The organism is Streptomyces hydrogenans, from assembly GCF_014656075.1.
Classification (GTDB): domain Bacteria; phylum Actinomycetota; class Actinomycetes; order Streptomycetales; family Streptomycetaceae; genus Streptomyces; species Streptomyces hydrogenans.
On sequence record NZ_BNBS01000061.1, the window covers coordinates 1 to 48294 of the forward strand.

Consider the following 48294-nt stretch of genomic DNA (forward strand, 5'->3'; position numbering starts at 1 on the left):
CCCCTATGCCGCTGATCCACCTGTCGTTGCACTGGGGCGTCTCTCTTGGATCATCGAGCGGACCAGATGAAGATCGCTGCGATGTGGAGTCCTGCCTGGAAGATCGCTGCCGTCTTCTCGTAGCGGGTGGCCAGGCCGCGCCAGTTGTTCAGGCGGTTGATCGCTCGTTCGACGGTGTTGCGTTGTCGGTATGCCTGGCGGTCGAAGTGGGGAGGGTGGCCGCCGTTGCTGCCTCGTCGTTTCCGGTTCGCGATCTGGTCTGCCGGCTGGGGAGTCACTGCTTGGATGCCGCGTCTGCGAAGGTGCGCGCGGATCGACCGGGACGAGTAGGTGCGGTCGGCGAGCGCGATGGCGGGGAGAGTGCGAGGCCGCCCGATCGGCCTGGGGACTCGTAAGGCAGCCATGACGTGTTCGAAGGCGGGCGCGTCACCCGCCTGTCCGGGCGTGAGGTGGAAGCACAGCGGACGGCAGCGGCCGTCCGCCGCCAGGGGGATCTTGGGGGTCAGTCCGCCACGCGAGCGCCCCAGCGCGTGGTGGGGAGGTTCGCCGGCCGGAGTCGTGTTCCTGCGGGCTCCGGCGGCGGTCTGGTGGGCGCGGACGACGGTGGAGTCCACGCTGACGACCCAGTCGAGGTCGCCTTCTGTGTCGGCCTGGGCGAGCAGGGCGGTGAACACCTGCTGCCAGGTGCCGTCGATCGCCCAGTTCCGGAGCCTGGTGTAGACGCCCTTCCACGATCCGAACTCCGCGGGCAGACACGCCCACGGCGACCCGGTGCGGCACTTCCACGCGATGGCGTCGATTACCTGCCGGTGCTCACGCCACCGGCCCCCCGCTTGGGCGCCCGGTCCGGCAGCAACGGCTCTGTCCGCGCCCGCTGGGCGTCACTCGACGACACGCCCGGAGCAACGACGGGCAGCGGTCCACGTGACAGACGAGCGCAAGGGACGGCATCGAGGTGAGCGGGACCAGCCAGGGGACCGGCCGTCCCGCGGGTGTCGTTTGCCGCCCCCGGGATCCTGGTGTACAAAAGTACATGTACAAATGTTCACTAGCGTGGAGGCGGATATGAGCGCGCACACGGCGGCGGATCGCGGGCCGAGGAAGCGGGACCCCGAGGCGACGCGGCGGGCGATTCTGGAAGCAGCGGCGGAGCTGATCGTCGAGCAGGGCGCGGCGACGCTGACGCACCGGGCGGTCGCCGCGCGGGCGGGCGTGGCCCTGGGGTCGACCACCCGCTATTTCGAGTCGATCGACGACCTGCGCGGGGCGGCGCTGCGGATGCTCGGGGACGAGGTCGACCTCTACCTCGACCGGATGGAGCGCGAGCTGGCGTCCTGCGAGGACCTGGCGGAGTGCCTGGCCGCGTCGATGTACGACTTCCTCGCCGACCCCCGGCAGGTGCACGCCACCATGGCGCTCGTCACCGCGGCGGCCTCCGACGCGAGCCTGCGCTCGCTCGCGCTGCGCTGGACCGACCGCCTGACCGACCTCCTCGCCGCGCACGTCGGCAGGGAGCGGGCCGTCGTGGCCGAGGTCTACCTCGACGGGGCGATGATGCACGCCGCCCTGCACGACGAACCGCTCACCCGCGAGACCGTCACCCGGGCCCTGCGCGCGATCTTCTCCATGGACGAGACGAAGGGCCGGTAGTCATGACCACGCTCACCACCCCGCCCGGCCCCGCGCCCGTGCTGTCGCGCGCCAGGCGCTGGGCCGCGCTCGCGGTGCTCAGCGCGAGCCTGCTCGTCATCACGATGGACATGACGATCCTGAACATCGCGCTGCCCGACATGGCCGCCGAACTCCACCCCACCGCCGCCCAGCAGCTGTGGATCGTGGACGCCTACTCCCTCGTCCTGGCCGGCCTGCTCGTCTCCGTCGCCGCGATCGCGGACCGCTGGGGCCGCAAACGCATGCTGATGCTCGGCTACGCCGTCTTCGCCGGCGCCTCCCTGCTCGTGATGGCAGCCGACACCGCCGGCGAGGTGATCGCGGTCCGCGCGCTCCTGGGCGTCGGCGGCGCGATGGTCATGCCCACCACCCTCTCCCTGATCCGCGTCATCTTCACCGACCCCAAGGAACGCGCCACCGCCCTGAGCATCTGGGCCTCCGTCTCCGGCCTCGGCGCCGTCGTCGGCCCGCTGGTCGGCGGCTTCCTGCTCGACCACTTCTCCTGGCACGCCGCCTTCCTCGTCAACGTGCCGCTCATGGTCATCGGCATCGTCGCGGCCCTGTTCCTGCTGACCGAGTCCCGCGCGGCGAACCCCGGCCGCTGGGACGCCTTCGCCGCCGTCCTCTCCCTGGTCGGCATGGTCACCCTCGTATGGGCGATCAAGCAGTTCGGCGAGGAGTCCAGCTTCGCCGTGCCCTCGGCCTGGGCCGCCCTCACCATCGCCGCGGTCACCCTCACCTGGTTCGTGCGGCGCTGCCTGCGCAGTGACCACCCCCTGCTCGACCTGGGACTCTTCAAGGGCCGGCAGTTCTCCGCCGGCATCATCGCCGCGCTCGGCACCACGTTCTCCATGGTCGCCGCCCTGCTCCTGGTCGCCCAGTGGCTCCAGATCGTCCAGGGCGTCAGCCCGATCGAGTCGGGAATCCGGCTGATGCCGATCGCCATCGCCGGCGCCCTGTCCGCCCTCGTCGCCCCCATCCTCAGCCGCCGCATCGGCTCCCGCGCCGTCCTGGCCGGCGGACTCGCCCTCGCCGGCGTCGGCATGCTCTACCTCCGCCTCATCGGCGACAGCCTGAGCCTCGGCCACATGAACGTCGCCCTCTGCCTCGTCGGCGCGGGCACAGGAGCCCTCGCCATCGGCTCGGCCATGATCATGGGCGGCGCCCCGACCGAGAAGGCGGGCAACGCCGGCGCGCTGGAGGAGACCGCCTACGAGTTCGGCGGCACGCTCGGCGTCACCATCCTCGGCAGCATCTCCGCCCTCCTCTTCCGCGCCCAGTTCACCGACAGCCCGCAGTTCGACGCCCTCCACCAGGCGGACCCGGCCCTCGCCGGACAGGCCGAGGAATCCCTCGGCGCCGCCGTCACCATCGCCGGTGAAGCACACATGCCCGACCTCGCCACCCAGGCGACCGACGCCTTCACCCACTCCCTGCAGAGCGCCGGCCTCATCGGCGGCATCCTCATGCTCGGTGTGGCGGCCGTCGTGTTCTTCCTGACCCCCAAGGGCACCGAAGTCTCCAACGCCGCCCACTGACCCCACCCGCCGACCGGCCCCGGACGCTATTGCGTCCGGGGCCCCGCCATATCCCGCACCCCACCGCCGGGACTCGACCGACAAGATCCGAAAGAGACGCCCTAGCCGCGTGCGGAGCGCCAGCCCGTCCAGGACGACACGGCGCTGCGGCGGGCGTTCCAGGTGTTTACCGCCGTGCGGCCCCACAGCAGTGCCAGCACCTCGCCAATCTCCGAGTTCTCCACCAACGTGAGCGGCCGACCCTCCCCAAGGCGCTCTGAGGTCTTCCCGACAGCGATGCCGGAGGACGTCGTCTGCTGGCTTCGTTCACTTCTAGGGGCTCTGGCACGACTTCCGTGAAACCGCGTCGACCAGGTCCTTGCCGGCCTCCGGACGAGCGGCTGACCTGTCAGTTCACTAGGGTTGCCGACCCCGGACGCCGAGGACCGGTACGGCTTCACGGGAGTTGTGCCAGAACCAGGACTCGTGATTAAAGCCAGTGATGCGACTGGACAGGCCATGTGCGATGAGAAGGGCCTTTGGTAGTCCTTTCGGGCTGGTTCCTAGCATGTGCACATGGTTGCCAGAGAAACTCAGGGGTCCGTTTCGGGACGGGGCGCGGTGTCCCGGGACGGCGCCGAAGTCACCTGTCCTGCTTCCGCGCCGACGGGAGAAGCAAGGGAGTCCGTGGTGGAGCGGGCGGCTGATCTGATGGAGCCGATCAAGCCGAAACTGCGTGGCTGGCTTCACGCCGGCATGGTCCCGGCGTCGCTTGCCGCGGGCATCGTCCTCATCTGCCTTGCAGGGACGCCACGAGCCGTGCTGGCCTGCACCGTGTACTCCGTGACGGCCTGGCTGCTGTTCGGGACGAGCGCCGTCTATCACCTTGGCACTTGGGGACCGCTCGGTGAGGCTGTTCTGCGCCGCCTCGACCACGCCAACATCTTCTTGATCATCGCTGGCACCTGCACCCCCCTCGCCGTGCTTCTGCTCTCCCGCGGCCAGTGGTCCTTCTTGCTGTGGATCGTGTGGGCGGGTGCTGTGGTCGGCATCGCCTTCCGCGTTCTGTGGGTCGGAGTTTCCCGCTGGTTGTACACCCCCTGCTACCTGGCTCTGGGCTGGGCGCCTGTGCGGTACCTGCCCGAATTCCTGCACGGCGGCGGGGTGGCCGTGGTCTGTCTGATCGTGGTCGGCGGGCTTCTCTACAGCGCGGGGGCGGTCGTCTACGCCCTCCAGCGACCCGACCCCTCGCCCCGTTGGTTCGGCTTTCACGAGGTCTTCCACGCGCTGACAGTGGCAGCTTTCACCGCTCACTACATCGCGATCTTCCTCGCTGCCTCCTGACCACGACGAGTGGGGCGCCATGGTCGGGTGATCCGAGATCCTCGCGGCATGAGCGTCCCCTCTGTGGGCGGCCGGAAATCGACGGCGGGCCCGGCCCGCCCGGTCACGATCGCGGTGTGCCTCACGTGCTGGAGACCGACCGGCTCGTTCTGCGCGCGTTCACGGCGGCGCGTCGTCGGCCGATGTCGACGGCGGTCGAACCCTCAAGCCGAGCCCGGCGGCTCGGCCGCTCCAGCGACGCGGCGGTATTCGGCGTTGATGCGCTGGGCTTCTTCGAGCTGGTCTTCGAGGATGATGATGCGGCAGGCGGCCTTGATGGGGGGGTGCCCTGATCCCCCGCATTCGCGGACTTCGCGGGCGGCTGCGGTATCGGCCGGGCCGGTTGTTCGCCGACCGCGGCTACGACTACGACAAATACCGCCGCATCCTCAGAGCCCGCGGCATCAAACCGATGATCGCCCGACGTGGCGTCCCGCACGGCTCGGGGCTGGGCAAGACCCGCTGGGTCGTCGAGCGGACCTTCGCCTGGCTCCACCAGTTCAAACGCCTCCGCATCCGCTACGAGATACGCGCCGACTTCCACCTCGGCCTGCTCCAACTCGCCTGCAGCATCATCTGCTTGCGACGCCTACGAACCTCATTCTGAAAGATCAGTAAGGGGCGGCACGCCGGAGTGGGTGGCAGGGTAGCGAGTCGGGTCCTTACCCTCGGACGCTGAACTCAGGTGAGGTCGAAGGTGACGTTCCCAGAGCCGTCCCAGTCCGGTGCCTCTGTGAGTGTGAGGGTTCCATCCTCTGCCTCGACGACTCGCACCATGATGGCACCGCGGTCCTCGCCGGGAAACGCAATGGAGAAGTGGGGATCCATCTCCATGAGAAAGTCCCAGCCCTCGCGCTGGGTCGTGTCCAGGGCGTTGACATGCCGACCGGCTGCCCAACACTTGCCGACCGCATCGACAGTGACGGTGATGTCGATGTCGTACATTTCAAGGCAAGTCGAGTGATTGGCCCACCATTCGAGGCGGCCCTGACCCACGAATCGATCCGTTCCGACTTTCCTGCCGGTGGTTTGTTGGCCGGTGATCAGTCGGCTCGTGGTTCTGTGCCAGCGTAGTGGGCTGCCTCGAACTCGGTGGGGCTGATCATGCCCAGACTCGAGTGCAGCCGCCGGTTGTTGTACCACTCGACCCACGAGGCGGTGGCGTACTCGACGTCCGAGACCGTTCTCCAGGGACCGTCGTGGAAGACCTTGGTGCGTATGCACTCGGACTTGTAGAGACCGTTGATCGTCTCCATCAGCGCGTTGTCATACGCGTCTCCAACGCTGCCGATCGAGGGGCGGATGCCCTCGATGCTCAGGTGTTCGGTGAAGCGCACACTCGTGTATTGCGACCCGGCATCCGAGTGGTGAATGAGCTGGTCGCGTCCCACGGGGTTGCCCTCGTGAGTGCGGCGCCACAACGCCATCCGAAGAGGGGCATCGACCAGCTCCACGTCTCGCTTGACCGAGGCGTGCCAGCTCACGATCTTCTGGGAGAAGCAGTCGACGATGAACGCCACGTAGGTGAAGGACTGATAGGTGCGGACGTAGGTGAAGTCGGTGATCCATTTCCGGTTGGGTGCCGGTGCTGTGAAGTCGCGGTCCAACAGGTCCGGCGCCCGCGCGTCGGTCGGATTGGGGATAGTGGTTCTGGGTCTTCGGCCACGAACCACACCGTTGAGACTGAGCGAGCGCATGGCGCGGTCGACGGCGCCGAAGCCGGCCTCGGGCAGGAGGGTGCGGCGGATGAGAGCCAGCATTTTGCGCCGGCCATAAAGCCCCTCGGGAGCCAGCACACGCTCGCCAGCCGTGCTGGTGGTGAAGGCCATCCGGCGGACCGCGTCCTCGACCAGGGCGTCCGTCACGGTTCGGGCCGCGGCCACATTGGACGGGCCGGCTGGGGCACACCAGGCGCGCAAGGTTCGTGCCGCGATCTTCAGGCCGGCCTGTTCCAGGGCGGTGAGGATCGACTCGACGGCATAGCCGGCGGCCCGCATCTGATCGGTGAAGGCCACGATCAGCGGTTTCGGGGGTCGAGCTCCCCCGCGAAGAAAATCGTCGCCGACTTCAGCACCTCGTTGACCTCTCGCAGGCGCTTGTTCTCCGCCCGCAGCCTGCGCAGTTCCTCTCGCTCGTCCGTGCTCACGCCCGCCGCCTGACCGGCGTCGACCTCGTACTGCATCACCCACCGCCGCACCGACTCCCGGGACACACCAAGGGAATCAGCGACCTGGATGTGCAGTGCACGCTCGGAGGAGTACTCCGCACGATGCTCTGTCACCAGACGCACAGCCTGGCTACGAAGGGCTGCATCAATCTTCTTGGGCACGAGACCCATCCTCCCTGAAAGCTCACAACGGAGCGGCAGAGAAGTCGGAACGGTTCAAATCGATCCATGAGCACACTATGCACGGTGCGTAGGCCGGACGGGCGAGCCTGTACGGCCACCGGTCGTCGTGGGTCAGGCCGCGAGACAAAGCTGCATGGGGCAGCCCCGACAGGTCCTCGCTTCAACCGACCGACGTCCTCGCCGCTTCCGGACCTCATTCTGAAACCATCAGTGAGTTCCGCCTCGGATACCGTGTTGCTCTATGGGGTGCCATGACGGATGTGGCGCCCCCCATCGGAGGTAGTCAGCGTATGAGTTCAAAGCGCAGCAAGAATCCAGCCCTGCCCGTACTTGACGACGCGTTCCGACTCGCGTCGGTCAAGGACGCCGAAGAGTCCGTCCGTGACTTGGCCGCGCGGCTGGCCACCACCGAGCTGCGCCGTGTTTCCCACCCGGGCCGGGTCACCTGGGAGCCCACTGATCAGGCCGAGCCCGTTCCGGTCCCGCCGACTGTGGTCGACGGTGACGGGGATCTGTGGCTGCGGGACCGGGGCACCGGCACCTGGACCATGCCCGAGTTCAACCCGAAGGAGTTCCCTGCCCGCTGTGGCGAGGTTCTGACATGGAACGAGCTTGCCTGTGAGTTCGGCCCGCTTACCGGCCTGGCCGACGACCGCCGTATCGGCGGCGGCCGGCGTCGCTGACCGCGCAGCCTTCGCGCGGATCACAGTGTAGAAATCATGTCTCGGTCCTGCACTCCGCTGGGGGCAGGCAGACTCAGGAACGCCGGATACAGGCCAGCCCGGGGATCGTCCTGAGCTCCCCGCTGACTGCTCTCTGTAGCCTCTGTTCCTGGTGTGCTTCCCGGTCCGAGCGACCGAGCAGTCAGGCAGGCTGGGCGTCTTTGCATGGCGGTGGTATCCGGCCTGCTGCTCCGTGGGGCGACCGCGCGGGAGACGGCGGTGCATCACGACGGACGAGGGCTGCGCGCAGTCGCGCAGCCCTCGTCCGGTGCGTGTCCGTTGCCTCTGGGACGCCGGCCCGGCTTCCGTCGTTCGGGTCGCCCGCTATCGGACGGTCGGAAAGCGGAGCCGATCTCGGTGCCCGCAGGCGGAGGCGGGGAGGGTTAGGCCGGGGTGATGTTCTCCGCCTGGGGGCCCTTCTGGCCCTGGGTGACGTCGAACGTCACCATCTGGCCCTCCTGGAGCTCACGGAAGCCCGAGGAGTTGATCGCCGAGTAGTGGGCGAAGACGTCCGGGCCGCCGCCGTCCTGGGCGATGAAGCCGAAGCCCTTCTCCGCGTTGAACCACTTCACAGTTCCCGTAGCCATGTCTCATGCCTTCCAGTCGATGAACGCCGCCCACACGGTTGGGGGAGGCGGAGGTGATCGCCCTGGTTCCTGCGGCACAGCACAGCAAAAAAGCCCACGCCGGAGGCATGGGCAAAGGGAAGATCCGAACCACGACAGCTAACGGGGAGGGTACACGCCCGCACCCGCTGTCACCACAGGAAACGCTTCACGCCTCACACCCTGCCCTGTGCGCGGCGAGGTTGACCTATGTCTGGGCGCATGGCCTCAGGCCGCGGCCTGAGGCTCAGCCGCTCCAGCGGCGCGGCGGTATTCGGCGTTGATGCGCTGGGCTTCCTCGAGCTGGTCCTCGAGGACGATGATCCGGCAGGCGGCCTCGATGGGGATGCCCTGGTCGACGAGTTCGCGGGCGCGGGCGGCGATGCGCAGCTGATAGCGGGAGTAGCGGCGGTGGCCGCCCTCGGAGCGCAGCGGGGTGATCAGACGGTGCTCACCCAGGGCCCGCAGGAAGGCGGGGGTGGTGCCGAGGGTTTCGGCGGCCCGGCCCATCGTGTAGGCGGGGTAGTCCTCGTCGTCGAGACGGCCGTAGGAGTCGTCTGCTGTCATCTGCACCTCTCTGTGGAACGTGGAGGGGCCCTGGTGCCGTACTGGCACCAGGGCCCCGAAGGAACTTCTACACCACATGCCGGCCCTGATACTGCGCCGGCCTTCTGTGTCCGCGTACCCGACCCAGTTGCTGTCGGGCGTGCGGGGATCGCGGTTGCTTGACCGGAGACCACCTCACTATCGATGTCCTGCGGTACCCGGACTCAAGACTTCGGTCCGGGCGATCCTGATGGTGCTTCGTTCCTCCGTTCATCCCTCGGTGATCAACTACCTACCATCGGGGTACTGCGTACTGCTGGTGATGCGAACTGCTCAGCGGCCTGTGACAGCGCCACTGTCCGGCAGCCGGCCCCGTCGCCCGTCCTGCGTCTGCTCTGGCTTGGAATCCCACTGCCGAACCTCCCGGTGCGCGCGCCCGCAGCCGACGCCTTCACCAGGGATACCGCTCCATTACCTCACTGCTGGGAACTGCGCACTCACGGGTACCGCACATACCATGACCGCGGTCCCGCGTGGCGGCCCCTGATCACTGCGGGCCACCCGGTCCGGCTGCCAGTCCCGTCGCCGTCCTGCAACAACCCTGGCTTCGAAACTCCGCCGCCGCACCGTCCTGCGGACTGCAACTACCTGTACTGCGGGTACTGCTTGCCGGCAGTTCGTCTCTGCCAGGCCCTGCTGTCCTTCTCGGCTACGGAAGAAACCATAGCGACGCCACTACCCAATGTCTACTCTGACCAATGTAGATTTTCGTGTGCTCGGCAGCGAGGTAATCGGCTTCGGACAGTGACGCAGGTCGGGCGCAGAGCGGTCGCGCCTGGTTGCCAGCCGCTTCGGGGGGCAGATGCGGCGGGCGGGGAGGAACGGGCATGCGTGATCGGCTGACCAGAGGAATCCGATGGAAACGATGAGCGTCGACATCGCGATCGACCACCCTGGGGGTTCCATCGCCTGGGCGCGTGACAGGGCCCGGTCCTTCCTCGACGGGCTCATGCCGACGCTCGCGTCCGAGGCCGCCGACACCGTGGTCCTGGTGGTCTCGGAACTCGTCACCAATGCCCTGCGGCACGGCGGCGGCACCTGCAGCCTGGACCTGGCCGCCTGTCCGGACGGCATCGAGGTGGCCGTGCACGACCCCAGCCCCCATGCCCCACGCATGCGGACCCCCGACTTCGACGGCGGAACTGGAGGCTTCGGGTGGCCCATGGTCAACCGGCTCGCCACAGCGACCTCGGTGGCTTCCCGTACTTCTGGGGGAACGACCGTAAGCGCCTCCTTCCCGCGGTAGACCACCCTCTCTCTTCTGGTGCAGCCCGGTGCAGGGACCAGCGTCAGTGCGGCGCAGCCGGGAGGGCGACGAAGGCGTCGGGGCCGGCGATGGGCGGGGGAGCCGTGCGTGCGCCGGCCAGGTGTCGATGGGCCCGACCGGGGGTGGAATCGATACCAACCATGCTCCAGTCGATCCTGCCTTCGGCGTCAGCGTGCGCTAGGAGCGAGCGCAGGATCTCATCCCGAGTGCCGTCTCCCGATCAGCGTCGGTGACGCTCATAGACGGTCTTCGACGGCCCATACTGCGAAGGCACGTGGCGCCAGGGCGTACCTGTGCGCAGGCGGAAGAGGATTCCGTTGATCACTGTGCGGTGGACGCTTCACCGTCCGACCGGCCGTTCGTCACCGGGTAGCGGCGGCGCGAGCCGTGCCCACTCGGCATGCGTCAGATCGCCCCGCCCGACCTCGGGCACAGTGAGCATTTTCAGCGTTGACGCTCCAGGGTGAGGATGGCTGCGGCGATGGCGGTCATGCGGTTGGGGCTGCAGCGGGCTTTGCGGAGGATGCGCCAGGTCTTCAGTCTTGCGATGCTGCGTTCGACCGGTGCTCGTGCCGCTGACAGGGCCCGGTTGACCGTTCGCTGGGTTGTGGTGAGGTCCCGGCCGGGGAGCCGTCTGATGGGTGTGGTCACCCAGGGGCCGGCGCCGATGTAGGCGCGGTCGGCGAGGACGGGGATGCCCTGGCGTTCGCAGATCCGGATGATGCGGTGGGCGCGGGCCGCGGTCAGGTCATGGGTACGGCCGGGCAGCGCGGGCGAGATCCACAGCAGGTTGCCCGCGGGATCGGCTACGACCTGCATGTTCACGCCGTGACGGCGGTGCTTCTGGGAGAAGTCGGCCCGGCTGTCGCCGACGCGGTCGCACTCCGCGAGCGTCCCGTCGAGCAGGACGTAGTCAGGGTCCGTCTCGCGCAGGGCCCGCAGCAGGCCGGGCGCCTTGCGGGACAGATGCTCGACGACGGCCGTGACGTAGGCGTGGGCGGTGCCGACGGATATGCCGAAGCCGGCGGCGATCTGCGTGAGCGTGTCGTGGCGGCGAAGGTAGACCAGGCCGACCAGAGCCCGCTGGTGGGGCGGGAGCTTGCAGCGGCGGTCACCCTCACGGGTGACGATGAGCATGGATACCCACTCGACCAGGGCGTGGGGCAGGTCGAGTGCGGCAGGATGGGGAACCAACGAGGCTCCTGCGCGGATGAGTTGAGACGTCGAACACCTCTCTCAACGGCACAGGAGCCTCGTGCGTTGTGGGACGTCTGCCCGTCACCCGGTCAGTGGCCGCTCTGAAAGAGCTCAGTGTCTCCCCTCCCAGAGGTCGGATCGGACGGTTACGCCGTGATCCGCCGGGCGTACACCTCGATCTCGATTTTCATGCGGGGATCGGCGAGGCCGCACATGAGCATGGTGGCAGCCGGCCGGACCTCGCCGAACGCGCGACGCAGCGTCGGCCAGCAGAGCTCGAAGTCGGTCCGGTCAGGAAGCAGGTAGCGCACCCGTACTACGTTGGCGAAGGTGCACTCAGCTTCGGTCAGGGCGGCCTCGATGTTGCGCAGGCACTGCTCGGCCTGCTCCACCACGTCGTCGGAGATCGTCATGGTGGTGTAGTCGAATCCGGTCGTGCCGGACACATGAACCCAGTCGCCGTCGATCACCGCGCGGGCATAGCCGATCTGTTCCTCGAACGTCGAGCCGCTGAGGAGGGAACGTCGCTCTGTCATGCGCCGAACGCTAAGTGACCAGCACTGATACGTCTAATATGCCTTCAGGTGCGGAGTGATATCTCTAAGCGTATGGAGCGTCCTGAACTTCCCCTGCCGCAGCTGCACGCCTTCGTCGTGCTCGCCGAGGAACTCCACTTCGGCCGCGCGGCCACTCGTCTGGGCATCGCCCAGCCGCCGCTGAGTCAGCAGATCCGCCGCTTGGAGGGCAAAGTCGGCTACGACCTGTTCAGCCGCGAACCCGGGCGCATCGGCCTCACCCCGGCGGGCCGAGAACTTCTCCCCGCCGCCCGGCACGCCCTCACCCATCTCGCACTGGGCCTGACCGCAGCTCGAGAAGTCGGCAGCGGCAGGGCCGGCCGCCTGCGGATCGGCTTTGCCGCCTCCCTCGCTCTCACCGTCCTTCCCAGCTTGCTGCGAACCTTCCGGGAACGGTTTCCCGCTGTGGATCTGGACATCCAGGAGATGACCACCACGCCGCAACTGGCCGCTCTGCGTGAAAGGACGATCGACATCGGCCTGTTGCGGGAGCCGCCTGCCCATGACGCTGAGCTCGGATTCGAGACCGTGCTGATGGAACCGTTCGTGGCCGTCCTGCCCGCCTCTCATCTCCTCGCGGGACAACGAGCCGTCCGGGTCGAGCAGCTGGCGGACTGCCCCTTCGTACTCCTGCCTCGTGCCGTCGGCCCGCCGCTGTACGACCAGATCACCGGTCTTTGCATCGCTGCGGGTTTCACCCCCCAAGTGACCCAACACGCTGTGGAATGGCAGACCATATGTGCCTTGGTGGGAACCGGCCTCGGCGTGTCACTGGCCCCGGAAAGCATCCGCCGGATCCGCCTCAAAGGCGTCGCTTTCCGCAGGATCGAGCCCAGTACTGTGCGCACGCGAGTTGCCGTCGCCTGGCGCAAGAACGACCCAAGTCCCCTGGTCCCCGGCATCTTGGCCGCCCTCAACCAAGGTCCGCCGGGCAGGCCCTAGACGTCCACGTCGATGCTCCTCGCCTGGTCCCGCCCATCGACAAGGGCGTCGTCCCCTGACGTAAGGACCGTAGGGGGCCGGCCCCGGGACGCCCGGGGCAACCCTTCGGCCGATGTTCATTCCGCGGCCTCCCATGATCAGGGGTCTGTCTGGTTGCGCGCCTGGCCCTCTGTTGTGTGCCAGGGGTGGAGAATCGTTCCAATGACCTATGCGGATGATTATTGGACGTCCTCCGGCCTCGACGCGCAGGCGGGCAGCGGCAAGCGCAGGGCTGCACCACGCCTCCCGGAACAAGCAAGGCATGAGTTCCTCCGCGGACCGGCACACGCCCGGGTTCAGACCTCTGCGGAAGCGGTGGATCCGGGCACCCCCCTGTACGAGCGGCTCGCCGAGGAATGGGCTGGTCGGGGCGCCACCGTGCCCTGCTGTCCCGACCCGCTGTGGCAGCGTCTGGCTTCTTTCGAACACCTCAGACAGGAGACGGACCGCACCTTGCGCCGGCTCCACCTGGCAAGTGAGCCCGGCGCTCGACCCCCGAACCATTTCTGAAACCCCTGCCACGAGGGGGCCTGATCGGCACATGTGCCGATCAGGCCCCCTCGTGGCGCCGCTGCCGCCACCTGCTGATCCCCGGTCAGGCGGCTGGAGAGCCGAGCACCGCGGAAGCATGCCGGCGGGGGTCGAGGCCGCGGACGGGTGCGGTGTTCTGGGGGAGGTTGCGGCAGGTGAAGCCGAGCTTGGCCATGGCGCGGAGGACCTCACCAGCGGTGAAGTCGCGGCGGTCCTGGCCGGTGATGACCTGGCCGACCTGCTTGGCGGGGTAGGTGCGGCGGCCGATGATCACGCACTCGCCGACGGCCGGCTCGGGCTTGACGCCCCGCATGGACTGCAGGACGCCGCTCTTGGTGAGGTCGAAGGGGAAGCGGGCGATGACACAGCGCATGATGCCTCACAGGAAGAAGGAGGGGCGGTTCAGCCGTGGCGAGGCGGTTCAGCGAGCCAGAGCGAGGACGCCCAGGGCGCAGCCTTGTTCGTCGATGACGGGCAGCGCGTCGAGCCGGCGGTGGCGCATCGCGTGTTCGGCCTCGGCCGTCGGGGTCAGGGGCGAGGTGAACAGCCCCCGGTCGCCGGGTACGGCGCGCAACCGGAACCGGTCGTCGTAGGCGGCGCTGTCGCAGACGGCGATGAGCTGGGCCCGGGTGACCAGCCCGGTGCACAGGCCGTCCTCGTCGCAGACGAGGAGATGCCCGGTGCGCGCGCCGGCCATCACGGCCAGGGCCACTTCGACCGTCATGTCGTCGCAGACCTGCGGTCCGGCCACATCCATGACCTCGTTGACCGTCTGAGGTCCGCAACTGGTGCTCGACGAGCCGGGCTGCATTCGGATCAGCGTCACAATATGCCTCCTGCGGAGATGGGCGAATTTCCGGATCACATGGTTCTCAGGCCGCCGTCGCGGGGGAGGCGGGCCGACGGGCGCCGGCCCGCCGGGCGGCCGAGGCGGAGCCACGCCGACCACGGGACGAGGATGTGCTGCGCTTGGAGCGCTCGGGCGCCGGTGCCGTGATGGTGACCGGGATGCCGGAGGGGGCTTGGGCGCCGGTGATCCGGATCAGCGCTGCCTCACCCGAGCGGACCTGGTTGGTCTCGGGCACGATGCCCGCGTCCTGCATGAGGCGGTTCATGCCACGGCGCTGCTGGGGCGTGACGAGGGTGACGACGCTGCCGGACTCGCCTGCACGCGCGGTGCGGCCGCCGCGGTGGAGGTAGTCCTTGTGGTCGGTGGGCGGGTCCACGTTGACGACGAGGTCGAGCTGGTCGACGTGGATTCCGCGGGCCGCCACGTTCGTGGCGACCAGCACGGTGACGTGTCCGGCCTTGAACCAGGCCAGGGTGCGGGTGCGCTGCGACTGCGTCTTCCCGCCGTGCAGGGCCGCGGCCCGCACGCCGCTGCGAAGGAGGTCCTCGGTGAGCCGGTCCACGGCGTGCTTGGTGTCCAGGAACATGATCACCCGGCCGTCACGCGCCGCGATCTCGGTGGTCAGCCGCTGCTTGTCGGCGCCCTGCACGTGCAGGACGTGGTGCTCCATCGTCGTGACCGCGCCCTGGGAGGGGTCGACGGAGTGGACGACGGGGTCGGTGAGGTAGCGGCGGACCAGGAGGTCGACGTTGCGGTCCAGGGTCGCGGAGAACAGCATCCGCTGGCCCTCCGGGCGGACCTGGTTCAGCAGCGCGGTGACCTGGGGCATGAAGCCCATGTCGGCCATCTGGTCGGCCTCGTCCAGGACGGTGATCCCGACCTGGTTCAGCCGGCAGTCGCCGCGGTCGATGAGGTCCTTGAGGCGGCCGGGGGTGGCCACGACGACCTCGACGCCGCTCCGCAGCGCGTTCGCCTGCCGGCCGATCGGCATCCCGCCGACGACGGTGGCCAGGCGCAGCTTCACGGCGCGGGCGTAGGGGGTGAGGGCGTCGGTGACCTGCTGCGCGAGTTCCCGTGTGGGGACCAGGACGAGTGCGAGCGGCTGACGGGGCTCGGCGCGCTGTCCTGCGGTGCGGGCGAGCAGGGCCAGGCCGAAGGCGAGGGTCTTGCCGGAGCCGGTCCGGCCGCGGCCCAGGACGTCACGGCCGGCCAGGGAGTTCGGCAGCGTCGCGCCCTGGATGGGGAAGGGGACGGCCACGCCCTGCGTGGTGAGCGCGGCCAGCAGGTTCTTCGGCATATCGAGATCGGCGAACGCCTCGACGGCGGGCAGCGCCGGAGTGATCGTCTTCGGCAGGGCGAACTCGCCCTGCACCGGGGCGGGCCGTCGGCCCTGACCCCCCGGGCGGCGGGGAGCACCCGAACGGCTCGGGGCGGACGACGCACCGAAGCGACTGCCCCGGGTCGAACCGGAGGCGGAGCCGAAAGCGGGAGCGCCGTTGCGGCGGGTGCGGGAAGAGCGGCCGTTCGTACGTGTGGGGTTCATTCAGAACCTTCCTTGATACGGCACGTCTCAAGGAGGTCCGCAGCGTAAGGACAGTATGCGGAATCACAGATACGGGCCGAATTTAATTCGAGAAACGAAAGCGAACGTGGCGCACGGAAAACTGGTGGCGACGTGACTGAAAAGGGAATGCGCGCGGAATTTGACCCGGGGCATCGAGTAGTACGGTTCCGTAGAGGGCGCGCGTACCTTGAGGTGGCTTTCCGGCAGGATGGGTCTCTGTGAAAACGTATGGAGCTGGGGCCCGCACCCCGAAGGATGCGGGCCCCAGCTGCAAGATGCGCGTCAGTGTCAGACGGTGACGATGTTCTCGGCCGTCGGGCCCTTCTGGCCCTGCGCGATGTCGAAGGTGACCTTCTGGCCTTCCTGCAGCTCGCGGAAGCCCTGGGCGGCGATGTTCGAGAAGTGGGCGAACACGTCAGCGCCGCCACCGTCCTGCTCGATGAAGCCGAAACCCTTTTCCGCGTTGAACCACTTCACGGTGCCAGTAGCCATGTCGTATCTCCTTGGGGCAGTACAGCGGCACCCGTACCTTACGGACGCCGTGTCGCCGCGATGATGCCCTGCCCGGAAAATACCGGAAATATAAAGAGCTTCCGAGCGGCGTGCGGCCGACGGGAGCACTCGAAGTTTTTGGGTACCAAAACTGCAACTGAGATAGACAGTAGCACGTCCTCGTAGTCTTCGGGTGCGGAATATTTCTCCCGGGTGGCGCTGGCAAAAACCCTCTCCGCGAGGGACGTCAAAATCTCAGGCCGCGGACACAGGTATTCATGTACTCCGAATACGGCGTTTCGGAAGAGAGACGGCCAGCGGGGCGGATGATGACCGGCTTGTATCCAGGGTCGTCAAGGCGCTGACGAGTCTCGGACGGGGAGAGGCCGCCGGCGAGGATCCAGCGAGGCGCACGCGCATGTGCAGGACCTCGCGAGCCGTGGTGTCGTTGCCCTGGCGCCTGGGCTTGAAGCTTCCTCGCTGGCCGACGACTTGATCCCGCTCCGGGCGAGGGCATGGAAGGTACGGGGGCGATGCGGGCCAGACATCGGCGTTCTGCCCTTGGACGCACGGCAGGGTCAGGCGAATGCCGCCTCAAGCAGGTGGCCACCCACACCGGACCACCACCTCCTCGAAGACTTCGGCACCCGCCGTGTCGTCTTCGGCATCCGGCTCAAGGACGGCCAAGACATCTCCGTCACCTCCCTCTTCGCCTTCGCCCAGGTCTCCCTCATCCAGGCCGCACGACGGCTGCACGACATGAACGCTCACGTCGGGGTCATCGCCATCCGACGCTGACCTGCGCTGCCGGTGCTTGCGGGGCACTGTCCTTCAGCCAGGCCGCCTGACATCCCGTGGTGAGGTCAGGCGTCTTCGTCGTCGAACATGGTCTCTTCGATTTCGACGAGTTCATCGTGGGTCAGCTGCGGCGGGCTCCAGTTCCGGCTTCGGGCGTGCTGGATGAACCGCTCGTCCAGGGTGACGTGGTAGCGCTCGACGTAGTGGGCGAGGTCCGAGTACCAGAACCACTGGCCGTCGGTGAGCAAGGACAGGCCGCCGATCAGCTCGTGCTCCGGGCTGAGAACGTCGTGGACCCTCGTCGTGGTGGCAGCAAGGATCGTCCCTTCGCGCAGGTAGCGCGCGAGGGACTGCTCGTCCTGGTCTCCTTCGTCACGTGCGGCAGCGTGAAGCGAGGGTCCGTCGGGCCGGCCGTGCCCGAGTTCCCTGAACTCCCCGACGAAGCGGTCTGAGACGAAGGGTGGGTGAGCTTGGGGTGGAGCCGGTCCCAGGAGCGGGCGGTGGCGGTGCCGTAGAGGCGGGTTTCGGTGACGGTTGCGGTGCCCGGGGTGCCCCAGGTGTCGGGCTGTCCGAAGACGAACTCGCCGCCGTGCCGGGGCGGACGGCCCTTGGCGTGAGGCTACCGCGGCGGTGCGGGCCTGCGCGGGACACGGTCCGAGCGCATCCGGGCCAACACCTGCACTGGCAGGTCCTTCAGCAGAAAGGCGAGGCGGGGTGCGTCGTATCCGGCGTCCGCAATGATGAGGATGTCCGGGTCCCCGATCTGCCACTGACCTGCGGTGATAAGCCGCTCGACCAGGTCGCGTAGCTGCCGGGCGGTGACGGTGGCCGTGTCGTCCCCAGGGGCAAGACGCAGCGCGTCCAGCAGCGCGGTCCACGAGCTGCGGCCGGGTTCCAGCGCGCAGACGATCGAGTAGGGCCATCCGGGGACCGGGATGTGCTGGCCCTTACCCCGGCCGTAGGTGTGGCAGAGGATCCGCTGTGGTGAGGTGTGAGCGGCCGGCCGCAGCCAGCAGGTGCCAGGACCAGCCGGCCGTCAACGGCTCGTGGTAGCGGCACCGAGGCCAGGACGCGTCGTATCCGGCCGCCATCGATGCGGCCCTGGGCGAGCGCGGCGTAGAGACTGCCGTGCCCGCGGCGGTGTTCGCCCACCAGCGACAGCTCGGCCAGCGATCTCACCGGACCGTCACCGCACAAAACCGCGTCCGCCAGCTCGAACAGAGCGTCCGAACGGGCGGTCAGGCAGGAGTGGAACTCGCCCCGGAAGCGTGACAGTTCCGCCAACGACTCTCGCTGGGCATCGTGATGTTGCAGACTCATCCTCACGGCCTTCGTGCTGGACGTGTGTGTTCCTTGGTCGGAGCACATGTTCAAACGAAGGCCGCTTCCATGTACGGCGGATACCGAACCGAGTGACCAAGTACGACGCACCGTTCGACGACGCACGTTAAAGATCAAGTTAGGGCGTGTCCGACGATTCCCGCCGGGCCCGGCCCGTCAGTCGCGCCTGTACGCCGAGAAGGGCCGCACTCCCGAGCCCCAGCGCACGGCGACGACCAGGTCCTCGTACACGAGCACGCCCGCCAGTTCACCCTTGTGCCGGTCCACGTCGCTGCCGGTGTCGATGCTCTCCTTCTCCTCACCGGTGGCGGCGTCGAGCACCACCAGTTCGTCGAGGCTGTCCTGCCGGGAGCCGCGGTCGGCGAGGACGGTCACCCGGCCGCCGGTCACGTCGAGGGCACGCAGGCCGCCCGCGACGGCCACGTCCTCCAGCCAGACCTGGCTGCCGCTCGCCAGGTCGAAGGCGACCACCCGGTCCCGGTACGACTTGCGCTCTCTGATCTCGGCACCGGCGTAAAGCCGCCCGTCCGCGACGGTCACGAGGGCCGGCGCATGCGCCTGGATGGTTCCGTATCCGCCGGTGGTCTCGATCCGGCCGGCCGCCTTCCCGTCCTCGCCGAAGAGGAGGAAGGCGCCCTGCCCGCCCTCCGTCGTCCCCCCGTTCTGCACGACCGGCGGCTCGGCCGACAGCAGGGCCACCTGCCCGTCCGGTGCGGGCGCCGTTCGCCCGCCGAGCGAAGCGGTCCACCGCAGCCCGCCGCCGGCCAGGTCGAACGCGGCCAGCCGCAGTTCGGTGCGGCCACAGGCGAGTACGGCGACGACCTGCCGCTCCCCGGCGGCGACCTGCTCGGGCACACAGTCCTCGGGGACGGCGGCCGTCCAGCGCGGGACGCCGGTCCGCAGGTCGAAGGCGCGCAGCGCCTTCGTTCCGGAGACGGCGGGCCGGGAGCCGGGGGTCCACAGGTCGTCGTCGGGGGCCCACATCTCGTCGGCGTCCCGCAGGACGGCAACCCCGCCACCGACGGCGACCATGTCCGTGAACGTCTCGGTCAGGTTTCCCCCGGGGGCGCGGGGCGTATGCCACCGCTCGCGGCCGCTCATGAGGTCGAGCGCGGCGACCGTCGAGCAGCCCGCGTTCATCACATCCCCCCGGGCGATCAAGAGGACGGAGCCAGCCGTGCGGCGGCTGACGGCGCAGATGTGCTCCTGCCCTGGCGGGGCGTACTCCCAGCGGACCTTGCCCGTCCTCGAGTCGAAGGCGCCGACCGCGTCGTACCTGCTGCGGACGAGCGTCTCGCCGACCAGCCAGGCCCCGTTGCCATAGTTCCTGGCGCCGTTGTCGACCGGGGCCTCCCAGACCAGGCGCAGCGAACTCCCCAGGGCGGAGCAGCCCATGACAAGTCCGAGGGCGCACAGCGCGGTGACGGCCGCGAGCAGGGGGCGGAGCCCGCGCCCCGCTCCCCGGCGGCCCGACGGCCACCGCCCCCGCCCTGTGCCGTCAGTCGTGCGCGCTGCCATACGGATCCCCACCCCTGGCTCGAACGGCCGAATCCCCGTCAGGCTAGAGCACACCTGATCAGTGCCCCGCGGGCACCGGCCCGCTTAACAGTCGCCCCTGGCCCGGCCCCCGTGTGGCACTGCCGCGCCCCGGAGAGTGCCCAGGGCCCCGGTGGTGTGAGGTCCGAGGTGGGGGGAGTGGGCCGCCGCTCCTGACTGCCTCGTGCTCGTGCCGTGCTCGGGCCGGCGTCCGTTCGGGGATGGTCCCGTGGATCCCGGTACCGCCCCTACCGTGCTCGTACCGCGCCGGTAGGGTCTGCTTCAGCCCGTGCCGATATGGCGTGCGCGGGCGAGGCCCGGCGCCCCGGAGGTCATCCAGGGGGCAGTACCGTCGGGCCGCCCAAGCCCTCTTGACGGCCCCTCGGCCCGATCCCTGGCCCGGCCCCGTGGGTCGAGGGCACGGGAAGCGCCCGGACCGCCGCCCAGCGCCGTTTCCCACCCTCACCCCACCCTCACCCCGCCATCACCGTGTTCTCTCTGCTCAGAACCGTCATCGAGGCCGTCATGGGGCCGTCATCAGGCCGTCATCCGGCGTGACGTGATGACGACCTTGCCGCCCCGGATGACGCCCCCATGACGCCCTCAATGACGACGTGGTGACGACCGCCCCACGCCCCGGCTCACCCCGCCTCCCCCTCCCCGACGCCAACGAGCTGAAGGCCACCCGCTCGGTGTGAGCGCCCGATGCGGGGGCAGACGGCGTGTTGGAGCGCATGGAACGCCCGCGCCATCTGCCGTGGTCACCCCCTCCACATGCGGCCGGCACCGTCCCGCCCGGACCCCCTTCCGGCGCGGGGCGGCTCCGTTCCCGGCCCACCGCCCCAGCCCGGGCGGGCTCGTACCCGCCCAGGTGACACAGAGCCCCACACCCGCGCCCGTGCCCTGCGTGCAGTGCGGGATCGGGGGTAAACGGCTCGTGCACTTTGCACGAAGACGGGGGAGGCCGAGGGGTGTGGAGCCGGCGACGGGTGACGGGGACGCGCAGTTGCTGATGGCGGACGTCATCATGACGTCCGGCGTCTTCGAGGGCAGCGAGGACATCGCACTCGCCCGCGACCTCGCGGGCTCCTTCCTCACCGACGTCCAGGCCGTGCACGGCCTGCCAGTGTCCCCAGACGCGATGAGCACGGTGCAGCTCGTGGTCAGCGAGCTCGTCACCAACGCCCGCAAGTACGCCCCCGGACCCTGCCTGCTCACCCTGGAGGTCACCGGCGGCAGTGTCCAGGTGAACGTCTGGGACAGCAATCCGACCCCGCCCTTGCTCCTCGCGCCCGACCCGACTCGCATCGGCCGGCACGGACTGGAGATCGTGATGGCCGTCGGACAGAGCTTCGCCATCCACCGCGAACCGGTGGGCAAGCGGATCACCACGACGATCCCGCTGGCCGACGATCCCGCGTAGAGCCCGTCCCCAGCCCCCTCCTGCCCGGCCCCGCGCGGCCCCCGGTACGTGCCCCACGTGCGATCTCTCGGTTTCGTGACAGCGGGGCAAGAGGCAGCGGTGAGACGGCGCCTTGTCACAGGTCAGCCCGGTCTTCTTGAGTGGGGTGCACTGTCGTGGGTGTGAAAGATCGCGGCGATTTCACTGTCACGGGGCGGTACCTGTGCAGGTGGCGTACTGACATGGAACTGAGAGATCGCAGCAGGGCCGCGGAGTGCGGTGGGGGTGTCGGCAGCCTGGAGCGGCTGAGCGGGTCCTTACTTGTCCTGTTGTCCCGCCCGTTTGCGTACTGCCCATACGACGAGCGCGGTGCAGGCCGCTGTGATCAGGCTGGCGGGGAGTTCGGTGAGCAGGCCTTGGACGATGAGGGTCAGGGCGGTGTCGATCATGGTGTCTCCCGGTGCGATTCCGATTGGTCTCCTCCAGGTTGGGCTTGTTCACAGGGGTGCTGACGTGGTCTGACGTCCTCAGACAACTCAGGTCGGGGATTTACGGGTTCGGACGCGGTACCTTGCCCGTCGGACGTAGTTGGACGCTTCTGGACACTTCTGGACACTTCGTGGGGGATCACGCATGGCTCGGCTTACGGCTCCCTTGTTTCTGCCTGGACCTCGCAAAAAGCTGAGCGATGAGCTGCACCTAGCTCACCGCCGGGCGGGTTGGCCCTCGGTGCGTGAGCTGGCACGGGCCTTGGGTCCCGGAGTGGTCAGCTCAAGCCGGATCCACGACGCCTTCACCAAGCCCCGGCTGCCGACGTGGGGCCTTGTCGAGATGCTGGTGACCGAGCTCGGGAGCCGAACGCCTGGAGCCGATGCGGCAGTCGAGGTGAAGCGGTTCCACGCGTTGTGGGACGTAGCTGCGGAAGCGGACTCCTTGCCGCAAGCCGCGGATGAGCCCGGGCAAGTTCAGGAGGCGGCTCCGTCGATGCTCCAGGCCGCAACGGGCACGGATGCCTTTGCGTTCGGGAGGCCTGTACCGAGCACCTTGCTGCTAGCCGACATTGCGCGGTTCAACGGACACGACGATGTCGAGCAGGGATACATGCGCCGGATGCTCTCCAACCTCCTTGACCGTGTCGCAGAGGCCGCTGGCATCGATCCGGCTGCGCGGCGGCGGATGGATCAGGGAGACGGATTCCTCGAACTGATCGACGCCGCTGTCCCCATGACCAATCTCCTGCGTACCGTGCTCGGAGTCGTCCCCACGGAGCTGCGAACGCTCAACCGGCTTGCCTCGGACTCGGTCCAACTCCGTCCGCGGCTGGTCCTGGCCACGGGCAACGTGAGCATGGACGGACACGGCTGGACAGGCGCCGCTCTCAACGACGCCTGCCGACTGCTTGACGCAGACGCAGTCCGGGCGGCACTGCACGACCGCACGGATAACTACGTGCTGTGCGTATCAGATGCCGTCTACTGGACGACCGTGAGCCAGAACCACCCCGGCATCAGCACGGTGGAGTTCCACGAGATCGGCGTCCAGACAAAAAACGGGAGCATGCGGGCGTGGCTGCACCAGCCGCTGTCGGCACACACGTAAGCGGCTCCTGCTGGGCCGGCGGCCGGACGGACTGTCCGTCCGGCCGTGAGGGACCGGGGCAGCTCATGCGCATGGTGGAGACGGCGACGCTCGCCCACGCTGGAGCTACTGAAGAGTGCGGCAGAACTTTGCGCCGGCCCCCTCGGGGGCGGGGCGGGCTTCCTCGCCCCGCGGGTTCCTCCTCGGCGCGGGGATGGACCCGGGACCTCCCTGGACCAGCTCCGTCAGGAGGTCTGCTCCCTGCTCGCGCGGGGATGGTCCCGGCCTAGCGGAAGAGCGGGACCGACTGGCCAGCTGCTCCCCGCGCCCGCGGGGATGGTCCCGGCCGTGAGCTCACCTCGCTCCACCGCACCAACTGCTCCCCGCGCCCGCGGGGATCGGGCCCTTCTTCTCACAGCCGCATCGCGGCCGCGGCGACTTGCTTTCTGCGCCGTGGAGATGGCCCGTTGCGGTCGGTGAGTGTGGGAGAGGTCGTTGTGGTTGCTCGCCACCGAGCTGATCCTGCTCCTGTGCTCACCACTGAGGTCACCATGCCCGGGGTTACTCACCAAGGGGCTCACCACCGAACTCACCACGGGTGGTTCTCTGGACCCCCGGGGAGTGTTTTGTCTGTTTCGGTGAAAGTTGCTTGGAAGCGGGCCGGTGTCGGGTAGAACTGCAGGTCAGGAAGACTGCTCCCCGCCCGCGCGGGGATGGACCCAAGGCCGCCGCCGCCCGCGAGATCGGGATCACCTGCTCCCCGCCCGCGCGGGGATGGACCCCACATGCTCAAGCAGTGGTCCCGCGAGTTCCGCTGCTCCCCGCCCGCGCGGGGATGGACCCGGCGAGTTCACCCCTCGCCCCTGACCCGCGAGCTGCTCCCCGCCCGCGCGGGGATGGACCCGCCACCGACGCGTAGGCGGCACCCGCAGGCGCCTGCTCCCCGCCCGCGCGGGGATGGACCCGGCAGTAAGTCCGGCATCGTCATGAAGGAGGGCTGCTCCCCGCCCGCGCGGGGATGGACCCGCGATCAACCCCAAGGACTGGCTCGACCCGGCCTGCTCCCTGCCCGTGCGGGGATAGACCCAACGGCATCCGCAAGGTCTGGAACTTGGTCACCTGCTCCCCGTACGCGTGGGGAGGGACCCAACAGCGACGAAGTGCCGGCCTACCGGCACACCTGCTCCCCGCTCGCGCGGGGATGGGCCGTGCACCCGACCGCCGCCCCGGCCCTCGGTGAACTGCTCCCCGCCCCCGCGGGGATGGACCCACCATGCGGACCACCGCCCGCATACAGGCCGTCTGCTCCCCGCACCCGCAGGGACAGCGGGACTCCTGCTCCTCGCTCCCGTGGGGATGGACCCGGCCTCGCCACCGTGCCCGCCGGCGACCTGTGCTGCTCCCCGTGCCCGCGGGGATGGCCCTGGCGGATCCGGCGTGTACGCCGCCGGGAACGGTTGCTGCTCTGCTCGTGCGTGGATGGTTCCGACGGGGCGGAGGCTGGGTGGCAGGGGTGTGTGAGTGTTTGGGATCCGGCTGGCTGTTGGGGTGGCGCGGGGTGTGGTCGGTTTCTTTGTCCTGGGCTCTCCCTTCCGTACTATGTACTGGGTGAACACTGATTTTGACTCTTACTCGCTCCGTGCTGGTCCGCCGCCCGTGGAGGTCTACCTCCGGTTGCGGGTGACCTCGGGGTTGAGCGCGAAGACTGTGGAGGCCGCCGAGGCGGGCCTGCCGAACACCTGGCACGGCGTAACGGTGCTGTGTGGGGATGAGCCGGTCGGGATGGGTCGTGTGATCGGAGACGGTGGTTGCTTCTTCCAGATCGTTGACATCTGTGTCGCGCCTCAGCACCAGGGGCGCGGCCTGGGGAAGAAGATCATGGCGGAGTTGATGTGTGAGCTGGAGCGGAGGGCGCCGGACGGTGCGTATGTCTCGCTGATCGCTGACGGCGATGCCCGGTTCCTGTATGAAAAGTTCGGATTCCGGCAGACAGCACCGGCGTCGGTCGGTATGTACCTCACTGTGTGACGGAGCCGGGCTGTGGTCGCGACGGGCCCGGGTCCAGGAGGCGTCAGCCGATGGTCGGCTTCTTCGTCCAGTCGGTCGGTGGGCCTTTGCGGGTGAGGCGGCGGGTCGTGAGGGTATCGTCGCCTGTTCCCCGTTCGTGCGGTGATGGTCCCATGCGCGCCCGCTACGCGGGTGGCGGGATGAACTGCTCCCCGCCCCCTGCGGGGATGGACCCAGGAACGCCCCGAAGGCGGGGTGGACGCCGATCTGCTCCCCGTGCCTGCGGGGATGGCCCCCAGAAGGGACGCCCGAGCTCGTCGATCCTGTCCTTCTCGCTGCGTCTGTGGGGATGGCCCCCTGCAGTACGTCACGGACGACCTGCCCGGCTGCTGTTCCCCGTGCCTGCGGGGATGGACCCGGCATGGGCTACAAGGGAATCGTTCAGTTCGGCTGCTCTTCGCGCCCGCGGGGATGATCCCTCCAGGTCGTGCAGAACGACGTCGTCCCACCCCTGCTCCCCGCCGGCGAGCAACTTGCTGCCGACTTCCTGCTCCCCGCACCCGCGGGGATGGACCCGGAGTCTTGGCGCGCGGCGAGTCGACGGAGACCTGCTCCCCGCACCCGCGGGGATGGACCCAGGGCGGTGACGGTGGCACGCACGGAGACGATCTGGTCCCCGCACCCGCGGGGATGGACCCGGCACCGGGGCGTCACAGTTGACCAAGCCCGTCTGCTCCCCGTACCCGCGGGGATGGACCCCCCTGGCCGATGCAGTGCTCCGCAGCAAGCGCTGCTCCCCGCACCCGCGGGGATGGACCCGTCAGTTCCTCCTGACCCTCGACGGCAGCGAACTGCTCCCCGCACCCGCGGGGATGGACCCCTGGCCGCCGCCGAGGCGGAGGCCGCAGTCAACTGCTCCCCGCACCCGCGGGGATGGACCCAAGAACTCGCGCCGCTAGTTCTCCCTCTCGCCCTGCTCCCCGCACCCGCGGGGATGGACCCATGCTCCCCGGGTGCCTGTCGACGTGCTGCATCTGCTCCCCGCACCCGCGGGGATGGACCCCCATGCTCGGAGCTTCTGGCACCGCCGGTTCGCTGCTCCCCGCACCCGCGGGGATGGACCCGTCCGCGACGGCGAACTGATCACTACGAAGGCCTGCTCCCCGCACCCGCGGGGATGGCCCCGCGCGCCCTCGAATGGGCGTCGAAGGGACGCTGCTCCCCGCACCTGTGGGGATGACCCAGGAACGCCCCGAAGGCGGGGTGGACGCCGATCTGTTCCCCGTGCCTGCGGGGATGGTCCCCAGAAAGGACGCCCGAGTTCGTGGATCCCGTCTTTCTCCCTGCGTCTGTGGGGATGGCCCCCTGCAGTACGTCATGGACGCTCTGCCCGGCAGCTGTTCCCCGCGCATGCGGGGATGGACCCGCTGCCGGATCGAAACCGGCCCGGGGCACTCCCTGCTCCCCACGCCCGGGGGGATGACCCCGGCTCACCTGGTGCCTGTACCGGGTTTCCGCCTGCTCCCCGCCCACGCGGGGATGGCCCCACCGTGTCGCAGACCCACGCATGGGCTCACACCTGTTCTCCGCTCGCGCGGGGATGGACCCGACGCGACGGCCCCCATCCAGCTGGAGGTCGTCTGCTCCCCGTGCCCGCGGGGATGGACCCTCCGTTCCTAGGTGGGGGGGGGTGTGGCCGATGCTGTTCCCCGTGCCCGCGGGGATGGACTCGGGCGCGGCCCCGGATCAGGTGCTCGAACACCCTGCTCCCCGTCTGCGCGGGGGATGGCCCCGTGGCGCAGATGCGCAGTCTCATGGAGCGCTACTCTTCACGCTCCCGTGGGGGATGGCCCCAAGGTCGGCTGGCGGGTCTACAACGCCTGGCCCTGCTCCCCGCGCTCGCAGGGATGGCCCCGGGGACGCCGCCCCGCACACCGTCCCCGTCGCCTGCTCCCCGCCCGCGCGGGATGACCCCCGCGACCCCCACGCGTGGGCACTGCTCGGCAACTGCTCCCCGCCGCGCGGGGATGACCCCAGGCTTCGGCATGGGTGCTGGTGGCCACCAGCTGCTTTCCGCTCGCGCGGGGACGGCCCCGTGCCGATTGTGTCCCTTGAGCCGACGTCCGGCTGCTTACCGCCCGCGCGGCGATGGACCCGCGACGCCAGCGAGAGCGCGCGCCACCCCGTACTGCTCCCCGCGCCCGCGGGGATGGACCCGCTCACGCGCTCGTGGCCTTCATCCGGGGCACGCTGCTTCCTGCACCCGCGGGGATGGCCCCTGCCACCCAGACAACGCGCACGACTACAACCACTGCTCCCCGCGGCCGCGGGGATGGCCCCCCGCAACTCTGGTACCTCGGCAGTGCCGGGATCTGCTCCCCGCTCGCGCGGGGCTGGATCCGCCTTCTTGCGGCGGGCCTGGACGGCGGAATCCTGTTTCCCGTGCCTGCGGGTGACGATCCCAAGCGCAAGGGTGCCGACTGGGAGATCGGCTTCTGCTCCCCGCCCCCGCGGGGATGGACCCCAGGACAGGGGGCCCTCGTCCGTCGCCGCCTCCTGCTTCCCGTGCCCGTGGGATGGACTCCTGCGCCGCCGGTAGTCCCTCGCCCTCGGCGTCTGCTCCCCGTACACGCGGGGATGGACCCTGGCCCCATGACCTGGGCACCGCCATCCAGGACTGCTCCCCGCCCGCGCGGGGATGGACCTCGAACACACGGATCGAATTGCCCCGTGGTCAGCTGCTCCCCGCCCGCGCGGGGATGGCCCCCGCGACCCCCACGCGTGGGCACGGCTCGCCGACTGCTCCCCGCTCGCGCGGGGATGGCCCCACGACGGAGACATCCATCGAGCTGGTCACGGCTGCTCCCCGCTCGCGCGCAGGGATGGCTCCGGTGTGCAGAGGATCGGGATGGTCATCGCGGTCTGCTCCCCGCCTGCGTGGGGATGCTCCCATCCAGATCGCGTGCGATCTGGAGAAGGTGAGATGCTCCCTGCGCCCGCAGGGATGGACCTGAGTACCAGAAGCCCGCCGCGAGCATCCGTGCCTGTTCTCCGCTCGTGTAGGGATGGACCGATCTGCGCGGCCGTGATGGTCTTCAAGGTCAACTATTTCCGGCGCCTGCGGGGATGGCCCCTGCGAGAGGGTGCTCTGATTCCTGCTCTGCTCCTGCTCCCCGCTCGCGCGGGGATGGCCCCTTCGTCGAGATCCCCACTGCCGGTGGCTGTTGCTGCTTCCTGCCTGGGCGGGGATGGACCCTGGCGGTCAAAGACGAGCCCGCCGCGCTCGACCTGCTCCCCGCGCCCGCGGGGGTGGACCCAAGTTCGCGGCTTGGAAGGATGGCGGCGAGATCTGTTCCCCGCGCCTGCGGGGATGGCCCCCGAGGGGCACCGCATGAGCGGGCCCGAGCACCTGCTCCCCGCCCGCAGGGATGAACCCGGCAGCGGCAGGGGGGAGGCGACTTCGGCTGCTCCCCGCGCCCGTGGGGGTAGACCCGCCCGCCTCGCCGCCTGGCGCACGCTGACGGACTGTTCCCCGCGCCCGCAGGCGTGGCCGTGGCGGGGGAGCGGACCACCGCCTACGGCCGGCCCCGCGCCCGGCCTCCGTCTTGCTCCCCGCGCCCGCGGGGATGGCCCCACGTCGATCAGGTAGTCCTCCGCGCCGCCCTGCTGCTCCCCGCTCGCGCGGGGATGGCCCCTTCAAGGCCGTCTTCGGCGCCGGCGCGATCTCCTGAAGCAATAACGCGGCATCGCCACTCGCGACACCTAGACCGTCGAGTCCTATGGAGCAGCCGTCACTCTTGTGTCATTCCTGATGGGGCCTGGCATTTGACGACAGAACCCAGGGCGGCTCGGAATCTTCGGAACGTGACGCCCGGCGTGGCCCGGGCTGCTAGCGTCCTGTTCCGTTCGGGCCGTAACCGTTAAGAGCAAGGGGGGCGGTGGCGCGTGAGTGGTGTCGTGGGCTTATCCGGTGGGGGTGTTCGGCCTCGGTGGGATCCTCGGGAGTCCCCGTGCATCAGGGTGTCGATGCTCGATGACCGGCTCGTCGAGCTGAACCTGGTGGAGCTGCTCCACGATGCCGACGGCGTGCGGGCCGTGGAAGGCGGCACGCCGGGCGAACAGGTCGCGGTCGTCGAGTTCCTGCTGGCGATCTGCTACGCCTCCGGCACCTATCCGGAGTCGGCGGCGGAGTGGCCGGCCTGGGTGGACCGGAAGGACGCGCTGCGGCCGGCGGCCGAGTGGCTGGCGAAGCGGCCGGAGGACGAGGTCTGGGACCTGTTCCATCCGGAGGAGCCCCTGGGGCAGAACGCGCTGCTCGCGCCCTTCCTCGACAAGCACGGTGCCGGTCCCGCGCAGCTGGTGATCGAACGGGTCGGGGACTACAACCAGTTCTTCGACCATCACCATCTGGAGCACCCCAGTCCGCTGTCCGTCGCCGAGGCGTTTCGGGCCATGCTCACGCAGCACGTGTACGGGCCGGCCGGCCGCGCCCGGATCTCCGGCAAGGAGACCCTGGGCGCCACGATCACCAACCTCGCCGCCACCCGCCTCGGGACCCGCATCCGTGTGATCGCGCTCGGCGACTCCCTCGGCGAGACGCTGCGGCTCAACCTCGCCCCGGTGTCCGGGCCGGCCGGGACGCTGAACCGCACCTGGACCGTAGGCAAGGAGCGTCGGGGCTTCACGGCGAAGGCGACCCCGCGGACCGTCGAAGGCCCGGCGGATCTGCACAGTTACCTCGGCCGGTCGGTCCTGCTGCGCCCCACGCGGACCGGGGAGTACGTCGACCGGGTACTGCTCGGCGCGGGCGAGGTGCTGGAGCTGGGGGACGAACACCTGCAGGACGCCGTGTACCTCGGGAAGAAGGGTGACGGCACCAGGAAGCCGCTGTGGGCGTCGGCGACCAGGGCCGTCTGGCGCGAGGCCCACGCTCTCTACGCGGCGGTGGACGAGGCCCGCCGCTCCGGCGGGGGACGGAACGACGGGAGCACCCTTTACCGGCGGCTCGCGCTCTTTCCGCCCGAAGGCGTCGCCCCCGAGCCCGGCCAGCGGCCCGCTCGCCGCGTCGAACTGTGGACGGTCGGGCTCGTGGCCAAGCAGACCACGGCCATCGCCTGGGTCGACGGGACGTTCCCCTTCGCCCCCGGCCTGGAGGCCGAGCTGTACGAGGCGTCCTACCGCGGTTCGGTGCTCGCCGAGTTCCTGGCGGGCGCCTTGTACAAGGCGGCGTACGCGGCCTGGAGGGTGGCGTACCCGAATCCCAAGCCGACTGACAAGGTCCTCCAGATCGCACGGTTCGACGCCCGCGAACGGCATTGGGAGGCGACGCGGGAGCCGTTCGAGCTGCTGATGGAGGAGACGGCTCTGGGCGAGGACGTCGGGGCGTCCCTCCGGGAGTACGCGGCCGCCATCGCCACCGCGGCCCGCCGGTTCCTCGCCGAATGCCTTGATTCCCTGCCCAGGAACGCGCAGGGCGCGAAGGCCCGGGCCGCGGCGCTGCGGCGCTTCGACGACGAACTGGGCCAGCCGAAGGCCCCGGCCGAACTCCCAGGGGGGACCACCGCATGACCACCGCCAGAACTGTGGACGGCACCCGCGCAGCCGACCGCACCGACGCCCCGGTGAGTGAGGGCGGGGTCGCGCTCACCGCGTGGCTCGCCAGTCTCGTCCACAACCACGACTACGCGAGCCTGGCCGAGCTCCGCCGGCCGCGCGTCCAGAGGGAGCCGCACTTCCGGGCGCTTTGGTACAGCCCCACCGAAGCGCAGCGCGAGGTGTACGGGCAGGTCGCCTTCCTGTTCGCGGTCTACCACCAGGGGCGGACGAAGCCCGCCTTCGGCTACGGCAGTCTCGGCGAGGCCGCCCGCCGGATCGGCGGCGGTGCGGGGCGCGGGCCCGACGACCCGGGTGCAGCGCGTCTCGTCGACCGGATCGTGTCCAGCCGCCGCATCCCGTGGCGCCACCTGCAGCACGCCATCGCGCGGCTGCGCTCCTGCGATCAGCAGCCGCCGTCCTGGGCCGGGCTCGTCGATGACCTGAACCGGTGGCACGACCGCAGGGCCCGTGTCCCGTACGAGTGGGGCGTGGCCTTCCACATGCCGCCCGCGCGAGCCGCCGCCGACCGCGCGGGCGCGCTCTCCCTCCCGACCTCAGCCGTCTCTCTCCCGAAGGACCCGACCACGTGACCAGCAGCGTCTCCTCTTCCGGCAGCCAGTTCCTCTCCCTGCACCTCCTGGAGACCCTGGTGGCCGTCCTTCCCGTGCGTGACGAGAACGGGGCGCCGAAGTCGATCGTCTACGGCGGCGCCGAACGCCACATGATCACCAGTCAGGCGCGGCGCAGGGCCGAGCGCGTCCACACCCGCAACCGGGCCAACGCCGGGGTCGGCGCGCTGGCCGGGCGCGGCACCGGGACCCGTACCCGCGAGTGGGCGCTGATCACCGCTCGCGAGCTGGCCTCCGAGCACGGCTGGGAGCCGGAGGAGGCCGTCCGTACCGCGCGGGCCGTGATCGAGGCCACCGGCCTGAAGTTCGGGGACCCGGGCAAGAAGACCGTTGCGAACCTCACGAAGGTGCTGTTGTTCGCGCCGTCCGACGCGGGCGCGCGCATCGCCGCCCACATCGAGGAGCAGGCCGGGGCGGTACGGGCCTGGGCCGAGGCGTACACGGCGGCGCAGGTGGCCTCGGCAGCGGCGGCCGCGGCCAAGAAGAAGGCGGCCCGCAAGGGCGCCGCCGCAGCTCAAGAGGAGCCGCCCGGCGCGGACGGCGCCGAGGGTGGCGCGGAGTCGGGGGCGGCCGCCGAGGCCTCCGCGGCGGATGCGAAACTGCCCGCGCTGCCGGCCGCGACCCGGGCCGCCGTGCTCACCGCGCTCGCTCCGCGCGACGCCATCGACATCGCCCTCTACGGGCGTTTCCTCGCCGAGATCGCGGACTCGCCGAACGTGGACGGCGCCGTCCAGAGCAGCCACGCCTTCACCGTGCACGAGGCGGAGCAGGTCGACGACTTCTACGCCGCGGCCGACGACGCGAAGCTGGACCGCAAGCGGAACCCGAAGCCCGCGGAGAAGACGAACGCCCTGGACTTCCTCGACGCGGCGGACGACGCCGGCGCGGGCATGACCGGCTACCAGTCGCTGATCACCGGCACCTTCTACCGGCACGCCGTCCTCGACCGGCTGAAGCTGCGGCGCAACCTCCGGGCCGCCGGGATGTCTGAGGAGGAGGCCGAGGAGGCGTCCGTGGCGGCCGAGGCGGAGTTCGTCACCGCGTTCGTCGACGCCTTCCCCGAGGCGAAGAAGAACTCGACCGCGTCCACGGGCTCGCTGCCCGCCCTCGTGCTCGCCTTCGAGGGCGAGCGCCCGTACAACTACGCGGCCGCCTTCCAGAACCCCATCGACGAGAACCCCGTCGGCGGGGGCGGCGAGGGCCCCGCCGGCCCGGCCGCGGTCAAGCGGCTCCTGAAGCACCACGCCTTCGTCAGCGGGCGCCGGCCCGACATCAAGGCCGGCCGCGTCCTCACCTACGACCCGCAGATCGACGAACTCCTCGGCACCCTGAAGGACACCGGGGCGCTCACCGTGACCTCCGCCGAGGAGCTGACCGCGTGACCTCGCACGTCCTGCTCGTCCGGCTGGCCGCGCCCCTCCAGTCCTGGGGCGTGGCCTCCCGGTTCGCCCGCCGAGACAGTCACGTCAGGCCCACCAAATCAGCGGTCGTCGGCCTGGTCGCGGCGGCCCTCGGCCGGGACCGCACCGACCCGGTGGACGACCTCGCCGCGCTCGTCTTCGGGGTCCGTGCCGACCATCCGGGCACCCCGGTGCGCGACTACCACACGGTCGGCTCCGGCCGGTACCCGCTGCGCCCGCGCGACATCATCACCGACCACCGGCGTGCCACGGCCGTCGCCGCGAGCATGGCGGCGGCCGACGGGCCGGCCTTCGGCCACCACGAACTGGCCGGGTGGTACGGGGCACCGAAGAAGATCACCGCCGACCCGGTGTCGGGGGCACTGGTCTCCGCCGAGCTGTCGCGCTCGGCGATGGTCACCGAACGCTGGTATCTGTCGGACGCCGCCTTCGTCGTCGGACTCCAGCACCCGGACCAGGCATTCCTCGACGACATCGCGTACGCGCTGGAACACCCGAAGCAGTTGCTGTGGCTCGGCCGGAAGTCCTGCCCGCCGTCCGGCACGCTGGCCGCGGAGATCCTGCCCGGCACGATCGCCACGGCGTTCGCCGGCAAACTCCTGCTCCCCGGCCCGGACGGACCCGACACCTCCGGCCGCCGGCCCTGGGCCTGGATCCAGGCCGCGCCGGGCACCCGCGGCGCCTCGCAGGTGAACGACCAGCCGGTCAGCTTCGACCCCGCGAACCGGGCCCACGCCCGGCGCTGGGAGACCCGTACGCGCATCACCATCGCACCGACCGCAACCGGATGGGACATCATCCCGTGACCACCAGCGCACCGGCCTCGACGGCCCGCTTCGTCGCCACCCACGCCGTCCTCACCCTCAACGCCCGCCACCCGCTGGTCGCCAAGTCCCTCGTTGACGCGCAGGAGATGCACCGGACCGTCATGAGCGGCTTCCGCGGCTGGGTCGAGGACGGCGCCCCGCAGGCGCGTGCCCAGATGGGCGTCCTGTCGACGTGGTCGGTGGACCTGAAGGCGGCGGCCCTCGTGCTCGTGGTGCAGTCGCGGGTTCCCGGCGACTGGACCCGGATCCCGCGCGAGGCCTTTACGACGGCGCCGCGGCTCATCACCGTGGACCGCACGTTCAAGGCGGGCGAGGTCATCGGCTTCCGTACGGTCGTCAACCCGACCCGCAGCAAGCCGTCGGGCCGCCCCGCCTCGGAGAAGGTGCGCGGCACCCGCACCGCCCACACCACGCCGGAGCACGTGAAGCGCTGGTTCGTCCGGCGCCTTCAGGCCGACGGCGAACCGGCGAACACCGAGGACGGCGTGGCCCGCATCGGCGCCACCGCCGACCCCGAATCGCTGGGCATCCGCATGCTGCCGACGGTCTCCAGCGCCCACCGCGCGAAACCGGTCCGCGTCGGCCGCGCCGAGATCCGCGGCGACCTCACCGTCACCGACCCGGACACCTTCGTGAACGTCCTGTCGAACGGCGTCGGCCACGCACGGGCCTACAGCTGCGGGCTGATCCTGACGCGCTGACACGGGAGCCCGGCGGGGTATCCCCGCACACGCGGGAGGGAAGAAGGGCCTGCTCCTAACGGGAGCCATCCCCGCACGGGCGGAAAACCCCGTCCGTGGCCGAGACTAAGCCCTGCGGCCCCGCCGGGACCAGACCCTCCGGGCGGCGCCCGGACCTACCGCTTCCCGCCACGGCGCATCAGGATCGCGAGCGTGGCGCGCGCGTCCCGCCGGCGCTGCGGGGTGCGGAAGACGACGGACGACACGGCCACGGTCACGACGACGCCGGTGTAGGCGAGGCCGGTGGCGGCGGAGAGCGTGGCGGCTTCCTGGAAAACGGTCTCCAGAACGGTCAGCACGACGGACATGGGAATCCCCCTCGGAGTCGGTAGCCCGGCGGTCCGTTCCGCCGGGCTCGGTGCTTCAGGTATCCACCGTGTGGGCGGCGTCCAACGAAGTCGCCGCGCGCCGAAGAGCCATGTAAGCCCTGGTCAGAGGGGGAATGAAGATGTGTCCAACGAAGTCTTCGGCGGACGGCGGACAGGCCGGCGACGGACCGCCGAAGATGTTCGCCAGGGACCTGAAGGCGCTCTACGAGGCCGCGGGCGGCAAGGCGTTGGGGTACCCCCGCCTGATAGCCGAGGGCACGAAGCACGGCTTCACGGTGGGCAAATCGAACCTGAGCGGCTGGTTTCTCGACTCACCACCGCAGTCGCCCCGGCACGTCGATTACGTTCTGACCGTGTTGATCCCCTTCCTGGAGGATCGCGCGGCGCTCCACTCCCCGGGCCATCACCGGGTCCCCGACGGAGTGTGGGGCCGTCGGCTGAGCGCCGCACAGGCCGTCAGCAGGAGTGGGCAGGGCGGCCGCGGCTCTCGTGTCCACGCAGCGTCCGCCGGGCGTCTCCTGGGCGGGGCCTCCCCGACCCTCCAGGACGTCCTCCCCCGCGACTTCGTCGGGCGAGAGCCGGAATGCGCCGATCTGACGGCTTTCATGACCGCTCCCGACGGGTCTCCGTCGTACCTCTGGTACCAGGCAGGGCCCTGGGCGGGGAAGACCGCGCTGCTGGCGTGGTTCCTCGCCCGAGAGCTGCCCGCCGGAGTCGACGTCGCCCACTACTTCGTCTCCGGACGTCACGGGACCGATCGTCGTCTCGGCTTCGCGCGGACGATCGCCGCTCAGCTGGCCGTGGCCGCGGGCAGCAGGCGCCGGCCGCCGCTGGACCCGAAGCATGCGGACCTCGACCCGTGGTACGAGGTCGCGGCGCAGGAGTGCGAGAAGCGGGGCCGCCGTCTGGTACTGGTCGTCGACGGGCTCGACGAGGACGCCGACGCGAGTCTCGAATGCCGGGGCATCGCCGGGTTGCTGCCGAAGAAGCCGCCGCACGGCATGCGGGTCATCGTCTCCGGGCGGCCGAACCCGCGGGTTCCGGCGGGACTCGCCGCGGACCACCCGTTGCGGGAACGCGGCATCGTCCGGCGGCTGTCCGACTCCCCCGAGGCGCGAATCATCCGCGATGCCGCGACCACAGAACTGCACACCTTGCTCGAGGACCCTGAGTTCGGCCAGCGCCTTCTCGGGCTGCTCGTCGCCGCTGGCGGGGCCCTCAGCTGGAAAGACCTGGGCGAGCTCCTGGGGATCACCAAGCATGCCGTGAAGGCGAAGCTCCGCACGGTAGTGGGCCGTTCGCTGGCACCCTCCCGTGTCGATCTGCTTCCTCTGGATGCTCAGTCCGAGGCGGAAGCGGAGAAAGAGCGACAGACCTTCGTGATCGCCCATGCCGAACTGCATGAGACAGCATGCGAAGACCTCGGGTGGCCCATCCTGGACAACTGCCTCGATGACCTTCATCGCTGGGCCCGGCACTACCAGGAGAAGAAGCACTGGCCCGACCACACCCCGAACTACCTCCTCACCGGCTACACCCGTCTCGTACGCGAGGAGGCTCCCGATCGGCTTGCCGGGCTCGTACTCGATCCTCGGCGGCAGCTTCGGCTCGTGCTGCGGTCGGGGGCGGACGTCGCGCTCCGTGACGTCGAGTCGGTGGCGCCGTCCGACGGGGAGGAGGGCGCTCCGGCGCTGGCGGCGGCGGTCGCCGTGTCGCGGGACCTGCTGCGGGGACGCGTGGAGGAGTTGCCCGAGTCCGTGGCCCGGACGGTCGCCCGGCTCGGTGACGCGGGGCGGGCGCGGGCGCTGGTGGGGGCGTTGGGGAGGGCCGTCGACAAGGCCGTACACCTGGCCGACCTCGCACGGGCCCTGCACGCGAGGGGCGACGAGGAGGCCGCGGCCACCGCACGTGCGGCAGTCAGGTGGGCGGCCACCGCACGGCGGGAGGCGGGCCGGTTCGCCTCCGCCGTCGACGAGGCGGAGGCCGCGGCGGCGCGGGCGGCCGTCGCACTGCTGGAGACGGCCCTCGCGCCGGACCGGGGCGACGACCTCCGGGAGGCGCTCGCGCTGTTGCGTGCCACGCGGGGGACGGGTTCGGCGCGGTACGAGGCCTGGGCGCTGGCGGCCCGTCTGCTGGCGCCGGAGCATCAGGACGAGGCCGCGACGCTGCTGGACGGGCTGGAAGAGGAAGCCGAAGAACTGGAAGCGCGAGGGGATTCGGCCGAGGCCGTTCAGGTGTGGGAGGCCGTCGTGGCCTCGGATCCCGCTCGTGCCGCACGCCTTCACGATCGGGTGCTGGCCCATGTGACGGAGGTGTGGGAGGACGGCCCGACGCTGGAGAAGGTCGGTGTGGTCGCGGTCGCCGCCTCCCTCGTGGCACGGTCGCGGCCGGAGCCGGCCGCACGGCTCGTGGACGCGGCACGGCAGTACCTGGAGGGCGTGCTGGGTGGGGACGGCGTGGGGCTTTCGGCCGCGGACGCGTTCCATGTCGAGTTCGGTTTCCGGGACACCCTGGAGGCGTTCTGCCGGGCCCTCGACGAGGTCGGGGCGCTGCCGGAGGCGGTCAATCGGGTGCGGGAGCTCGGGCTTCGTGTTGTTCCGGTGGAGGCCGAGGAAGAGGTGCTCGATCCCGATCCGTTCGAGGATCGCTCGTTCGTCGAGGCCGGACGGGTCGCGGACCAGGCCCTCGCCCTGGCCGACCGTGGGTCCGAGGACGAGGCCGAGCAGCGGTTGGAGCAGGCGCTGGCGCTGCTTCCGGCGGGCGGGACCGGTGAGGGGCTCAGTCCGGTGTGGGTGGCGGAGCTGGCGGGGGCGCTCGTCCGTACGGATGCTCTCGAGGCTGCCGGAGAGATGCTCAGGACCGTGCGGCGGCCTGCCGATCAGGTGCGGGTGAACGCCGCTTTGGCGTTGGCCTGTGCGGATGGCGGTCGGCCCGACGCCGCGCGTGGCTACGCGCGGGAGGCGGAGCGGGGGGCCGGCGGAGCCGATACGGACTGGACCCATGCCGCGCAGGCGTTGGCCGGTGTCGGGGACGTGGAGGGCGCGGTGGACCTGCTGACGCGGCTTGGGCAGCAGCCGGACCGGGCCGGGACGCGGGCCGCCTGGCGGAAGACCGACCAAGCGGTGCGCATCGCCGTCGCGGCCGAACTCGCGGCGTTTTCCCCCGAGGCCGCGGGCGAAGTGCTCCTGCCCGTCCTGAAGCGCCTGGACGCCGCGCGGAAGGCCGTCCGGAGCCAGACGCTGCTGACCTCGGTCGTGGAACTCGTCCCGGCCGCGCCCCGGCTGCCGTCGCCCGCGCGGGAGCTCTTCGACGACCTCATGGAGGCGGCGCGGACGCAGGCCGCGCGGAGCGGTCCGCAGTCCTGGCGGCCCGAGGACGTGCTTGTCGTCGCCTTCCTGCGGCTGGGGGCCGGGGACTTGCCCGGCCGTCAGGTGGACTGGCTGAGGCAGGAGCTGCGCAACCGTGGGGCCGAGCACTTCCCGACCGCCGCGCTGGCCGTGCTGCACGCGGCGCTCGGCGACATCGCGGCGGCCGAGGCCATCGCGGGGCTGCCGGCCGTTCCGCACCACCGGGCGGCGGCGCTGACCGCGGTGGCCTCGCACCTCGCCCGCGTACCGGTCCGTCCGTTCCCCGTCCCCGGTGCGGGCGGTACGGACTCCTTCACGCGTGCCGTCCAGCACTTGGCCCTGACGGCGACGCCGCTCACGGTCCCCGCTCCTGGGGCCGCCCTCGGGGTCCTGGGGCGGGTATTGACCACCGCCGGCTGGTACCACGCCCTTCCGGTTCTGGCCCGGGTCGCTCCGGAGGCGGTACAGGCCGTCCACGAGATCGCCGCGGTCCACCTCAGCGTCACCGCCCGTTCCTAGCAGTGCAATGGTGTTTGCCGTGCCTGAGCCTTTTCACTGCTCCCCGCTCGCCCGGGGATGGACCCCGGACGACGGACGACGGAGGCGCGGCCGTCGGGCTCACGCTGCTTTCCTGCCCGCGCGGGGATGGTCCCGCATCGCGGCCGTGATGGCGGCGGCGAGAGGCCTGCTCCCCGCCAGCGCGGGGATGGCCCCGGCGCTGGCGTCCCCGACCGGCTGTCATTCAGCCGGTGGGCCTGCACGCCCGCAGGCCTGGCCGTGGCGGGGGAGTGAACCGCTACCCCACCACGGCCAGGCCCGTGCCCGCGCCGCGTACCGGCCGCCGTCCGTTCGGAGGCGGCCCCGCTGGCCCCGGACACCCCGCCCCGCGGAAGTAAAGCCCGGCTTTTCTCTCGTGCCGGCCGCCGTCCCGCGCCCCGGTAGGGGCGGGTCCAGCCCGTGCCGGGGCGCGGGCCAGGCCCGGTGCCCAGCGCGCTCTGCGGGCAGTATCACAGGGCCGCCCCTGCACGCCGTCTGACGGCGCCTCTGCCCCGCCTGGGTGTTGCTCCCTGCCCGCGCGGGGATGGTCCCTCGAACTGCGCAGCCGCCACGCGGTGTTCGTCCTGCCCCCCGCTCGCGCGGGGATGGATCCACGGAGTGGGTACAGACCGTGCCCGACCACGTGCTGCTCCCCGCCTGCGTGGGGATGGTCCCGCCTTCAGCACGGCCTCGTGCATCGGGATGTTCTGCTCCCCGCCTGCGCGGGGACGGTCCCCGGTCGAGCTTGTTCACGATCGGACCGGCCACCTGCTCTCCGCCCGTGCGGGGATGGTCCCTCCTCGAGGGCGTCGCCCATCTTGTCCAGCTCCTGCTTCCCGTGCTCGCGGGGATGCCACTCACCCCCTTCCTCTCCCACCGCTCATCTGCTCCCCTCGCCCGCAGAGCTTGTGGGCTTGTGGGAGCCAGGGTTGGGGCTGGGGGTTTTGTCTGATTCGGTGAGAGTTACTTGGGAGCGGGTCGGCGTCGGGTAGAACTGCAGGTCAGGAAGTCTGCTCCCCGATCGCGCGGGGATGGCCCCAACATTGGCCACCTGCCGACCAAGATCCCGACCTGCTCCCCGCGCACGCGGGGATTGGCCCCAGGCCCGGGGCGGTGGCGGTGCTGGTGGCGGTCTGCTCCCCGCCTGCGCGGGGATGTCCCCGTCCGCGCGCTGCGGGGCAACCCCGGTGGCCGCTGCTCCCCGCCTACGCGGGGATGGTCCCGCGGTCCAGACCGCGTACGACAAGAAGTTCGGCTGCTCCTGCTCGCGCGGGGATGGTTCCGACACGCGCGTTCCGCCGTCGTTGAACGGGATCTGCTCCCCGCCCGCGAGGGCCCCGTTCGACGGCTGCCTTGGCGATGTCCTCGGGATGCTCCCCGCGCTCGCGGGGCTTGCGGGGGCCAGGGGTAGGGCTGGGGGGTTTTGTCTGTTTCGGTGAAAGTTGCTTGGGAGGGGGTCGGCGTCGGGTAGAACTGCAGGTCAGGAAGTCTGCTCCCCGCCCGCGCGGGGATGGCCCCTTCCACACCTCGGCTGGGAGGTAGAGGGTGGCCTGCTTCTTGCTTGTGCAGGGATGGTCCCCGCTCGGCGAGGCCGGACACCGTCCGGCTCGTCTGCTCCTCGCCCCCGCGGGGATGGACCCGTCCCGCCCCTCTGGGAGCGGTAGCCCCCCCGGCTATTCCCCGCGCGCGGGGATGGACCCGACGCTCGCAACCCCGAGGCCGCCCCCGGCCACTGCTCCCCGCCTGCGCGGGGATGGCCCCCGGCCGGCCCGGGATCTTCCCGGGGTGGTGGCTCTCTGCCCGCGCGGGGGTGGCCCCCCGCGATGGACGACCCGCGGAGCTGGTTCGACTGCTCTCCGCGCCCGCGGGGATGGCTCCACCTTCGGGTTCAGGAACAGCTCGCGCGGGACCTGTTCCCCGCGCCCGCGGGGACGGCCCCTCCAGACGGCCGGTCTTGTCGTCGGCGCGGGTCCGCTCCCCGCCCGAGCAGGAAGGGCCCCTGCGTACCGCGAACTGGCACCGGTCCATGCTCTGCTCCCCGCGTCTGCGGGGATGGACCTGCGGCGGCCGGCAACCAAATCCTCGCCCAGGTCTGCTCCTCGCGCCCGCGGGGAAGGTCCCGCTCTGCGGCAGGGCAGCGGGGTCCGCCTCGACTGTTCCCCGTGCCCGAGGGGACGGTCCCGAGCCGAACGAGGTCTACGGTGGCGACGCGGTCTGCTCCCCGCTCGCGCGGGGATGGACCCGCGCCGCTGACACTGGGCATGCTGGAGTCCGGCTGCTCCCCGCTCGCGCGGGGATGGCCCCACCGAGGGAACGCCAGGAACGCTCCCGTTCTCTGCTCCCCGCGCCCGCGGGGATGGACCCTCGAATGTCTCCGGGACCTCGCCCCACGCGTCCTGCTCCCGCGCTCGCGGGGATGGACCCGAGGCCGACGTCCGTGCGCTCCTGGCGTCGGCCTGCTCCCCACGCCCGGGGGGATGGTCCCGCGGTGCCGCCCGCGATCATGTCGTTCCACTGCTGCTCCCCGCTTGCGCGGGGATGGACCCCCAAACGCTTCGGCGTGCGACCGGTTCGACGTCTGCTCCCCGCGGCTGCGGGGATGGGCCCCTGGACCATCTAGCCATCGGGCACTGGGGTATCTGCTCTCCGCGCCCTGCGGGGATGGACCCCGCCGGTCGGCAGGGAGCACGAGACCCTGGTCTATCCCCGTGCCTGCGGGGATAGACCCGCCCGCCTCGCCGCCTGGCGCACGCTGACGGACTGTTCCCCGCGCCCGCAGGCCTGGCCGTGGCGGGGGAGTGGGCCACCGCCCACGGCCGGCCCCGCGCCTGGCCTCCGCCTTGCTCCCCGCCTGCGCGGGGATGGTCCCCGCACCACGCCCGGCATCGAGCAGTCGGCCGCCTGCTCCTCGCCTGCGCGGGGATGGTCCCATCAGGACGAAGCAGACCACTCGGTGGCTGTCCTGCTCCCCGCGCCCGCGGGGATGGACCCCCCGAGCAGCAGGAGCAGATCGTGGCCATGCTCTGCTCCCCGCGTCCGCGGGGATGGACCCGAGGCGTCGCCCGGCTGGTCCACACCGAAGCACTGCTCCCCGCCCGCGCGGGGATGGTCCCTTGTGGCCGGGCGGGAGCCGGTCGAGCCAGTCCTGCTCCTCGCTCGCGCGGGAATGGTCCCATGGGCGCCCCCTCGGGTGTGCTGGGTTGGTGTTGCTCCCCGCTCGCGCGGGCATGGTCCCGACGGGACGAAGTGCAGGCCCTCGAACGGGGTCTGCTCCCCGCCTGCGCGGGGATGGTCCCCCGACCACCGCGATCGCGACGTTGCTAACGATCTGCTCCCCGCCTGCGCGGGGATGGCCCCTCGCTTATCCGCGAGGGCCTGGCGACCCGTCTCTGCTCCTCCCCCGTGCGGGGATGGCCCCCACGCGGCCACGCTCGCCCTGAATAAGGGCCATTGTTCCCCGCTCGCGCGGGGGTGGACCCCGGACGTTCTCGGCGACGAGCCGGCGTGAGGGCTGCTCCCCACCTGCGTGGGGATGGACCCGACAAGAAGACCGCCCTCTGGCAGATGGGCGACTGCTCCCCGTGCCCGCGGGGACGGCCCCGAGGTCCCCGCTTCGGTCCAGGATGCCTTCAACTGCTCCCCACGTCCGCGGGGATGGCCTCGGCCACACCATGACGCGGCAGAACGCCGTGAAGTGTTCCCCGCGCCCGCGGGGATGGACCCGGCTACCACCAGGCCAAGTCGCGCACCGTCTGCTGCTCCCTGCCCACGCGGGGATGGACCCGAGCTGCCCTACGACCTGGGTGGCTTCCGTGACTGCTTCCCGCTCGCGCGGGGACGGTTCCGACCGCACGCTCATCACCGGGCCCATCCCCGTCTGCTTCCCGCCCGCGCGGGGATGGACCCATCACGCTCTCGCGGCAGGTGATGCACGAGGGCTGCTCCCCGCCCGAGCGGGGATGGACCCGGGAGGTCGAGGAGGAGGGCGACGGGGGCGAGCTGCTCCCCGCCCGCGCGGGGATGGGCCCGGACCACGGACCTGGGCGACTTGGTCGCCGCCCTGCTCCCTGCCCGTGCGGGGATGGACCCAACGGCATCCGCAAGGTCTGGAACCTGGTCACCTGCTCCCCGTACGCGCGGGGATGGACCCCCCCTTTACCCAGAGCTGATCAAGGTTCTGGACTGCTCCCGCCCGCGTGGGGAGGGGCCCTGCTTGCCGCGCCCGCCGAAGTGCGCGCCGAGCTGCTCCCCGCGCGCGCGGGGATGGCCCGGACGTGCCCTTTGCCCTCGGGCTCATGGCTTCCTGCTCCCCGCCTGCGTGGGGATGGCCCCGTGGCGCTCGCGTTCTTCGGCGGCAAGGACTCCTGTTCCCCGCGTCTGCGGGGCTCACCTTCCGGTGTGGGTGCTGAAGCCGCCTTTTGATGGTGGTGCTGTGTCGGTTCTTCGGTCGCTGCTGTCGGTGGGTGTGGTGAGCGGGGGAGCGGTCATGGTGGTCGTTCGCCACCGAGGTCGCCATGCTCGGGGGTGCTCACCACCATGCTCGCCACCGGACTCACCATGTCCGGGGTTGCTCACCACGGGGCTCACCATGGGTGGCCCCTGGGGGTTTTGTCTGTTTCGGTGAAAGTTGCTTGGGAGCGTGCTGGCTTCGGGTAGAACTGCAGGTCAGGAAGACTGCTCCCCGCGCACGCGGGGATGGCCCCACCACGGTTGATCAGGCCGGCTGGCTCGACCCCTGCTCCCCGCGCACGCGGGGATGGCCCCCAGGCCCGGACCATCTCGTTCTCCATGTCGAGTTGCTCCCCGCACCCGCGGGGATGGCCCCGCAAGGCTCAGCGCAAGCTGCGCGCGCGGTTCCTGCTCCCCGCGCACGCGGGGATGGCCCCGACGTCGCCGACGGCGTGCAGTCGGGCGAGTCCTGCTCCCCGCGCACGCGGGGATGGACCCTCGCCCAGTTCCTTGTTGAGCCGGCCCCCGACCTGTTCCCCGCTCGCGCGGGAGGGCCCCAGCACTCCGGCGCGAGGCCGCCGACGATCCGACTGTTCCCCGCGCGTGGGGATGGACCCACCGACCTGATGCCCGAAGAGCGGCAGGACGTCTGCTCCCCGCGCCCGCAGGTCCGTCCCCCTCTGCCGGGAGCTCGCAGCGTGCTGTCCGTACGCGCGGGGATGGACCCACTCCGCTGGGCCGCGCCGCAGACCTCACCATCCGCTCCCCGCCCGCGCGGGGATTGTCCCGTCGAGCGGGCTGCGGGCGTGAGACGAGGACGCTGCTCCCCGCGCGCGGGGATGGTCCCGCCTCGATTTCCAGCGGCGCGCGCTGGAGATCCTGCTCCCCGCGCCCGCGGGGACGGTCCCAAGTGGTTCGGCTACAACGTGGGTGACCCGAACCTGTGTGGAACTCCACGTAATTCCCCATCAGCAGCATCAGGTTCCCCAGCCAAACGTTCGAACACGGCAATGGGTGTCGTCTGTGCTCCCGTCCGGACAATCCTGAGACGGCTTGCAGCAACCTCCGTATCTTGGCGCCATGACGGACGAGGAAGAACCGAAGCTCTACGTGAACCGCTGGGGCGACACGTCAGATCCAACCCTGGAGCGGCGGGGGCCCCGCCAGGACGCGTGCTCGTGCTTCGACCAGTCCAGGTCACGCCCGCGAGCCCGCGTCGGGTTCCACACCGAACGGCAGGACGCCTCTGCCCCGGGTTGGCAGCACCTGCTGGAGCTGGTCGATGAGGCCGCTGCCGACGGCCGTGAAGAGTTCCGTCCCCTCACCGAGCTGAGCCCGGAAGAGCGGCGGCAGGTCGTCACCCTGCCGCCGAGCATCGCCAGGCTGACGGCGGTCAAACACCTGGTGCTCTACGGCAGCAACTTGGTCCGCATCCCGCCCGAAATCGGGGCCATGACCAGCCTGGAGGAGTTCACCCCCTACACCTCCTACCGGCTGCACTGGTTCCCCTACGAGATCACCCGATGCCGGAAGCTGACCCGCAGCACAGCGAGCACGCGCGCGTTGTTCGGCAACGAGAAGCTGCGGCCGCCTTTCCCGAGGCTTCAGCCCGTCCAGGGCTCCGTTGCGGATCTCGATCTGGAGAACTTGGATCCCCGGCGATGGGGCGTCACCGCCATCCATCGCTGCAGTGTCTGCAACCATCCGATCGCGCAGGGCGGACTCCATCAGGTGTGGATCTCACTGCGCGTGGCCACTGACGTACTACCCCTGCTGGTCAACGCTTGCTCGGCGGCATGTGTTTCCGCGCTGCCTGGCGGTGCTCACGACTACATCCCCACACCCCACAAAGGCGGCCGAGTCGACCAGCCGGCGTCCGACTGGGACTGATCAGCCGAACCTCGCTTCACCCCCGGTCGGTCGAGAAACGACCACGATGGTGTGACGACGGGTCGAACGTCTGGGCGGGGAAGCTGACGCTCGCGATGGGGAAATACATGACCGTCGACAAACTGCTCCCCGCGCCCGCGGGGATGGACCCGTCATCCTGCTCGACCGGAACGGCTCCTACATCTGCTCCCCGCGCCCGCGGGGATGGACCCGGCGCCGCGTCCCGCCTCTACACGGCGACGGCCTGTTCCCCGCACGCGTGGGGATGGCCCCAAGGCCCGGTACTCGCCGTTCGTCAGGCGCAGCTGCTCCCCGCACCCGTGGGATGGACCCACGATCTCCCACCGGCTGCGCCTGGGTAAGCCCTGCTCCCCGTACCCGTGGGATGGACCCGTTTCCTGGGTCTCGCGGGTCCAGCTCTCGACCTGCTCCCCGCCCGCGCGGGGATGGACCCCGGCTGTCGCCGCACGATGGGGTGGTGGTGTCCTGTTCCCCGCTCGCGCGGGGATGGTCCTGCTGGGTGTGTCGTTGTTGGTCTGCTTGCCGTTCGTGCGGGGGCGGTCGGTGGTGGGAGTGGCGTTGCGTGCCGGCTACGCAACTATGGCAACTGTGATAGTTGGGGGTAGGGTGTGGGGTATGGAGCCGAGGGTGTACACGACGATCGATCTGCGTAAGGGCATGGGTGAGATCCTGGATCGTGTCCGGATCGCGGGTGAGCCGGCGGTGGTGACCCGTAAGGGCAGGACGCTGGCTTATCTGGTGCCGGCCGAGTGGTTCGAGCACTACCAGCAGCTGGTGGAGCAGGCGTCGGGTACGGCCGGTGGCCGGGACGTGGCCTGAGTGCCGGCTGCGGATTCCAGGAGATCGTGATCATGACAGCTCAGCCCGTTCACTTCGACGGATCCGGTGGTGAGGAGCCCCGTAGTGTTCCGCCGATGCCCGAACGCACCCCTCAGGCCTTGCGTCTGGCCATTCAGGAGCATGCCCCGCACCTGCTGCCGGACTTCGAGTCCCACTGGCGCCGTGCGATCGGTGATGCGTTCAATCTGACTCCGGTCCCGGCGTTCATGCGGTTGTGGTGGACCCAGTACGCCATCGCCCGCAACCCCGCCCTCGAAGCGCACATGAACGATCTGCAGGCCCGCGCTACGAAGTGCGACGACCCGCAGGAATCGGCCGGGCTGCTGGCCGAGTACAGCCGTCTGCGGCGTGCGGCGGCCGAGGTGGAGCCCGGCGAGTGACGACCGATTCACCGCTTCCGCCGTGGCAGATGGACTGGACCGTCGAGGCCCGTGAAGCGTTCGACAGTATGCCCGCCGATGGTCGGCAGCTCGTCCTGGCCGCCCGGGCGGAACTGATCACCGTTCCGGATCCCTACTTCCGTGGCATCGACGCCGACGTTGCACTCCCGCACTGGATCACGGTCCGGCCTTTGGCATCGACGAGTCCGGGTGGTCCGCACATCGCCGATCTCGCCGGTGGCCGGGGCTGGCTCATCTTCACCTTCATCCGCCGCCACGCCGAACCCCAGATCACCGTGACCGACGCCTTCTGGGCCTGACACACCCTGCTCCCCGCACCCGCGGGGGATGGCTCCTCGGTGGAGATCAGTCCTGCCTCGACCATCTCCTGCTCCCCGCGCCTGCGGGGATGGACCCGCCACCGCGCTCACGGTCACCACCGCGCTCCACTGCTCCCCGCGCCCGCGGGGATGGACCCCATCACGGGCTCGTCGCCCCGGCCGGCGCCACCTGCTCCCCGCCCGCGGGGGATGGCTCCCGCAGCGGGCTGAATTGCGGGTGGGTCAGGCACTGCTTCCCGTGCCTGCGGGACTCATCTTCGGGTGTGGGTGCTGGAGCCGGGTTTGGTGGTGGGGTTGTGTCGGTTCTTCGGTCGCTTGGGTTGCTGCTGTCGGTGGGTGTGGTGAGCGGGGGAGTGGTCATGGTGGTCGTTCGCTACCGAGGTCGCCATGCTCGGGGGTGCTCACCACCGAACTCACCATGCCGGGGGTTGCTCACCACGGGGCTCACCACAGTGCTCACCATGGGCGGCCCCTGGGGGTGTTTTGTCTGTTTCGGTGAAGGTTGCTCGGGAGCGTGCTGGCGTGGGGTAGAACTGCAGGTCAGGAAGACTGCTCCCCGCTCGCGCAGGGATGGACCCCGCCTGCACCAGGATCAGCAGTGCGTCCGTCAGCTGCTCCCCGCTCGCGCAGGGATGGACCCACCAACGACACCGGGAGCCCCGAGGGCAACGGCTGCTCCCCGCTCGCGCAGGGATGGACCCCTGACCCCCTACAAGCACCCCGCCAACCCGAACTGCTCCCCGCCCGCGCGGGGATGGACCCGCCCACGACACCGACGGCAACGCCCGCTTCTACCTGCTCCCCGCCCGCGCGGGGATGGACCCGACGTGCGAGACCGCGAGAACCTCAACCTCATCTGTTCTCCTTACCCGCGGGGATGGACCCCAGGTCAAGGTCGCGAAGAAGATCCTGGAGGACTGCTCCCTGCACCTGCGGGCTTGTTCGGGTCTCGGTCGCTTGGGTCGCTGTTTGTCGCCGGCGGGGGAGGGGGTGGGTGTTTTGTCTGTTTCGGTGAAAGTTGCTTGGGAGGGGGTTGCCGTCGGGTAGAACTGCAGGTCAGGCAGCCTGCTCCCCGCGCCCGCGGGGATGGACCCCCCTGACCTGCGCGAACGTACGCGGCCACGCCTGCTCCCCGCGCCCGCGGGGATGGACCCTTCGCCGTCCGCGACAGCGTCGCGATCGCAGCCTGCTCCCCGCACCCGCGGGGATGGACCCGGCCGAGAGTCCTCGTCTTCGGTGACCAGCCACTGCTCCCCGCACCCGCGGGGATGGACCCAACGGGGTGGACCCCGCCCCCAGCGGTCGCGGCTGCTCCCCGCACCCGCGGGGATGGACCTCCGTGGGCCGGACGCTCTCCGCGGGCACGGCGCTGCTCCCCGCACCCGCGGGGATGGACCCCTCCCGAACCCGCGAGCCCCCGCACCCCTTGGCTGCTTCCCGCACCCGCGGGGATGGACCCACCCCGAGCGGAACCATCTCCCGCTCGCCATCCTGCTCCCCGCACCCGCGGGGATGGACCCGGCACACCGCGCGCACACGGCCTTCGCCGAATCTGCTCCCCGCACCCGCGGGGATGGACCCGCCACCCCGCCCGCCCTCGGCGCCGTGCAGTACTGCTCCCCGCACCCGCGGGGATGGACCCATGTCCCCCGCCGCGCGGAAGATGCTCGCAGACTGCTCCCCGCACCCGCGGGGATGGACCCCCCGGCAACGACGGCAGCAACGGCGACGACAACTGCTCCCCGCACCCGCGGGGATGGACCCAACGTGCAGCGATTCAGGTTCGACCTGACTCCCTGCTCCCCGCACCCGCGGGGATGGACCCCCCGAAGACCACGACGGCCAGGTCCCGCGCGCCTGCTCCCCGCGCCCGCGGGGATGGACCCACGGTCCTCGACGGCATCCGCACGGTGTCGTCCTGCTCCCCGCACCCGCGGGGATGGACCCGCCACCCCGCCCGCCCTCGGCGCCGTGC

35 protein-coding genes, 4 pseudogenes and 2 CRISPR repeat arrays are annotated in these 48294 nt (G+C 70.4%); of the genes and pseudogenes, 21 read left to right on the forward strand and 18 right to left on the reverse strand.

Translation table 11 applies throughout. From position 1 onward, the window contains the following. Positions 1–50: 50 nt before the first annotated feature. A protein-coding gene (locus IE321_RS24050) for an IS5 family transposase (RefSeq protein WP_229916520.1) occupies positions 51–895 on the reverse strand; the annotation gives its coding sequence in 2 pieces (ribosomal slippage) (positions 51–826 and positions 826–895; 846 coding nt in all). Between the two features lie 170 nt (positions 896–1065). Between IE321_RS24050 and IE321_RS24055 the strand changes: the two genes are divergently transcribed. The 3 genes from IE321_RS24055 (at position 1066) to trhA (ending at position 4532) form a co-directional block, all read left to right on the forward strand. Further along, entirely contained in the window at positions 1066–1650 is a 585-nt protein-coding gene (locus IE321_RS24055) for a TetR/AcrR family transcriptional regulator (protein WP_190224476.1), read from the forward strand. A 2-nt stretch (positions 1651–1652) separates the two neighbouring features. Further along, the gene (locus IE321_RS24060; protein ID WP_190224477.1) at positions 1653–3209 is read left to right on the forward strand and encodes an MFS transporter; all 1557 of its coding nucleotides are present in this window, start codon (positions 1653–1655) and stop codon (positions 3207–3209) included. A 555-nt stretch (positions 3210–3764) separates the two neighbouring features. Continuing rightward, positions 3765–4532 (forward strand): PAQR family membrane homeostasis protein TrhA, encoded by a 768-nt coding sequence (trhA, locus tag IE321_RS24070; protein ID WP_190224478.1) that lies wholly within the window; start codon positions 3765–3767, stop codon positions 4530–4532. Positions 4533–4735: 203 nt separating this feature from the next. Here trhA and IE321_RS42200 read toward each other — a convergent pair. Next, positions 4736–4897: pseudogene (locus tag IE321_RS42200) on the reverse strand (MerR family transcriptional regulator); the annotation flags it as partial. Between IE321_RS42200 and IE321_RS24080 the strand changes: the two are divergent. Next, positions 4864–5178, forward strand: a pseudogene (locus tag IE321_RS24080) (transposase); the annotation flags it as partial. The pseudogenes IE321_RS42200 and IE321_RS24080 sit on opposite strands and share 34 nt — an antisense overlap. A gap of 74 nt (positions 5179–5252) precedes the next feature. On the opposite strand, the gene IE321_RS24085 reads toward IE321_RS24080, so the two are convergent. After that, positions 5253–5516, reverse strand: coding sequence for a hypothetical protein (locus tag IE321_RS24085; RefSeq protein WP_226652873.1), 264 nt, complete (start codon positions 5514–5516; stop codon positions 5253–5255). A 98-nt stretch (positions 5517–5614) separates the two neighbouring features. After that, a protein-coding gene (locus IE321_RS24090; RefSeq protein ID WP_190224480.1) for an IS3 family transposase occupies positions 5615–6900 on the reverse strand; the annotation gives its coding sequence in 2 pieces (ribosomal slippage) (positions 5615–6627 and positions 6627–6900; 1287 coding nt in all). A gap of 311 nt (positions 6901–7211) precedes the next feature. Between IE321_RS24090 and IE321_RS24095 the strand changes: the two genes are divergently transcribed. Further along, entirely contained in the window at positions 7212–7604 is a 393-nt protein-coding gene (locus IE321_RS24095) for a hypothetical protein (RefSeq protein ID WP_190224481.1), read from the forward strand. Between the two features lie 422 nt (positions 7605–8026). On the opposite strand, the gene IE321_RS24100 is transcribed toward IE321_RS24095, so the two are convergent. Further along, entirely contained in the window at positions 8027–8230 is a 204-nt protein-coding gene (locus tag IE321_RS24100) for a cold-shock protein (RefSeq protein ID WP_043231285.1), read from the reverse strand. A 246-nt stretch (positions 8231–8476) separates the two neighbouring features. After that, a complete protein-coding gene (locus tag IE321_RS24105; protein ID WP_190224482.1) occupies positions 8477–8815 on the reverse strand; it encodes a MerR family transcriptional regulator in 339 nt (112 codons plus the stop codon). 895 nt (positions 8816–9710) lie between these two features. On the opposite strand from IE321_RS24105, the gene IE321_RS24110 reads away from it, so the two are divergent. After that, positions 9711–10100, forward strand: coding sequence for an ATP-binding protein (locus IE321_RS24110; RefSeq protein WP_190224483.1), 390 nt, complete (start codon positions 9711–9713; stop codon positions 10098–10100). Positions 10101–10188: 88 nt separating this feature from the next. On the opposite strand, the pseudogene IE321_RS42205 reads toward IE321_RS24110, so the two are convergent. From IE321_RS42205 to IE321_RS24125, 3 genes and pseudogenes are all read right to left on the reverse strand, one after another. Next, positions 10189–10563, reverse strand: a pseudogene (locus tag IE321_RS42205) (transposase); the annotation flags it as partial. Between the two features lie 2 nt (positions 10564–10565). Continuing rightward, positions 10566–11315: an IS5/IS1182 family transposase gene (locus IE321_RS24120; RefSeq protein WP_030745857.1), complete on the reverse strand. Its 750-nt coding sequence runs from the start codon at positions 11313–11315 to the stop codon at positions 10566–10568. A gap of 149 nt (positions 11316–11464) precedes the next feature. Continuing rightward, positions 11465–11854: a RidA family protein gene (locus tag IE321_RS24125; protein WP_190224485.1), complete on the reverse strand. Its 390-nt coding sequence runs from the start codon at positions 11852–11854 to the stop codon at positions 11465–11467. Positions 11855–11926: 72 nt separating this feature from the next. On the opposite strand from IE321_RS24125, the gene IE321_RS24130 reads away from it, so the two are divergent. Next, a complete protein-coding gene (locus IE321_RS24130; RefSeq protein WP_190224486.1) occupies positions 11927–12835 on the forward strand; it encodes a LysR family transcriptional regulator in 909 nt (302 codons plus the stop codon). A gap of 634 nt (positions 12836–13469) precedes the next feature. On the opposite strand, the gene IE321_RS24135 is transcribed toward IE321_RS24130, so the two are convergent. The 4 genes from IE321_RS24135 to IE321_RS24150 form a co-directional block, all read right to left on the reverse strand. Next, positions 13470–13778 (reverse strand): SCO5918 family protein, encoded by a 309-nt coding sequence (locus IE321_RS24135; RefSeq protein ID WP_190224487.1) that lies wholly within the window; start codon positions 13776–13778, stop codon positions 13470–13472. 48 nt (positions 13779–13826) lie between these two features. Further along, positions 13827–14231 carry a CBS domain-containing protein gene (locus tag IE321_RS24140; RefSeq protein WP_190224488.1) on the reverse strand — a complete coding sequence of 135 codons (405 nt, stop codon included), beginning with the start codon at positions 14229–14231 and terminating at the stop codon, positions 13827–13829. A gap of 46 nt (positions 14232–14277) precedes the next feature. Beyond that, a complete protein-coding gene (locus IE321_RS24145) occupies positions 14278–15798 on the reverse strand; it encodes a DEAD/DEAH box helicase (protein ID WP_190224489.1) in 1521 nt (506 codons plus the stop codon). Between the two features lie 309 nt (positions 15799–16107). Continuing rightward, positions 16108–16311 (reverse strand): cold-shock protein, encoded by a 204-nt coding sequence (locus IE321_RS24150; RefSeq protein ID WP_190224490.1) that lies wholly within the window; start codon positions 16309–16311, stop codon positions 16108–16110. Between the two features lie 561 nt (positions 16312–16872). Between IE321_RS24150 and IE321_RS24155 the strand changes: the two genes are divergently transcribed. After that, complete coding sequence (locus IE321_RS24155) at positions 16873–17109, forward strand: DUF6119 family protein (RefSeq protein ID WP_190224491.1); 237 nt, start codon at positions 16873–16875, stop codon at positions 17107–17109. A 65-nt stretch (positions 17110–17174) separates the two neighbouring features. On the opposite strand, the gene IE321_RS42210 is transcribed toward IE321_RS24155, so the two are convergent. The 3 genes and pseudogenes from IE321_RS42210 to IE321_RS24170 all read right to left on the reverse strand — a co-directional run bounded on the left by IE321_RS42210 (position 17175) and on the right by IE321_RS24170 (position 19968). Then, positions 17175–17357, reverse strand: coding sequence for a hypothetical protein (locus IE321_RS42210; protein ID WP_226652872.1), 183 nt, complete (start codon positions 17355–17357; stop codon positions 17175–17177). 182 nt (positions 17358–17539) lie between these two features. Continuing rightward, positions 17540–18429: pseudogene (locus IE321_RS24165) on the reverse strand (transposase); the annotation flags it as partial. Between the two features lie 177 nt (positions 18430–18606). Beyond that, the gene (locus IE321_RS24170) at positions 18607–19968 is read right to left on the reverse strand and encodes an outer membrane protein assembly factor BamB family protein (RefSeq protein ID WP_190224492.1); all 1362 of its coding nucleotides are present in this window, start codon (positions 19966–19968) and stop codon (positions 18607–18609) included. Between the two features lie 1045 nt (positions 19969–21013). Between IE321_RS24170 and IE321_RS24175 the strand changes: the two genes are divergently transcribed. Continuing rightward, a complete protein-coding gene (locus IE321_RS24175; protein WP_190224504.1) occupies positions 21014–21409 on the forward strand; it encodes an ATP-binding protein in 396 nt (131 codons plus the stop codon). A gap of 296 nt (positions 21410–21705) precedes the next feature. Here IE321_RS24175 and IE321_RS42895 read toward each other — a convergent pair whose 3' ends face one another. Continuing rightward, positions 21706–21837 carry a hypothetical protein gene (locus IE321_RS42895; RefSeq protein ID WP_264202512.1) on the reverse strand — a complete coding sequence of 44 codons (132 nt, stop codon included), beginning with the start codon at positions 21835–21837 and terminating at the stop codon, positions 21706–21708. A gap of 280 nt (positions 21838–22117) precedes the next feature. Here IE321_RS42895 and IE321_RS24180 point away from each other — a divergent pair, with 280 nt between their 5' ends. The 7 genes from IE321_RS24180 to IE321_RS24210 all read left to right on the forward strand — a co-directional run bounded on the left by IE321_RS24180 (position 22118) and on the right by IE321_RS24210 (position 34146). After that, positions 22118–22987: a hypothetical protein gene (locus IE321_RS24180; RefSeq protein WP_190224493.1), complete on the forward strand. Its 870-nt coding sequence runs from the start codon at positions 22118–22120 to the stop codon at positions 22985–22987. A gap of 1578 nt (positions 22988–24565) precedes the next feature. Continuing rightward, complete coding sequence (locus IE321_RS24185) at positions 24566–24994, forward strand: GNAT family N-acetyltransferase (RefSeq protein WP_190224494.1); 429 nt, start codon at positions 24566–24568, stop codon at positions 24992–24994. Between the two features lie 4005 nt (positions 24995–28999). Next, positions 29000–30541, forward strand: coding sequence for a type I-E CRISPR-associated protein Cse1/CasA (locus IE321_RS24190; protein ID WP_190224495.1), 1542 nt, complete (start codon positions 29000–29002; stop codon positions 30539–30541). Further along, positions 30538–31158 (forward strand): type I-E CRISPR-associated protein Cse2/CasB, encoded by a 621-nt coding sequence (casB, locus tag IE321_RS24195; RefSeq protein WP_226652870.1) that lies wholly within the window; start codon positions 30538–30540, stop codon positions 31156–31158. Before IE321_RS24190 ends, casB begins: the two co-directional genes overlap by 4 nt. Then, positions 31155–32579 carry a type I-E CRISPR-associated protein Cas7/Cse4/CasC gene (locus IE321_RS24200; protein ID WP_190224496.1) on the forward strand — a complete coding sequence of 475 codons (1425 nt, stop codon included), beginning with the start codon at positions 31155–31157 and terminating at the stop codon, positions 32577–32579. The genes casB and IE321_RS24200 overlap by 4 nt, the downstream gene beginning before the upstream one ends. After that, positions 32576–33424, forward strand: coding sequence for a type I-E CRISPR-associated protein Cas5/CasD (gene cas5e, locus IE321_RS24205; RefSeq protein ID WP_190224497.1), 849 nt, complete (start codon positions 32576–32578; stop codon positions 33422–33424). The genes IE321_RS24200 and cas5e overlap by 4 nt, the downstream gene beginning before the upstream one ends. Then, positions 33421–34146 carry a type I-E CRISPR-associated protein Cas6/Cse3/CasE gene (locus tag IE321_RS24210; RefSeq protein ID WP_226652869.1) on the forward strand — a complete coding sequence of 242 codons (726 nt, stop codon included), beginning with the start codon at positions 33421–33423 and terminating at the stop codon, positions 34144–34146. Before cas5e ends, IE321_RS24210 begins: the two co-directional genes overlap by 4 nt. Before the next feature lie 155 nt (positions 34147–34301). Here the strand turns inward: IE321_RS24210 and IE321_RS24215 are convergent, their stop codons facing one another. Then, on the reverse strand, positions 34302–34493 hold the full coding sequence (locus IE321_RS24215) for a hypothetical protein (protein ID WP_043226472.1): 192 nt from the start codon (positions 34491–34493) through the stop codon (positions 34302–34304). A 197-nt stretch (positions 34494–34690) separates the two neighbouring features. Between IE321_RS24215 and IE321_RS24220 the strand changes: the two genes are divergently transcribed. The 5 genes from IE321_RS24220 (at position 34691) to IE321_RS24240 (ending at position 46298) form a co-directional block, all read left to right on the forward strand. Next, positions 34691–38380 (forward strand): P-loop domain-containing protein, encoded by a 3690-nt coding sequence (locus tag IE321_RS24220; protein WP_190224499.1) that lies wholly within the window; start codon positions 34691–34693, stop codon positions 38378–38380. A gap of 4692 nt (positions 38381–43072) precedes the next feature. After that, positions 43073–43345: direct repeats of the CRISPR family, unit length 29 nt; unit sequence CTGCTCCCCGCGCACGCGGGGATGGCCCC. A 582-nt stretch (positions 43346–43927) separates the two neighbouring features. Then, entirely contained in the window at positions 43928–44737 is an 810-nt protein-coding gene (locus IE321_RS24225; protein WP_226652868.1) for a leucine-rich repeat domain-containing protein, read from the forward strand. A 648-nt stretch (positions 44738–45385) separates the two neighbouring features. Continuing rightward, on the forward strand, positions 45386–45577 hold the full coding sequence (locus tag IE321_RS24230; RefSeq protein WP_226652867.1) for a type II toxin-antitoxin system prevent-host-death family antitoxin: 192 nt from the start codon (positions 45386–45388) through the stop codon (positions 45575–45577). A 32-nt stretch (positions 45578–45609) separates the two neighbouring features. Further along, positions 45610–45978 carry a DUF6247 family protein gene (locus IE321_RS24235; RefSeq protein ID WP_190224501.1) on the forward strand — a complete coding sequence of 123 codons (369 nt, stop codon included), beginning with the start codon at positions 45610–45612 and terminating at the stop codon, positions 45976–45978. Next, positions 45975–46298 carry a hypothetical protein gene (locus tag IE321_RS24240; RefSeq protein WP_226652866.1) on the forward strand — a complete coding sequence of 108 codons (324 nt, stop codon included), beginning with the start codon at positions 45975–45977 and terminating at the stop codon, positions 46296–46298. The genes IE321_RS24235 and IE321_RS24240 overlap by 4 nt, the downstream gene beginning before the upstream one ends. A gap of 1086 nt (positions 46299–47384) precedes the next feature. Further along, positions 47385–48266: a CRISPR direct-repeat array (repeat unit 29 nt; unit sequence CTGCTCCCCGCACCCGCGGGGATGGACCC). Positions 48267–48294: the final 28 nt, after the last annotated feature.

Excerpts from the sequence above, each read along its gene's own strand:
- IE321_RS24055 (WP_190224476.1), top strand. The coding sequence starts at position 1,066 with ATGAGCGCGCACACGGCGGCGGATCGCGGGCCGAGGAAGCGGGACCCC.
- IE321_RS24060 (WP_190224477.1), top strand. The coding sequence starts at position 1,653 with ATGACCACGCTCACCACCCCGCCCGGCCCCGCGCCCGTGCTGTCGCGC.
- trhA (WP_190224478.1), top strand. The coding sequence starts at position 3,765 with ATGGTTGCCAGAGAAACTCAGGGGTCCGTTTCGGGACGGGGCGCGGTG.
- IE321_RS24085 (WP_226652873.1), bottom strand. The coding sequence starts at position 5,516 with ATGTACGACATCGACATCACCGTCACTGTCGATGCGGTCGGCAAGTGT.
- IE321_RS24095 (WP_190224481.1), top strand. The coding sequence starts at position 7,212 with ATGAGTTCAAAGCGCAGCAAGAATCCAGCCCTGCCCGTACTTGACGAC.
- IE321_RS24100 (WP_043231285.1), bottom strand. The coding sequence starts at position 8,230 with ATGGCTACGGGAACTGTGAAGTGGTTCAACGCGGAGAAGGGCTTCGGC.
- IE321_RS24105 (WP_190224482.1), bottom strand. The coding sequence starts at position 8,815 with ATGACAGCAGACGACTCCTACGGCCGTCTCGACGACGAGGACTACCCC.
- IE321_RS24110 (WP_190224483.1), top strand. The coding sequence starts at position 9,711 with ATGGAAACGATGAGCGTCGACATCGCGATCGACCACCCTGGGGGTTCC.
- IE321_RS24125 (WP_190224485.1), bottom strand. The coding sequence starts at position 11,854 with ATGACAGAGCGACGTTCCCTCCTCAGCGGCTCGACGTTCGAGGAACAG.
- IE321_RS24130 (WP_190224486.1), top strand. The coding sequence starts at position 11,927 with ATGGAGCGTCCTGAACTTCCCCTGCCGCAGCTGCACGCCTTCGTCGTG.
- IE321_RS24135 (WP_190224487.1), bottom strand. The coding sequence starts at position 13,778 with ATGCGCTGTGTCATCGCCCGCTTCCCCTTCGACCTCACCAAGAGCGGC.
- IE321_RS24145 (WP_190224489.1), bottom strand. The coding sequence starts at position 15,798 with ATGAACCCCACACGTACGAACGGCCGCTCTTCCCGCACCCGCCGCAAC.
- IE321_RS24150 (WP_190224490.1), bottom strand. The coding sequence starts at position 16,311 with ATGGCTACTGGCACCGTGAAGTGGTTCAACGCGGAAAAGGGTTTCGGC.
- IE321_RS24170 (WP_190224492.1), bottom strand. The coding sequence starts at position 19,968 with ATGGCAGCGCGCACGACTGACGGCACAGGGCGGGGGCGGTGGCCGTCG.
- IE321_RS24175 (WP_190224504.1), top strand. The coding sequence starts at position 21,014 with ATGACGTCCGGCGTCTTCGAGGGCAGCGAGGACATCGCACTCGCCCGC.
- IE321_RS42895 (WP_264202512.1), bottom strand. The coding sequence starts at position 21,837 with ATGATCGACACCGCCCTGACCCTCATCGTCCAAGGCCTGCTCACCGAA.
- IE321_RS24185 (WP_190224494.1), top strand. The coding sequence starts at position 24,566 with ATGTACTGGGTGAACACTGATTTTGACTCTTACTCGCTCCGTGCTGGT.
- IE321_RS24190 (WP_190224495.1), top strand. The coding sequence starts at position 29,000 with ATGCTCGATGACCGGCTCGTCGAGCTGAACCTGGTGGAGCTGCTCCAC.
- casB (WP_226652870.1), top strand. The coding sequence starts at position 30,538 with ATGACCACCGCCAGAACTGTGGACGGCACCCGCGCAGCCGACCGCACC.
- IE321_RS24215 (WP_043226472.1), bottom strand. The coding sequence starts at position 34,493 with ATGTCCGTCGTGCTGACCGTTCTGGAGACCGTTTTCCAGGAAGCCGCC.
- IE321_RS24220 (WP_190224499.1), top strand. The coding sequence starts at position 34,691 with ATGTTCGCCAGGGACCTGAAGGCGCTCTACGAGGCCGCGGGCGGCAAG.
- IE321_RS24225 (WP_226652868.1), top strand. The coding sequence starts at position 43,928 with ATGACGGACGAGGAAGAACCGAAGCTCTACGTGAACCGCTGGGGCGAC.
- IE321_RS24235 (WP_190224501.1), top strand. The coding sequence starts at position 45,610 with ATGACAGCTCAGCCCGTTCACTTCGACGGATCCGGTGGTGAGGAGCCC.